The sequence below is a fragment of the Roseovarius sp. ZX-A-9 genome (genome assembly GCF_028369135.1).
In the GTDB taxonomy this organism is placed as follows: Bacteria; Pseudomonadota; Alphaproteobacteria; order Rhodobacterales; family Rhodobacteraceae; genus Roseovarius.
The window spans coordinates 1-47,078 of the sequence record NZ_JAPWHW010000026.1 but is presented as its reverse complement, the minus strand read 5'-3'; the positions used below and the strand labels follow the sequence as shown (position 1 = coordinate 47,078).

Below are 47,078 nucleotides of genomic sequence, written 5' to 3'. Positions count from 1 at the left end.
AATCCTGCGCTTCCTGCCCAACAAATTCGCGCCATATCCAAGAAAAATCAACGGGATAAGAGTTGTTCAGAGTGGACGAAGTTAACGTGACAACTCCAATGTCTGGCATCCGGGCAAAGTCGTTGTGAAGATCGCAGGCCGACCTTCAGGGATCGGACCACAGCCAGGATCAGACGCGCAGTTGTTTATCTAGCCAACCTGCATCCATTTCGGGAACCGAGGCGAGCAGTTCGCGCGTGTAACTTTGCTGTGGCGTGTTCAGGACGGAATCGACGCGACCGGATTCGACAATGCGCCCCGTCTGCATGACGATAACATCATCAGCGATGGCCCGGACCGTTTCGATGTTGTGGGTGATAAAGAGGTACGACACGCTCAACTCATCCTTCAACCGATCCAACAGTTTCAGGACACCTTCGGCCACCACCTGATCCAGTGCCGAAGTGACTTCGTCGCAGATGATCAACTCTGGATCAGCTGCCAGCGCCCGCGCAATACCGATACGCTGTTTCTGCCCACCCGAGAGACTGGCGGGAAAGCGGTCAATATACTCGGCTGGCTCCAGTTCGATCATGCGCAGCAGGTCGCAAACCCGCTCGCGGCGAGCTGTGCCGCGCAAGCCAAGGTAATGGGTCGTCGGACGGCCCAAGATCTGACCGATGCGCTTTTTTGGGTTCAGCGCCGTTTCGGCCATCTGGTAGATCATCTGGATCTTGCGCAGTTCATGCCCCGTACGCTTGCGGTAATCATTCGCCAACACGGCCCCTTCATATACCAACTGCCCCGAGGAAGGCGGCAACAGACCTGTCAGACAACGCGCAACAGTGGATTTTCCGCTACCGGATTCGCCCACCACCGCCACGGTGCGGCGCTTGTGGATGTCAAAGCTGACATCGTGCAGCACCTTCGTCGCGCCGTATCCGGCACTCACATTCTGCAGCGCCGCCAGTGGCACGGCGTCAGTTATGGGCTCAAGCTGCACTGATTTGCGAAACTCGCGCACCGCCCAAAGGCTCTTGGTATAGGCCTGCTGCGGGTTGTGCAGCATCTCCTGGGTTTCGGCCTCTTCGACCTCATTGCCGTGGCGAAGCACCTTTATACGGTCAGCCATCTGCGCGACGACGGCCAAATCGTGGGTGATGTATAGCGCCGCAGTGCCAAATTCGCGCACGATGTTCCGGATCGTCCCCAGCACCTGCACTTGTGTCGTGACGTCCAGCGCTGTGGTGGGCTCATCAAACACGATCAAAGACGGGCGACAAGCCATCGCCATCGCCGTCATCGCCCGCTGCAATTGTCCCCCCGACACCTGATGTGGATAACGAAAGCCGATTTCGCGCGGGTTGGGCAACTGCATCTTGGCATAAAGCGTTTTGGCGTCTTCCTGCGCCTCGTCCCGGCTGCGTAGACCAAAGCGAAGCGGGTTCTCGGTATACTGGCGCATCAGAGTATGCGCCGGATTGAAGGCCGCCGCCGCCGATTGCGCGACATAGGCGATGCGGCTACCGCGAAGTTTCCTTCGAGCGCGGTCCCGCATGGCCAGTACATCCTGCCCGTCGAATTGCACACTGCCGCCGCTGATCCGACAGCCATCCTTGGCAAAGCCCATAGTGGCCAGACCCACCGTGGATTTGCCCGCACCAGACTCTCCGATCAGGCCCAGCACCTCGCCCGGCTTCAGATCCAGATCAATGCCGTGTACGATTTCGGACCATTGGCCCTTGATCCGTGCCTCTATCTTGAGGTCACGAACCTCCAGCAAGTTTTGGGTGTCTTCGTTAATCATGCGCGTCAGTCCTGCATTCCGCTGGCGCGATGAAGCATCCAGTCCACGACAAAGTTAACGGCCACGGTCAGCAAGCCGATGGCCATGGCCGGCAGCAACGGGGTGATGTCCCCGAAGGTGATCAGCGTCGCATTTTCGCGCACCATCGACCCCCAGTCCGCAGTCGGTGGCTGGATACCAAGACCGAGAAATGACAGCGCTGCAATCAATAGAAAGACAAAGCAGAAACGCAGGCCAAATTCGGCCGCCAAGGGGGCGGTGATGTTAGGCAAGATTTCTGACACCAGCAGGTAGCTCAGGCGCTCACCGCGCAGCCGTGCCGCCTCGATAAAGTCCAGCACGACGATATCGCGCGCAACGGCGCGAGCGATCCGATAAACACGGGTCGATTCTAGAATGGCGATGATGGCGATCATGTTGAACACCGAGGTGCCAACGATCGTGAGCAAGAGCAGCGCCGCGATAAACAGCGGTATCGCCATCATTACATCAACGATCCGGCTAAGCACCTGATCGACGATCCCTCCCATTGTGGCCGCCAGCAGGCCAAGGAAAACGCCGATCACGAAGGTCAAAACAGTGGCAGCCAAGGCAATGCCGATCGTATTGCGCGCACCAAACAGGATACGAGACAGCATGTCCCGGCCCAAGTTATCGGTGCCCAGCAGGTGATCGGCGCCCCAGAGCATATATTGATCTCCAACAATTTCATGTTCGCCATAAGGCGCGATGAATGGCGCGAAAAGTGCGACAAAAATATACCCGAGAATGACGATGAATCCGAACCATGCCGAAATCGGGACCGAACGTGCGAAGCGAAGCGTTTCCATTCTTTACCGTCCGTGCCGCAAGCGCGGATTGCTGAGTGTGGCGCCAATGTCGGCCAACAGGTTCAGAATGATGTAGACGCTGGCAAAGAACAGACTGCACGCCTGCACGACAGGGATGTCACGTTTGCCGACCGAGTCGACCATCAGCTGACCGAGGCCGGGGTAGACGAATATCACCTCAACCACCACGACCCCCACCACGAGCCACGCGAGGTTGATCGCGATTACGTTGATGATCGGGGCCAGCGCATTGGGCAGGGCGTGACGGACCACCACGGCGGGCTTCGGTGCCCCCTTGATATGGGCCATCTCGACATAAGCCGAAGCCAGTACATTGATGATCGAGGCCCGCGTCATCCGCATCATATGAGCACTGACCACAACCGTCAGCGCCAGCGCGGGCAGGATGCTCTGATAGATGCGGGAGATCAGGCTGGTGGTTTCGTCGATCACGACGAAGGAAGGAAACATCCCTGACCGGCTAAGCGTGACGATCAGCAGATATGCGATCAGGAATTCAGGGATCGAAATGGCCGAGAGCGAGACCAGGTTGATGAACCGATCCAGATATGAGTTGCGGTAGAGCGCCGCAATAATCCCCAGCCCCACGGCAAGCGGTGTTGCGATGATCGCAACCATACCCGCCAGAAACAGTGTGTTCTGCGCGCGGGTCCCCATCACTTCGACGATATCGCGGCCATTCGCATAAGAAACGCCCAGTTCACCCTGAAAGAGGTTGCCCAGCCAAACGAAATAGCGCTCGACCGGTGGGCGATCCAGCCCCAGTTTGCGGCGGATGGCGGCGACCGTTTCCTCGGTCGCCTCCTGTCCCAATGTCGCCTCGGCCAAGTCCCCTGGCAGGAACTCTACCGCCGCAAAGATGAGCATTGAAACAACCAAAAGCGTCAGGACGCCCAGCAATAGCCGCTGAATTATGAGCCGTGCTGCCGGATTCATTTTCCTTGGTTCCACCCTTGGTTGCTTCAATGTTTGTCGCGGTTTGCTTTACGTGAACCACCACCGTTCGATCATCAGGCCACTGTCCATCTCGGACACGGTGCCAACCTCGCCATGCGCCAGCTTGTCACTGTGCGCTTCGACGTGGTTCGCGAAGATAGGCGCAATGACACCACCGTCGTCGCTGATCAGGCGCTGCATTTCGCCATACATTTCGGAACGCTTGGCCTCGTCCAGCTCGGTACGAGCGGCGATCAACAGCTTGTCGAACGCCTCGTTGCTCCACTGGGTCGCGTTCCACGGCACACCGCTCAGATACGACGAGGACAAAATCCAATCCTCGGTCGCGCGGCCTGACGAGTAGCTCGCGCAGAACGGCCGTTTTCGCCAGACTTCGCTCCAGTAGCCATCGCCCGGCACGCGGTCAACAGTTACGTCGATGCCAATGGGCGCCATGCTGTCACGGTAGAGTACCGCCATATCCACAGCCCCGTCAAAGGCGCCGTCCGATGTCGCCAATTCGACGGCCAGGTTGTCCAAACCGGCCTGCTTCAGATGGAACTTTGCCTTGTCGGGGTCATAGGCACGCTGAGCAAGGTTGGCGTCAAAATAACGGTTTGCAGGGCTGATCGGGTGATCGTTGCCCAGTTGACCGTGACCGTACAGCACCTTGTCCAGCATAGCCTGCCGATCGACGCCGTATTTCATCGCCATACGTACATGATTATCGGCAAAGGGGTTTTGCGTGCAAATCATCTGGAACATGTAGTGCCGTGTGCCCGGCTGTTCGTTGATCACGATACCCGGCGCACGCTTCATCCGTTTCAGCGTCTTCAAATCAACTTGGTTGATGAAATCAACACCACCCGACAACAGCGCGTTGGTACGCGCCGCTACATCGGAGAAGTTGATCAACTCAATTGAATCGAAATGCGCCCGCTCATCGCCGCGAAAGTAGTTCGGGTTACGTTTGGCCACAGCCCGCACGCCCGGTTCAAAGCTCTCGACGACATAGCCGCCCGTGCCGATCCCCTGCCCGATAGCATCGGCTGGCATCATGCACAGGTGATAGTCGAACAACAGGAAGGCAAAGTCCGCGTTACCACTGTCCAGCGTAAACACAACCGTGTGTGGGTCCGGTGCCGTCATCAACTGGATCGGATCGACGATTTGCTTGATCGGTGATTTCGAATCCTCACCACGATGATGGTTGACGGATGCGATCACATCTTCAGCGGTAAAGAGCTTGCCGTTGTGGAATTCGACACCTTTGCGCAAGTTGAACGTCCAGACTGTGGCGTCTGTCGATGCTTCCCAGCTTTCGGCCAACGCGCCGACAACCTTACCACTCGCGTCGACCTCGGTCAGGCGACTATAGACCGCGCCGGCACCAAGGATCGTCATGAACAGATCGCTGAAGGTGATCGGATCAAAGCTATCGCCAGTATGGCCACCGCTGATACCAGCACGCAAATGTCCACCCCGCACGGGGGTCGCACTTGCCTGCGCCATACCTGCTGCCATCGGCCCAGCGGCCAGCGTCAAGGCCGCCGCGCCCTTTAGCAATCCGCGTCTGCTGATTGAACCTATCATTCTCGTTCCTTCCCGGTTGTTGGTTTAGTTTGTCAATTCATTGCTTTCGCAAAAAGCTTTGACGTCTTGGGCGTCCATCATCTTGTCGGGGAAACCTGGGCTGCGCAATTCGACGCCAGTGGCGTCTTCCATCATCTTGATGACATGCGGTGTCCACGCGTCGGCGCCGTATTTCGCTTTGGCCTCCAGGAACATCTGATCCATCAGACCTGTAAATTTCAGTGGTACATCATGTTTACGCCCAAGCTCCATCATCAGGCCAAGATCCTTGCAGGCTAGTGCCAACGTGAACGAAGTATCAAAGCTACCGTTCAGAATAACTGGCGCGACTGTCTCGAATTCAACGCTGTTGCCAGAGCTAGCCTGAATGGCGCGATACGCCTGCCCCAGATCAAGGCCCGCACGCTTGGCCAGCATCAATCCCTCGCCCATACCGATCATGTTGACGAAAGCCAACATGTTGGTGATCACCTTAAGCGTCGAGGCCGCACCTATGTCGCCCAAATGGATGATCGGATCGCCAAAGGCTGCGATGGCTGCTTGGTGGCGCGCAAGTTCGTCGGCACAACCGCCGATCAGGACAGTGATTTCGCCACGTTCGGCGCGGTGGACGCCGCCGGTAACAGGCGCCTCAAGTGTTCCGATCCCACGCTCGCGGGCCAGTGCAGCAATGCGCAGCAACTCGTCCACTTCGGTCGTGCTGGTCTCGATCCACGTCGCGCCCGGCGACAGCGCCGCCAGAGCACCATTTGGTCCAGTCATCACTGCGGTCGACACTTTGGGCGAAGTCAGGCTGGTGATCAGACCATCCACACCCGTAGCCGCTTCGGCCGGGCTGTCGCACCAAACCGCACCGCGCGCAATATGGCGCTCGGCGAGTTCTGGGCGCAGGTCATGAACCTGCAACTCAAAGCCTTCATCCAAAAGATTGGCCGCAATCTTGCCGCCCAGATTCCCAAGGCCGATGATCCCGTATTTCATGGCGATATTTCTTTCTTTCGCTATCGGAGCGCCCGATATATCGGTAAATTTCGTGGTTCAGAGCACGTTACCGGGCAGGATTGAAATCGGTCCAATCATGGTTCTGCAAGGTATAACCCAAGTTTTTCGATCCATTCAGTCTGGACAGCTCAACAAACTTGGCGTTTGTCTGACCCATCGGCGGCGCAAAAACAGGGTGAACGCTCATCGAAGAGTTCGACTATATTGTTGTCGGTGCAGGTTCTGCAGGATGTGTTCTGGCGCATGACCTGAGTGTATCTGGCAATGCAACGGTTCTGGTTGTCGAGGCCGGCCCGTCCGATCGCCATCCTTATGTCAGGATTCCGTTGGGATATGGGCTGCTCTATGACAACCCGACGCGCAACTACCGCCTGCACACGCAAGCCGAGGCCAATCTGGCGGGGCGGCGTCTGTATGTTCCGCGAGGGCGTGTTGTGGGTGGATCAGGGTCAATCAACGCAATGGTGTGGTGTCGTGGACTGCCCAGCGACTACGCCGACTGGGCCCGTGATGGGCTGACCGGGTGGGGCTGGGACGATGTCGCGCCGGTCTTTGACAGCCTGGAGGCTCGCGATGATGCCGCGCCGGGTATCCGCGTGACCGACCCGGTCGCGCTGCGCCACCCTTTCACGCGTCATTTTCGCGATGCCGCGCGGGAACTGCGCCTGCCCTGTGATACTGATTTCAACGGGAACAGTCCCGAAGGCATGGGGTTTTACAACATCACCACCCGCAAAGGACAACGCGATAGCAGCGCGCAGGCCTTCCTGCGCCCGGCCATCGCTGGTGGTCTCGTGCGCCTGTTGACAGGGGCACAAGTGCAGAAAATCACGGTCGCGGGCAGCCGCGCGACCGGCATCGCCTACAGCCATCGCGGAAAAACATGCACAGCGCAGGCGCGGCGCGGCGTCGTCATGGCCGCGGGGGCAATCGGAACGCCACAGATCATGCATTTATCGGGTATCGGGGACGGCAACGCACTGCAGTCTCTCGGTATCGCCACACATTTGCACAACCCGAATGTCGGTCGCCATCTTCAGGACCATCTGGCCGTAGGCTATGCCTATCGCGCCCACCAGCCAACGCTGAATGCGCAGCTATATTCGCTGCCCGCCAAAGTCCGCCAAACCTTGCGTTACTTTGCAATGCGCCAAGGACCACTGGCCAACAGCGTCAACCAATACGGCGGGTTTCTGCGAAGCGCCGATGATCTGGCCGCCCCGGATCAACAGCTTTATCTGAACCCGGCCTCATATACGATCACGCGCAGCAGTGGCGGGCTGAATATTCAGCCCGACCCCTTTGCCGGCTACAGCCTGTCCTTCCAGCCGACCCGCCCAACCAGCCGGGGTCATATCGCCGTTGCCACGCCCATCCCCGGAACCGCCCCTGATATCGTTTTGAACGCGCTATCCACCGCGCAAGATTGCCATGATGTTGTGGTTGGCGCCCGGCTGCTCGCGCGGTTCGTACAAACCCGAACGCTTCAAACCGTGACAGATGCACCGCTGGACACTTGTCCCGCACGGATGACAGACGCAGAGATTCTAGACGATTTCCGCGCCCGCGCCGGCACTGTCTTTCACCCTTGCGGGACATGCCGCATGGGGCCGAATGCGACGGGATCTGTCGTCGATCCGCGCTCGATGGCGGTTCACGGGATGGAAGGACTTTATGTGGCGGATGCTTCGACCTTTCCGTCGATTCCGTCGGGCAATATCAACGCCCCAACCCTGATGGTCGCGCGCAAGGGTGCACGGCTGATACTCCAGCACAATCGAGGAAGCCTATGAAACTCGTCGATCTCGAAACCTTTGTCGTCGGCAATCCGCCACCGCATTTTGGCGGGCGGTATTTCATACTCGTCAAGCTGACCACCGATTGCGGGATTGTCGGCTATGGCGAATGCTACGCGGCTACCTTTGGCCCGCATGTCATCACGCATATGGTCGATGACGTGTTCGCGCGATACTTTGAAAACAGCGATCCACATCATGTTGAACGCATGTGGCGGCGCACGCACGGCTCGGGCTTTGCGCATCGGCCAGACGTGTCGATGATGGGCGTGTTCAGCGGGCTTGAGATGGCTTGCTGGGACATCATCGGCAAAGCCGCAAACCAGCCGATCTACGAGTTGCTGGGAGGGCGCGTACATGAACGCCTGCGCAGCTACACCTACATCTACCCTGATGCCGCGGATGCCAAACCGCCCGCGGGACAACGCGCGCGGGCCTATACAGACCCGCATGTTGCCGCCGAGCGCGCGGCTGAATACGTTGCGCAGGGTTTTACCGCGGTCAAATTCGATCCCGTCGGCCCCTATTCGGCCTTTGACGGGCGTCAGCCTGATCTGCCATCGCTGGAGCGTTCCGAGCAGTTTTGCCGCCTCATCCGCGAGGCCGTTGGTACGAAGGCCGATCTGCTGTTCGGAACTCATGGCCAATACACCGTTTCTGGCGCAAAACGCGTGGCCCGGATGCTGGAGCGCTATGACCCCCTGTGGTTCGAAGAGCCAACGCCCCCCGACATGCCCGAACGCATGGCTGAGGTGGCGGCCTTCACCTCGGTGCCCGTCGCAACGGGTGAGCGGCTGTGTACCAAGTTCGAATTCTCGCGCGTGTTGGCTTGCAAGGCGGCGTCGATCCTTCAGATGAACCTGGGGCGTGTCGGCGGCATCTTGGAGGCCAAGAAAATCGCGGCGATGGCCGAAACGCACTATGCGCAGATCGCGCCGCACCTCTATTGTGGGCCGTTGGTAGGGGCCGCCAATGTGCAGATCGCAACGTGCAGCCCTAATTTTCTGGTGCTGGAGAGTATCGAGGACTGGGGTGGGTTTCACGCGGATATTCTGAAGCAGAAAATGCCATTCGAGGACGGTCACGTTATCCCGCCAACGGCCCCCGGTCTGGGGGTCGAGTTGAACGAGGAACTGGCCCGCAACACGCCCTACACCGGCATGCAGCTACATTTGGAGATGGCCGCTGACCCAGCGTGAGCCAGCGGCAATTGAGGCGTAGCGCCCATAATCGGGAGCTGCTTTAGGTGATCCGCGCATCACGCCATGCCAGCGCGGCCTTTAGCCCTTCGTCGCGGCGGATACGATTGAATTCGGTCCGCTCCGGGCTCTCATCAGCTTCAATCTGCACCTCGGTTTCCAGCGCTTCGGCCAGGGCTTCGCGCATATGCGCCAGCTCATAGGTCCGATTGATCATGCGTTTGGTTAGTTGCACCGACTTGGGCGAGGCGTTGGTAATCTGGCGCGCCAATGCCAATGCCGCGTTCAGCTCTTCCCCCTCGGGCACCACCCGGTTGAGAATTCCCATTTCCAGAATACGTTGCGCCGGGATACGGTCGTCGCCGGTCAGCAATAGCTCTTTGGCCTGTTTTGGCCCGGTCACATAGGGCGCCAGCATCGCCACGATTCCGGACCCAAAGCGCACCTCCGGTTCACCCATCATGGCAGTGTCAGCGGCAACCGACAGATCGCAGGCCATCAGCAACTCGAACGCGCCACCAATGCAATAACCATGCGCGGCCGCGATCGTCGGCTTGGGGCAATTCCAGAACTGCATGATGAAATCGAAATCCTCGGTCAGGATTGGCCGCCATTCATCCGCGCCAGCGACCTGCCGTGCGGCGCTTTCCTTCATGTCGAACCCGGCTGAAAAGCAGCGTCCCGCGCCATGTATGACAATCGCCAGCACCCGTTCGTTATCAATGAACGCCTGCATCGCGCGATCGGTGGCCGACATAAGCGCACCATTAAAGGCGTTCATCGCACGCGGGCGGTTAAAGGTCAGTATGCCGACCCGGCCATCGACACGGGTGGTGACGGGTAAATCATTGGGTGTATCACTCATGATGTGCTCCATTTCGAGGTCAGGAAACATCCTATCCCAAGTGGACGCGCGCCCCTGCATCAATATTATGGGGTCATTGGGGCCGGTTTTTCGAACGTTTAGCTCTGGACCAGACGCCCCTCGGCATCTTTGATGATGCAACGTCTTTCTCTGCTTGATCGGGAACACCCCATGTCCACTGCCCACCCCCTATGGCCGTTGTTGTCACCCCGCTCTGTCGCCATCGTCGGCGCATCTGACCGCCCCGGCAGTAACGGGCACGCGATGGTCACGATGTGCGCAATTGATGGCTGGGATGGCGCGATCTACCCGGTAAACCCGCGCCTGTCCGAGGTGGAGGGACTGCGCTGCTATCCAGATCTCGCCAGCCTGCCGGAAACGCCCGATCACGTGTTGATCGGTGTCGCCAGCCGCATGGTCGAATCCGTGCTGGACCAGGCCATCGCATTGGGTGCGCGCGCAGTAACGATCCTCGCCGCCTGCCACCTGGAAAATGACACCACCCCAGATCTAGCTCAGCGGATTGCGAACAAGGCCATGGCCGCTGGCGTCGCAATTTGCGGGGCAAACTGTATGGGGCTCTATGCCCCGATCGAGGGATTGCGTATTGCAAGCGTCCATTCCGACGCAGGCATCCGTCCGGGTGGGGTTGCATGGATTGCGCAGTCTGGATCGGCCTTTGGCGCATTGGCGCATAATGACCGCCGACTGGGGTTTTCGCTCTGCGTCTCGACCGGAATGGAGTTGGTCATAAGCGTTGCCGACTATATGGATTGGGCGCTGGAACAGCCCCAAACCCGCGTCATCGGCTTATTCTTGGAAAGCGTTCGCAACCCGAACCGGTTCGTGGATGCCCTGCAAAAGGCTCAAGAAAAGGGCATTCCCGTCGTCGTGCTGAAAGTAGGGCGCACAGAGAAAAGCGCGCAAATGGCCGTCTCTCATACTGGCGCAATTGCAGGTAACGATGCTGCCTACGACGCCATTTTCCGAAAATACGGCGTCAGCCGCGTGGCTGACATGGATGAGATGGTTGCAACCCTGGCCCTGTTCGAAAGCCCGCGCCGAGCTGCGCCGGGAAATCTGGGCACAGTGCATGACTCCGGCGGAGAACGAGAGCTGATTGTCGATCTGGCCGTTGATTTGGGAATCGAATTTGCCACGCTGACACCGGGCACCTGCAACGCATTGGCCACCAACCTAGAGCCGGGCCTGGTGCCGGAAAACCCACTGGACGCTTATGGCACAAGTACGGATCTGACGCAGCGCCTGACCTCTCTAATTGCAGATTTGGCAAACGACCCGAACGTCGCGATGGCCTATTACATGTCCGATCCACGCGACGGGTACGGCTATGCAAGCGCCTACACCGATGCCGTAATCGCGGCTGCTGCACTGACAGACAAACCACTGGCGATGGTTTCCAACTACTCGCTGACAGACGACCGTCAACTGGCGCAGCGTCTCGCGGCTGTTGGCGTGCCACTGCTGCGCGGGACGCGGAACGCATTGCTGGCAGCAAGACATCTGATGCGGTTTCGCGATTTTCAGGCCCGAACCGCGCCCGTGCCCGGTGCCCCGGCCGGCAACACAGCGCATTGGGCAGCAACCCTGCATGACAAGGGACGACTGTCGGAACAAGACGGTCTGACCATGTTGTCGGATTTCGGTATAGCCACCCCGCGTATGACGCATGTCGCAGATGAAGACAGTCTGACCGACGCTTTGGAACTGATGCGATTTCCACTGGTCCTGAAAACGGCAGAGGATCACGCGCACAAGAGCGACGTCGGCGGCGTCGTTCTGAATCTGTCAGATGGCGACGTCGTGCGACGGGCATACCAAACCATGGCGAAAAACCTCGGGCCACGCGCGCTGTTGATGGAAATGGCGCCCAAAGGAACCGAGCTGGCTGTCGGGGCCCTATGGGACGCGGGTTTTGGCCCCATTGTTGTGCTGTCAGCCGGCGGTATCCTGATCGAATTCTTGCAAGACTCGATCGCAGCAATCGCCCCATTCGATGCCGCCGAGGCACGGCGGATGATATCACAACTGCGTATCGCAGATCTGCTGGAAGGTGTGCGCGGCCAACCCGGCGCCGATCTGGACGAACTGGCCCGCCAGATTGCGGCATTTTCACAAATGGTCGCCGCCTTGGGCGACAATTTGACTGAGATTGACGTCAATCCGATAATCTGCGCCGCAGATAGCGTTGTTGCAGTGGATTGTCTGGCGGTCGGCCCCGCCAATCAGGCCAGTTGAAGCATAGATTTTTTCACTATAACGTCGGGGTTCAGCATCATTTTCTTGATTGAACCCGGCCCATGTCCAGCAGCTACAAGTTTCCGCCTCTGAAATGGCTCATGTCCTTCGAGGCAACGGCCCGTCACATGAGCTTTACTGCCGCCGCTGAAGAGCTGGGCCTGTCACAGGCGGCTGTCAGCTACCAGATCAAATGCCTGGAAACGATGATCAAGGCGCCATTGTTCGAGCGACGGCCACGCAATCTGCAACTGACCTCTGTCGGGCAGGCCTATCTCCCACCGATCCGGCGTGCCTTTGACGAACTTTTCGCCTCGACTTCAGGCTTGTTCGGCACGCCCGGCGAAAAGGTGGTAACAGTACGCGTCGCCATATCCTTCATGACCCGGTGCCTGGCGCCTGCTCTTCGGGACTTCTATCTCGCACACCCAGATATCCGTATCAATTTCTGGTCCTCGATCTGGTCCAATGCCGAAGGCACCGAAGAGGCCGATATTGATATCCGCTTTGGCGCAGGCGATTGGGCGGGGTTTGACGTCACTCTATTGGCCAATGACACCGCCGTGTTCGTTTCCAGCCCGGAAAATGCGCCGCTGGTCCAGTGCCGTGAAGATCTGGCCCGCGTGCCCAGCACAATGATGGTCGAGGTCGCAGGCTACGATGAGCTATGGCGGCGCGCCCTGATACAGACCCGTGAACGGCCCATGGTTGGGAACGGAATCCGTGTCGATACAACGCTGGCCGCGATCGAGCTTGTCGCGTCTGGTGTTGGGTTTGCTTTTGTTTCGCAGCTGTTTTCACGCGAGGATGTTCGCTCGGGGCGACTGGTGATGCCCGGGGACATCGAGATCAAGATGGAACGCTCGCATTTCCTGCTTCAACCACAGTCCAAGAAACGCCCCCGGAATGAAGTGCTGATCTTCAAGGAATGGCTGCTGAGCCAGGGCTGGTAGCCAAAGGCTCAGTCGGGTCGTTTTATGGGTCCGTTGCATCAAGGGCAGAGGGCTGTGTTGGTCGTCAGCTTTGCTCGCCGATCACGCAGCCGGTTATGTCGCAAATATATCCGCAGGCTGAACGCATGTGTTTTGCTGGACACAGTTATCCTGCCAGCGCCGCGAACTGCTGGAAGGCAGTGCCACCGTTGTCGGCAAGCTGACCCTTTCGGATCATATGCGCGGTCTCGATCCCGGCGAGGGTCGCCTGCGCAGCAGCAGCAATGGATTTGAAGCCCTGCATCGGCCGGGTCAGCTTCTTGATGAAGCGGTGGTCCTGCTCCATATCTGCATCGTCGGGAAATTCAACTCGTAGGCCGGCATGACGCTGCCACCGCTTTCTGGTCCAGTTGGGCTGCCAAATATTGCTGAAAGTACCAGATCGTACGCTCTTTCGGGGACAACCTGCCAGGCTTCGCTGCCAGCGCCTTGGCGTTCTGCGCAATCGCGCCGATGATCGGTTTGTCCTCGTCATTGATGCGGTCGAAGCCTGCCTTCAATTCGGCAGCGTATGCCGCGCGTTCCTCCGGGTCATCGGGCACGGCACCGGGATAGTGGTCCGCCCCCCAGAAAACCTTGACCTTATCCACGCCATATGGCTGCACTGACAGCCAGAAGGTGCGTTCGGCGGTCACCGACATCACATGGCAGGGGAAAATCCCCGACAAAACCGCCTTGTTGCGCTCCTCCTCGGTCAAGAGGGGATTGTCCACGCTCATTTCGGAATTGCGCTCGTAAGATTTGCCGGGCACGCGCCCCTGTTCATACAGGCTATAGGCCGCGCCGCCGTGCATGGCATTGGCCAGGCGGGTCGGCATCGCAGGTTCAATCGTCTCGGCGTGAGCCACAAAGAGGTGATAGCCTTCCGTGAAATTCTGAACCAGGATCTTCCAGTTCGTGTTCCAGATCTCTTCGGTCCGGAACAACGTTCGGTATTTCGACAGTTGGTAATTTTCCAGCCGCTTTGAAAGACCGGCGAGCCGTGGACCCAGCGGCGCGGCGTCAGGATCGAGCGACACATAGACCCAGCCCTGCCATATCTCGACCTGAAACTGCGGCAGGCAAACTTCCTTCTTGTTGAAATTGTCCCGCATATGAGCAGCACCAATCAGCTGGCCATCCAAATTGTAGGTCCAGGCATGATAGGGGCAGCTGATCCGGCCTCGGATGTTGCCGGCCCCCTCAAGAAGAGTGGCCATGCGGTGACGGCAAACATTCGACATTGCCCGCAGGATGCCATCGCGGTCGCGCAGAACGATGACCGGATCGCGCCCGATTGTGGTTGTGCGGTAGTCACCGGGGTTCTCATACTCGTCTTCGCGACCAACGCAGAACCATTCGTGATTGAATATCTCGTCCAGCTCAAGTTCTAGAAACTCGGGCGAGGTATAGACCTGTGGCGGCGTCGCCTCGGCCAGTTCATCCGGCAGGGCTGCGTTGCGTGCGACTGCCTCCAGCAGTTCGTTAACAGACATACGTGGGGTCATTTTTCGCTTCCTTCTTCCAGCTCATACGCGACTTCACCTGTGACCACGCCGTATTGCTGGGCACTGTCGACAAGCAGCTCCCACAGCGAAGCCGCAAAACTGCGCGGCAGGGCCAGCTCGAACGCCTCCCCGCTCCGCCAGAGCGTGATGCCGACATGATGAAACGCCGTCGAAGCCACGCTGCCGGGCGGGAACGCTTGTGGTCGCAGGTCGAGCGGCAGGAAATGGTTGAGCAGCATGCTGGCATCCTCCCCCTCGACCCGCACCCAAGTCCGAGCCGATGAGAGATCGAGCGCGGCACCGACCTCGGCTGCCATGTCCGCAATGGGCTGGCGATCTGCCTCGCGGATCAACCACCATTTCAGCGGCTCAACCCGGAGCAACATGCCCTGTGCGCCCGATGCCAACTGTCCGGGCGCCGGCGCTTCGGTACATTCTGCGACCTGCGCCGCCATCGCCCCGACCTCGGTCAATGTTTCGGGCCAGCACGCAATCTGCGTCAGCGAAAATCCCGACACTTCGCGAAGGGTCACCCCCGCCGGGCCGGGCCGGCCGGCCTTCTCGCCCAGGTCATGATAGGCCCGCAATGCTGTCACCTGATCAGCCATGCATCCTTACTCCTTCGGGATCAAACATGTGAGGAGAGACGATCTCGACCTCGACCGGCTCGCCGCGCACCGGGTCTGCGGCTATCGCCAGCTGTCCGACCCATTGATCATGGCCGCCAGAGATATAGCCCAGCCCGATCCAGTGGCCGAGCGCTGGAGAATGGGTCACTGCCGTCACCCATCCCTCTCCAAACCCGCTCTGGGCCCCCGGCTTACAGAGCAACGCCCCTCCATTGAACGTCTTGCTGCGATCTTTCGGCAGGATACCGACGAGGCGCGGCCTATCCGGTCGCTGCAACTCGGGTCGTTCCTGCAAAGCCTTTCCGATATAGGGTTTCTTGGTAGAGGCCATGCCACCGAGACCTGCATCGCGGATCGTCACCCGACCGTCCAGCTCGGCCCCGGTTACATGGCCCTTTTCGATGCGCAATGTCCCAAGCGCCTCCAACCCGTAGAGACAGCCTTCGTGACGCGCCGCCGCCGTCCAGAGCTGCTCCATCATTGCCTCGCCATAGTTGCCCGGAACGTAGAGCTCAAACGCCAATTCTCCGGAAAAACTGATCCGGGCAATCAGCCCTTCGGTGCCGTCCCGCAGCACCACCGGCGCCACGCCCATAAAGGGCAGCGTCTCGTGCGAAACACTGTCAGGATCGCGAAGACATGCCGCCACCACCGCGCGCGATTTCGGCCCCGCAACGGAGACGCCGGCCCATTGATCGGTCACCGAGGTGACATGGACCTTCAGCTCGGGCCAGCGGAGTTGCAGCAACTCCTCCAGCCAGACCATGACACGGCCCGCGTTAGTGGTGGTGGTGGTCATCAGGAAATCGGCCTCGCCGATCCGCCAGGTGGTGCCATCATCCATCACCATCCCGTCGTCACGCAGCATGATCCCATAACGCGCCTTGCCGATGGCCAGTTTGGCAAAGCCGTTGGTATAAACGCGGTTGAGAAACTCCGCCGCATCCGGACCCTGCACTGCGATCTTGCCGAGCGAACTCACATCGCAGATGCCAACGGTCTGGCGCACGGTCGCAGCCTCTCGCACATAGGCATCACCGAGTGTTTCGCCCGGCCCGGCAAAATACCACGGACGATGCCAAAGCCCGGCGTCGGTCATGGTTGCACCCTGCCGCAGGTTCCAATCATGCAGAGGCGTGCGGCGCAGCGGCTTGAAATGGCCGTGTACATTGCGCCCGGCCAGCGCGCCGATGGCCACCGGCGTATAGGGCGGGCGAAAGCGCGTGGTGCCCACCGCCGGAATTTCCTTACCCAGCGCTTCGGCCATCAGCGCGAGCCCGATGATATTGCCCATCTTGCCCTGGTCCGTGGCCATGCCCAACGTGGTATAGCGTTTCAGATGCTCGACCGAGACGAAACCCTCCTGATGCGCCAGACGCACATCCGAACAGGTCACGTCATGTTGCGGATCGACAAACGCCTTGGCCTTGCGCCCCGGCAGCCGCACCTCGTAGAGCGGTCTGATCGGCGCGGTCCAACCACCGGCGGCAGGCGGATTTGACGCGAGGCCCATGGCCCGCTTGGCGACCTCCACACCGGAGGTCTCGCAGGCCTCGCGTGTCCAGACCCCGGCCGCAGACCCTGCCATGTAGACAGGCTCGTCGCAATCTCCTGCGAGGAAACAGGCCAGTTCGGCATCCCATTCGGGCTTTACCCCGCGATGCGACGCAAGGTTGACGACCGGCGACCAACCGCCTGAAACCAGCAGCAGGTCGCAGGCTTCGCGACCCGCCGCTTGCCAGCCTGCTCCGTTCGGCCGCGCCAGCCGCAGGGCGCGTAGCTTGCTCCGTCCTTCGGCCTTCAAGGGGGCGACGCCCGTGCGCAGCGTGACACCAGCGGGCAACTCGCAACCGGGCGCATTCCGTGCCTCGGCGATTGTCACCTCTGCCCCTGCTGCGGCCAGTTCCCCTGCGGTCACATAGGCGCTGTCATTCGTGGTGGCGACGACAATTCGTTCTCCCGGCAGGATTCCGTAACGGTTGAGATAGCTTCGCCCAGAATTGGCGGTCATCACCCCGGGCCGGTCGTTCCCGCCAAAGGCCACAGATCGTTCCAACGCTCCAGTGGCGAGCACCGTGGCCCCGGCCCGCACGGTCCAGAACCGCTGCCGTGGCAGATAGGCCGCAGGTGCCGAAAGATGGTCCGACACACGCTCCACAAGCCCCGCCACGCCCATGTCATAGAGCCCGAAGGCCGTGGTCCGCGTCATTACCCGCACCCCGGCCCGTTCGACCGACCGCACCAGCGCGCCGCGCTCGGCTTCGCCCGCCGGATCATTGAGCAGATCACCGCCAAGCTCGAAATCCTGTTCGACCAGGATCACGTCCCGCCCGGCCTCTGCCGCGGTCAGCGCCGCGCGCAGCCCTGCCGGCCCGCCCCCGACCACCAGCACATCGCAAAAGGCATGAGCATGATCATACTGGTCCGGGTCGGCCTCTCGCGACGCCCGTCCCATGCCTGCAGCCTTGCGGATAAGCGTCTCGTATTTCATCCACAGCCCGGTGCCCCGCCCCCATTCAAAGAGCGGTACGCCCATAAAGGTCTTGTAGTAAAACCCAGCCGCGAGAAAGCGGCCAAACAGACCGTTTACAGCCCCCAGATCGCGCCGCACATTGGGCCAAGCATTTTGACCTCGGGTCTCGAGCCCCTCATAAAGCTCCTGCATCGTCGCCTTGACGTTGGGCTCCTGCCGCGCGCCTTGGCCGACAGATACGATGGCCCCGGATTCTTCCACGCCGGCGGACATGATGCCGCGCGGCCGATGATACTTGAACGACCGCCCCAACACCCTTTCGCCATTCGCCATCAAGGCGGAGGCGAGCGTATCGCCGGCATAGCCAGTTAGCTCCTTGCCATCCCAGCGAAAAGTAAGAGGGGTCGCGCGGTCAATCCGTCCGCCCTGGTCTAGACGTCGTGCGGTCATTCCCCGCCCTCCAGAACTTTTGCCAGCGCGGGATCGGCCGGGGTGACGCTGTATATTTCATGGCTCATCGTGTCACGCTCGACCTTTAGCCACAGGCGGCAGCCATGCACATGCTGCCAGGTTTCCACCTGACGGCCACAGATGTTCTCTCGCAGGAACACCGCATCGTGCCACGCCTCGAGCGGCGCATCCAACGCCGGATATGTGATCGAGCCGTCGCCGCCATAGCTGAATTCGGCGTGGTCACGCGGACCGCAGAAAGGACAGGGAATCCGGATCATGCTAAACCTTCTTCATCCATGCAGTTTGGGATCTGGACCGGCGCCGCGTTCATCGATCTGAAGGCCGCGCTCAAATCTCTTGAGGTCGAAATTGGCAATCATCGGCGCCGGCCGATCATTGGCGATGAGGTCCGCAAACCACCAGCCCGACGCCGGCGTGGCCTTGAACCCGCCATAGTTCCAGCCCGTGTTGAGGTAGAGATTGTCGAGAGGGGTCCGACAGATGAAATGGCTGCCATCCATCGACATATCGACCACCCCGGCCCAGTGGCGCAACAGTTTGACCCGGCCAAGGCAGGGCATGACAGACATCGCCGCCTCGGCCACGTCCTGCACGATGGGCAGGTTGCCGCGCTGTGCGTAGGATTTGTACCAATCGAGATCGCCGCCGAATACCATCCCGCCCTTGTCTGATTGCGAGATGTAGAAATGTGACCCGCCCATACCAAAGACGACCACCTGATCGAGCAGCGGCTTGAGCGGTTCCGAAACAAAGGCCTGCAACTTGTGTGACTCGATCGGCAATCGCCCGAGCCCGGCCATGGTCCACAGGCGCGAGGTGTTGCCCGCGACGGCAAACCCAATCTTCCCTGCCGTTATGCGCCCCCTCGGGGTTTCCAACGCGGTGATCCGGCCAGCCTCACGCACCACCCCTGTCACCCCGCAATTCTGCACAATATCGATCCCGAGCTGATCCGCAGCTCGGGCATAGCCCCAGACCACGGCATCATGTCGCGCTGTCCCGGCTCGCGTCTGAACTGCGGCGCCCATGATCGGAAATCTGGCATCGGCCGCATAGTTGAGATGCGGCACTGCCTGTTTCAGCCGGTCCAGATCCCATATCTCGGCATCCGGCGTGCCGGTGAGCCGCATGGTATTGTAATTGCGCGATGCGGCATCAATGGCCCCGGGACTATGCAGCAGCGCAATATGAGACCGCTGGCTGAACATCACATTGTAGTTCAGATCATGGCTCAAGTTTTCCCAGAGCTTAAGCGAATGCTCATAGAATTCCCGGTTGCCCGGCTGTGCGTAATTGGATCGTACGATAGTGGTGTTGCGCCCGGCATTTCCGCCCCCCACCCAGCCCTTTTCGAGCACCGCGATATTGCGAATGCCATGATTGCTGGCCAGGTAATAGGCGGTGGCAAGACCATGCAACCCGCCACCCACGATGACGACGTCGTAATGTGACTTTGGTTGCGGGTCGCGCCATTGCCGGGCCCAGCCCTTTTGGCCGGTCATCCCCTGCCAAAAGACATTCCATCCGGAAAAACGGGTCATATTGTCTTGCCTTGTCGGTGTCTCAGGCAGTGCATTTCAGCACCCGGCCCGGATGTTTAAAAATTTGCCCGAACCCTTCGCGCCCAACTCACGCAGCGCATCCAGAACCCCCTGAACGAGGCACATGGGCTGCGCCCAGGGGGCGCCCTTGCGGATCTCCTGAAAAATGCGGTCTTCGCCGATCACGCTAGACCCGCTGGTGCAACTGTAGCTGACCACATCCGGCTTGGCTTCGGGCTGAATGCGGGCGGCGGCGTCCGCCATATGGTCGATATGGCCGGCCAGCGTTTCGTTCGTCGTGAGGTCGTCTGTTTTCAGGCGCGTGACGTGGACACCGACACCCTCGGGTGCCATGTCCATGAAATCGGCCTCGGCGCTCGGGTCCGTCGACATGAGGATAAAACCCAGCTTGGCACGATGATGACGCCCTGCGTTCATCTCGGGGCTGCGCGGCTTGGACTGGATGGTTTGACCGGACTGGAACATCAGAGGATGACCTCGTCTACGGATTTCGGATGGATTGTCAGAGGTTCCCATCCGTCTTCGGTGATGATGAAACTGTCGCCCACCTGGGCGCGGAATGTCTCGACCGAAACCGAACCATCTACCGCGAGAACCATGCCCGGTTGGATCACTGTGGTGTCCCCCGTCACCAGCTGCGGCGCCTCGAGAAAGCTGAACCCGGTCGCACGGCCACAGCGGAACGGATATTCATAGCCCGCATCTTGGATCACTTCGGCATAGGCCGCGTGAATACTCTCGGCCGTCACGCCGGGCCGCAGCGCGTCGAGCGCCGCCTTCTGGCTGGCCACGGCCACCTCATAGACAGCCACCTGAGCAGGCTCCGCGTCACCGATCCAGAATGTCCGGTCGAACCCCAGCTTGAAACGGTGAAAATTGGTCATCCCGCAAAAGCACAGGAACACCGGCTCCCCCTGCCGCATGATGCGGGTCGAGGCACGGTGATGCGTCTTCACGATGTCCTTCCCCGAGGCCATGATCTGCAGGAAATGGGTGTTGGGCGACATGTCACCATCGTCGTAATGCGCGGCCAGCAGTTCGGCCGCTTTCCGGGTGCCTGCCTGCGATGTCGCAATCGCCACCTCGAATTCCGGCACCCCATCGCCGATCGCCAACCGCCCGGCCTGCATCATCGCCGTTGCCACCTCTCCCGCGTGGCGGGCGAGCTGCAATTCCTCTGCCGATTTGATCATCCGCATTTCCGCGAGGATCGGCGTGGCGCTGGTAATTTTGTCCGCCGCGACGAGATCGTTCACATAGCTGCGTACCGGCGGCGGCATATGCCCCGGCTCGATGGCCACCCGCCCGGCATTTCGGACCGCCGCTGGCAGCTCTTCGCGCCATTCGTTGCCCATGCCGTCATTCCACGGGGCGATGCGATCCACCCGTGCCGCGGCCCTGGCGCTGTTGAGGTCGATGGTCGGAGTGATCAACAAAGTGTCGCCATCCTTAGGCACGACGAGGATTGTCGGACGCCCGAATTCCATGTGCAGATAGTCATAGTAGCCGGTCAGGTAATAGACGTTATCGTCATCGGTGATCAGCGCAACATCGATCCCGGCCTCGGCCAGTTTCGTCTGAAAGCGGGACAGTCTTTCGGTGAACATTGGAATTCCCTGATGAAGGTTGACGGGCATGGCAAACGGTGTTCTGGCCGCTGCATTCCTCAAAATACTACGTGTCCCGACACGCTTTCCATAGTGACATATCGTTCAGGCTTATGATAACCGTAGATTATGAAAAATTACCGTCGCACCCTCCCGCCTCTTGATTATCTCCTGTTCTTCGAGGCCGTCGCCCGACACGGCAATTTCACCCGTGCCGCAGAAGAGCTCAACGTGAGCCAGGCCGCTGTCAGTAAAAGGATCAAGGTGCTGGAAGACTGGCTTGGTATGGCCCTTATCGACCGTCGCGGTCGCAGCCTCTCGTTGACTCGGAACGGTAAGTTTCTGGCCACCAACTCAGGGGAGGCATTGGATTACCTGAGTTCATGCTTGCAACAGCTGCGCCGCACCCATGGCTCGGGCCGTCTATCGCTTGGGGCGAATGTCGCCGTCTCGCAATATTGGCTAACCCCACGGATCAACGAATACCTGCTCGGGCGCGATGCCGCGCCGGTCACGCTCACCTCCACCGACAAAGACGCCGATCTTTTCGCGCTCGAGTCCGATGCTTTGGTGTTCTACGGCTCCGACATTCCGGCGGGGTGGGATGGTTCGCTCCTCTTCGAGGAAACCTGGCTCCCGGTCGCGGCACCCGAGGTGGCGCGGAGATCTGACGGCCTCGGATCGGCGACACTTCTCGATTTCGACAAATTGACCCCGAAATGGGTCAACTGGGGGAATTTCGCCACCCTCACCGGCCATATGGAGATCGAACAAGCAACCAAGGTCAACCTGGGTTCCTATGGCAGCACGCTCGACACCGCGATCCGCGGCCGGGGGATCGCGCTGGGATGTCCCGATGTGCTGCAGTTCGAGATCGGCGCCGGGCGGCTCGTGGCGCTGGAGGATTACCGCTTCGCCACGGGCCGCAGCTATTTCGTGATCTGGCGTAACGGGCTTTTGACCAACCAGATCCGCGAACTGATCAGGGATGTCGGGATTCCGCTCTGACGCGCCGATCCCGTCCCTATCTCAGACCGCTTCCCTGACCGCGCTCAGGAACTGTTGGGTGCGCTCCCGCTGGGGGTTGCCAAAGAGTTCCGCCGGCGGCCCTTGCTCTTCGATCTTGCCGCCGTAGAAGAAACACACACGGTCAGAGATGTCGCGCGCAAATCCCATCTGGTGCGTCACCATCAGCATGGTCAGGTTGTGTTCGGAGACGAGCTTGCGAATGACGTTGGTCACCTCACCGATCACCTCGGGGTCCAGTGCCGACGTTACCTCGTCAAAGAGCATCACCTTGGGGCGCATGGCCAACGCACGGGCAATTGCCACGCGTTGCTGCTGCCCACCGGACAGCCGCGAGGGCCGTTGGTCCTTTTTCGAGATCATCCCGACCAGCTCCAACAATTCTTCCGAGCGATCGCGTGCCTCAGCCTTGGACAACCCGAGCACTTGCACCGGGCCCTCCATGCAGTTTTCCAGCGCCGTCATATGCGGGAAGAGATTGAAGTGTTGAAAACACATACCGATGTCGGCCCGCCGGTTGCGGAGGTGACGCTCGTTCGCGCGCACCAGGCGGCCCTGTTTCGGCATATGAGTCAGCGGTTGACCATCTACATAGATGACCCCGTCATCAATCTGCTCGAGGGTCATCAGCATCCGCAGGACGGTGGTCTTGCCCGACCCCGATGGGCCGATGATGGACACCATCTCGCCTTCGGCGATGTCGAGATCGAGATTCTTCAGAACGGTCAGCGCGCCATAGGACTTACGCACTTTGCGGAAACTTACCATCGGTGTGGTCTCACCGGTGATTTCGAGAGGAAAGCCAGTATGGTCCAGCATTGTTACAATCCCAGTTTACGGCGCACACGCCCTTCGAACAGCCGGATCAGGCCCGCTGCCGGCAGGGAGATTGCCAAGAAGATGATACCCACCATCGTAATCGGCTCGAGAAAACGGTAATGTTCCGATCCGATGGAATTTGCGACATGGATGAGTTCGGCAACCCCGATCACCGAGAGCATCGGCGTATCCTTAAGGATCCCCACGAGGTAATTGCCCATGCCCGACAGCGCCGTCGGGATGGCCTGCGGGATGATCACGCGACGATATTTCTGCGTGATCGTCATGTTCAGAGCGGTCGCCGCCTCCCACTGGCCCCTCGGCACGCTTTCGATGCCGCCGCGATAGACCTCCGAGAGATAGCAGGCATAATGCAGACCGATGGCAATCATCCCGGACGTCCAGGGGCTCAAACGCAGGCCGAACTGCGGTCCGACGTAAAAGACAAAAAATATCTGCAACAGCAGCGGCGTCGAACGGATGAACTCGACGAATTCCCGTACCACAAAGGTCAGCGCCCGGTAGGGCGTGCGCTGCGCCAGCGCGAAAACGAGCCCGAGCACCAGGGCGATGGCATAGCCAGCCCCGGCCGCCAGAAGCGTATTGCCGGTGGCGACCAGAAGCCGGGGCAGAATCTCCCAAACAAAATCCCATTTCCAGTCAAACATCGGTCACACCTTTCCCAGCTTGCGGGCCATCGCCCGCTCTAACCAGCGCATGAAAGGGGTCACCAGAAAGCGCGCCAGAATGTAATAGATCACCAGCGCGGTGCCAAAGACCTGCGCCGAGAGGAAGGTCGAGCCGTTGATCTGCTTGGCCTGAAACATCAGGTCGGCCACCGAAATCAGCGACACAAGCGCGGTGCCCTTGAGCAGCTCGATCATCAGGTTGCCCCAGGGTGGCAGCATGTTGACCAACGCCTGTGGCAGAATGATCCGCCACATACGCCGTGCAGGGCTCATGTTGATGGCCAGCGCTGCCTCCCATTGTCCACGCGGCACCGACAGGATGCCGCCGCGGACCAGCTCGGCCCCATAGGCACCGATATTCATGCCCACCGCCACATAGCCGGCAGTAAACTTGTCGATGCTCACGCCAAAGAGCGGCAGCACAAAGAAAATCCAGTAGAGCTGAACGAGCAGCGACGTGCCGCGAAAAATCTCGATATAGGTGATGGCCGCGCCGCGCAGGATACGGTTCTGCGAGAGCTTCATCAGGCCCATGGCGAGAGAGATCGCGATACCGAGCACCGCCGCCAGAAAGAACTGCGCAATGGTCACCCCTGTGCCTGACAGCAGTCGCGGCCAGTATTGGGCGAGAAAGTCGAAGATGATCATGGGCAAGATCCGTTTCACAGGGGATCCGAGCGGCGGCCCAGCAGGGACCGCCGCAAGGTTTCAGATCAGCGGTTGGCGCAGGTCCATTCCGTGGTGGTGTCGCCAGGCAGGTTGGCTTCGACGTAGCCATACTCCTTGACCTTTGCGAGCATTTCTTCGGAGCCAAGATAGCGCTCACGCGCAGCGTTGAACTCTTTCAAGAAATCCTCGTCCTCAAAGCGGAAACCGACGCCGACCCAGTTCTGTGTCCATTTCGGCAGCGCGCCGGGATCGGTGGTCTCGAACTTACCTTCGGACTGGTCGGCGAGATAGACTGCTTCGAACGACGTCAGCGCCGCCGCATCCGCGCGGCCGGCCCTCATCGCTGCGAGCGTTTCCGTCGGCCCGGGCAGCTGCATCATCTGTGCATCGCTCAGCCCCTCGCGGCGCGCGGCCTCGACCGTGTTGGCCCCGGAATACAACGCCAGAATGGCACCGTCGCTGGCCAGCACATCCTTGTAGTTGCTCAGCCCCTTCGGGTTGCCCGCAGGCACGAGAAAGCTGTCGCCGGTGGTGGCGATCGGCTCCGAAAACGCGATGTTTTCGCAGCGGCTGTTGAGAATGTAGAGCCCGCCAGTAATTATGTCATAGCGGTTGGCCTTGAGACCCGGGATCAGTCCACCCCATTCGGTGACGGTGGCTTCGACATTGTCGTAGCCCATCTCGTTAAGAATGCCGATCGCGATGTCGTTGACAAAGCCCTTCGGCGCACCGCTCTCGTCCGGATAGCCAAAGATCGGAATGTTGGAAAATCCGATACGGATAGGCTCGCCCGCCTCGATCCGGTCCATCAACGGACCGGCCATTGCCGAGAGTGCGGAGCCAGCCAGAACGATACCGGCCGGGATGATGGTCTTTAGTAGGTTAAGTGGCATCTGATCCTCCTTGTAAATGATGCGGTACTCAAGCTGTACGGACAGCAACGGTTGGTATTCTGTGACTTGGCGGGCGCTGCGTTTTCTCCGTACGGGTCTGTAGTTCGCGGGTTCCCCTCGCAAGCCTGCAGAGACGTATATGTGAAAATTTATTCCGAAATAGATCAATGTATCGGCATTTATGATGAATTATGTTGCCAAATGACAAAACAGAGATTTTAATCCCACCATGGATGATAAAGACCTCGAAATCCTGAAACTGGTTCAGTCGAACGCCAGAATGACCGCCGAAACGCTCGGCCAGACCATCGGACTGTCGCCGCCCGCGGTGCAGAAACGGCTCAAGAAACTGCGCGAAAGTGGCGTCATCGAAAACGAGATCGCGGTGCTCTCTCCGGCTAGGCTCGGCCGAGAAATGACCGTAATCGTCCAGGTCATGCTGGAACGCGAAAACCGCATGTATCTCGAGAATTTCAAACGCAAGATGCGCAATGTGCCCGCGGTGCAGCAATGCTACTACACAACCGGAGAGGCCGATTTCATCCTTGTTGTCGTGGTCAACAACATCAAGGAATACGAGGAATTCACCCAAGAGTGCTTCTTTGACGAATCCAACGTGAACAAATTCACGTCGTCCATCGTCATGGACCGGGTCAAGGTTTCCCTCGATATCCTGTAAGACCGTCTTCACCGGCCATCCCCCCTCTGTGACAGGCCCTCCACCCCGGCCCGCGCCTCTGTCGCACTCTTGGGTGGCCAGCGGTCGGCAGGCATAGGCTGCCCGCCCCGCTGACCACCGTCTCTTCATCCCAGCATCCGCGCGTTCTTCGGATCGTAGAACGGCTGGAGACTGACAGTGGCCGGGACCTCGCGCCCCTCGACCAGAACGCTGTACTGCCCTTCGGCCAACCCGGCTTTCCCATTCGAGCCATCTGCAGGTGAGATCAGGCAAAGCCCGACCGCCGAGCCAATCGTCGCGCCATAGGCCCCGGCGGTCACATAGCCCGCCACCTGCCCGTCGCGCAGAACCGGCTCATTGTGATGCAAGAGGGGCTCGGGCTCGTCGAGCTTGAGATAGAGCAGGAACGGGCCCTTGTTCTCTTCCTTGCGCGCCAGATAGGCATTACGTCCGATAAAGGGGATGCTTTTCTTCGGCTTGCACGCAAAGCTCAGGCCGATCTGATGCGGTGCCTCGGTATAGGCCATGTCGTGCCCCCAATGGACAAAGCCCTTTTCGATCCGCAACGCATTGAGCGCCTCGCCACCGATGAGGCGAAGCCCATGCTTCTTGCCAGCCGCCTCCAGCACCTCGAATACATGTTCGGCGAAATCCGGGGTCACGAATATCTCCCAGCCGAGTTCGCCAGAATAAGACAGGCGCTGCGCAAAAACCTCCGCATGACCGACGTAGAACCGCTGCAGGCTGTTGAACGGAAAAGCCTCGTTTGACAGGTCGATATCCGACACCTCGGCCAAGACCTCCCGGCTCTTCGGCCCCATCAAGCCGAGAACCCCATAGGCAGATGTCACGTCGCGCAACCGCACATCCTCGCCCTCGGCGATCTGATCCCGCAGGTGTAAATAATCGCGGCGGGTATGCGAAATCGAGCTCATCACCATAAAGGCATCGTCGCCATGGCGGGCCACAGTCACGTCGCTCTCGATACCGCCACGCGCATTCAGCATCAGCGTATAGGCCACCTTGCCCACCGGCATCGCCATATCATTGGTGCAAACCCGCTGGAGGAAACTTTCGGCATCCCGGCCCTCGACCATCAGCTTGCCCAGCATGGAATAGTCGATCATCGCCACCGCTTCGCGGGCGGCTTTTTGCTCTTCCTGCGCGCAGTCAAACCAATTCTGGCGATAGAAACTGTATTCATACTCGGGTGTCATTTCCTCGCGCGCGAACCAACCGGGACGTTCCCAGCCCTGCGCCTCCGCGAAACAGGCGCCGCGCGCCTTGAGCGCGTGGTGAAACGGAGTCCGGCGCAGGTTGCGCGCGGTCTCGCGCTGGCGGTTCGGCCAATGCATCGCATATGTGAGAACGAGCGTCTCGGGGCAGCGTTCGCGCAGATAGGGATCGCGCGCCTGGAATTCCTCGCAGCGCGCCGGGTCCATCTCCGACAGGTCGATCGGCGGATGCCCCTTCATGATCCACTGCGCCAGCGCCCGCCCGGCGCCGGGGCCGGACTGAATGCCGGTCGAATTGACCCCGGCCAGAACATAGTAATTGTTGATATCCGGCGCCTGCCCGAGGGTGAACCGGCCATCGTAGGAATAGCTCTCGGGACCGTTAAAGAAGGTGCGGATTCCGGTCTCCTGCAACAGGGGAACCCGGTTCATCGCCAGTTCGAGCACATCCATCACGTCATCTTCGACAAAGGGCAGGCTGTCGAACTCGAATTCCTCGGGAATGCCGTCCTTGGCCCAGGCCTTGGCATGGAAATGGGCAAATCCGAACAACAGCTTGCCGGCATCTTCCTTCCAATAGGTGCCATCGCAATAGGACCGCAGAACCGGCAGATCGGCGGGCAGATCCGGGATCGCCTCGGTCACGAGGTAATAGTGCTCGCAGGCATGGATCGGTACGCCGACCCCGCTCTGCCGACCCAGATCGCGGGCCCACATGCCACCGCAGTTGACCACGACATCGGCGCGAATGGTGCCCTTGCTGGTGCGCACGCCTGCCGCCTTGCCATTCTCGAGTAGCACCTCTTCAACCTTGATATGTTCAAAAATCTGTGCGCCATGCATCCGCGCGCCCTTGGCGAGCGCCGTGGTCAGATCGATCGGGTTCGCAGAGCCATCGCTCGGCATGTAGATCCCGCCGAGCACCCTCTCCGGGTTCATCAGCGGCCAGCGTTCGCGGATTTCCTCTGTCGTCATGGCATGAGCCTCTATGCCGAACAGCCGGGCAAAATCCGCCTTGCGCTTCAACTCGGCGTGACGCTCATCATTCACCGCAATCGAAATCGACCCCGAGCGGCGATAGCCCGGGTTCTGGCCGGTCTCAGCTTCGATCTCCTCCAGCAGCTCGATACCGTATTTGGCAAAGGTAGTGGTGGCATGGCTGCCCTGCAACTGGCCGACAAGACCGGCTGCATGCCAGGTTGTGCCCGACGTTAGCTGTTTGCGTTCAAGGAGAACCACGTCCTTCCAGCCCTCTTTCGCAAGGTGGTAGGCCACTGAACAGCCGTGAATGCCGCCGCCGATGATGACGACCTGCGCGTGAGAGGGAATTTGTTTAGCCATGCCAGAGTGCCCTTGCAGAATTTCGGTCAGCTATGTGTGACCAGATGTGTCTTGAATAGTTGGCCGGCGTCGGGCCGGTCGGCGGTCAGCCCGGCCAGCCGCGCCAGGTGCCATCCCAGCACCTGGTTGCTTGACAGGACCGGCTTACCCAATTGCGCCTCGGCCTCGGCGATCACCGGCAGCGCGCGCAGGCTGGTGCAGGAGACAAAGACCGCGTCGCAATCGTCGCGCGCGCCGATGGTAAGGATCGCCTCGCGGATCGCCGCCGAGGTGATCCGCGCCACAACGAAATCGTCGCTCTGGTCAAAGGTGGCCACCGCGTTGATCTCGATCCCGACCGCTTGCAGATTATCCTGCATCTCGCGCGTGACTTCAGGGGCGTAGGGCGTGATCAGTGCGATCCGCTGCAGCCCTAGAGCTGCCAGAGCCGCCTTGCAGGCGCTCAGCGGATTGCTGGTCTGTGCTGCGGGATGAACCTCGCGCAGGATTTCGGCCACGCGCTCTTCGCCGATCATCGTAGCCCCGGAGGTGCAGCCATAGCCGATGGCGTCAAAGACGAAGTTCTCCGGCAGCAACCCCGCGGCCGCTGGCAAGTCCTGCTCCATCCGGCGCAATGTCTCGGGCGTCACCTCCGTGTCGTTCGGGATCCGCGCGTGGTAGAGCGCGACCCCCTCGCCCCGCAGCAACCCGGACAGCTCATGCTCTATCGTCTGATCCGTCTGCAGCACGATCAGCCCGATTCGGGCCTTTGATCCGAGCCCCTCATCGGTCTCAAACTCCAAAGTTTCAATATGTTGCGCGTCGTTCATCTTTGATGACTCACCTGAAACGAGTCTGGTATATACCAGATAGATTCTTGGTATATACCAGCAATCGTGTTAGTCAAAGAAAACTTCGAGGTTATCGTCTATGCCGCAGCATCCCGCAGACACTACCGCCGAGACACCGATATTCCGGCAGATCGTCGATCACCTGCGCGACAGGGTTCTCAAAGGCGAGCTAACGGCCCATACACCGCTACCTTCGGAACGGTCGCTCGCCGAAAGTTTCGATGTCAGCAGGATGACCGCCCGCCGCGCCCTGGAGGCTCTGGATGCGGAAGGGCTGAGCTATCGCGAAGACCGCAAGGGGCGCTTCGTGTCGCCCAAGCGCATCATCTACAACATCTCAGACATGGTAAGTTTCGCAGCCAAGGCCCAGGCCCGTGGCGATGCGCTCGAAATAGAGCTGGTGTCGCAAGGCACGATCCCTGCCGACGCGCGGCTTGCTCGGGCGCTCGAACTGCCCGAAGCAACCGCCCTGCATCGGTACACACGGCTCTTTCGCACCGAAGGCCATGCGGCCTTTATCGAAACGGAATATGTGCTCGCAAGCCGCTTTCCGGATCTCCTGACACACGACCTGCGGCAGTCCAGCACCCGGCTCTTGGAGCAGCACTACGGGATCTCGCCCCGCACCGGCGACATAACCATCCGGATGCGCGCCATGCAGCCCGATGAGGCCAGTCTGCTGGGGCTTGCCCCCTATCATCCCGGTATCGCGCTGGAACAGGTGATCCGCGACGGCGACGGGAGCGCCTTTTGTTTTGGGTCGCAGATCTGGCGCGGTGAACTGGCCGAATTCTCTGCCCAGGCAATCGTGGGCGAACCGGTCTAATCCGCAGATGCCTTCCGAAAAAGATCACAAATTCAACTAAAGCAGACTGAAAACATCTCACTTATTGTAAACTTTGACGCAAAATAACGCTCGCTGTGACTATCTTGATGCCGAACACTCCAGGAGGTGCGCAATGGCCGATTTCCCTACCAAACTGACTGCACTCCGCCGCGATTTCCATCGCCATCCCGAATTGGGCTTTCAGGAGGATCGCACCAAATCACGGGTCGCTGAATTGCTGCGCGACCTTGGGCTCGAAGTGCACGAGGGGCGCGGCGTCGTCGGTATCCTGCGCGCCGGGAGCGGCAACCGCGCTATCGGGTTACGCGCTGACATGGACGCGCTACCGATCACCGAAGCGAGCACCCATGACTATGTCTCGCAAACCGCCGGTGTGATGCATGCCTGCGGCCATGACGGCCATATGGCCATGCTCCTTGGCGCCGCCGAACTGCTCGCTGAAACACGGGATTTAGACGGCACCGTCGTTTTCATCTTTCAGCCCAATGAGGAACACGGGCTGGGTGCCCGAGCGATGCTCGAGGAGGGTTTCCTCGATCGCTTCCCCATCGAAGAGGTTTACGGCATCCACAACCTGCCCGGCGCCCCGCTCGGTCAGCTCTCGACCCGCAAAGGCCAAATCTGCGCCAGCGAGAGCCTTTTCGAAATCGAGATCGCCGGTCAGGGCGGCCATGCCTCCATGCCGCATGTGGGTGTCGATGCGATCACCGTCGGTGCCGAAATGGTGCTCGCCCTTCAGACCATCGTCTCGCGCAAGCTCGCCCCGGGGGCCGGGGCCGTCGTCTCGGTGACCGAGTTCCTTACCGACGGACAGCGCAATGTCCTGCCGGGTCGCGCCACGCTCAAGGGCGATGTGCGCGCCCGTCTGCCCGAAGACCGCCAGGCGATCGAGAGATTCATGCGCCAGATCGTCGACGGCGTCGCCGCGACCCATGGCGTCAAGGCCACGATGAGCTTCAACACTGAATTCGTCGAGGTGATCAACGCTGACGGGCCGACCGAGGCAGTGATCGAAACCGCCCGCGCCAGCGGGTTGGACACGATCCCTGATCGCCCCCCGATGAGCTTTTCCGAGGATTTCGCCCATTTCGCCAACGCAGTGCCTGGCTGTTTCATTCTGCTAGGCAATGGTGACACCGGCCCCCACGGCCAACCGCTGCACGCCGCGGATTACGATTTCAACGACGCGCTCCTGCCCGTAGGCGCGGCCTTTTGGGCCGATCTGGTACGGAGCCGCCTGCCCCATCGAAAGGACCAAGCATGACAAATCTCCTACCCCGCGGCGGCGTGGCCCATGTGGCCGCCACCCGCAAGACCGGCAATGCCCCCGAACGCGTGCTCTCGCGCGAGGATTTCGCCACCGCGCGTGACGAGATCACCCAATGGGACGGCTACGAGCCGACCCCACTGGTCTCGCTGGGCGCGCTTGCGCAGGAGGTGGACGTCGCAGAGATCTTCTACAAACACGAAGGCCCGCGCTTTGGCCTGGGCAGCTTCAAGGCGCTCGGTGGCTCCTACGCTGCGCTACGCGTCCTGCAGCGCGAAATCTCGGCCAAGCTCGGCCGCGAAGTGCCGCTGGCCGATATTCGCAATGGCAAACACGCCAGCGATTGCGCCGAGATCACCCTCGTTTCCGCCACCGACGGCAATCACGGCCGGTCCCTGGCCTGGGGCTGCCAGCGATTTGGCGCCCCCTGCCGGATCTACATTCACGCCGAGGTCAGCGAAGGCCGCGCCGAGGCCATGCGCGAGTTGGGGGCCGAGGTCATTCGCATCAAGGGCGATTATGACGAATCCGTTCTGCTGGCCAAAACCGAAGCCGAGGCGAACAACTGGTTCGTGGTCTCCGACACCTCCTGGCCCGGCTATTCGATGCCACCGCGCGACGTGATGGCGGGATATGGCGTCATGGTTCAGGAAATCTGCGAGTCGCTGGACGACGCCCCGACCCATGTGTTCCTTCAGGGCGGCGTCGGCGGCCTGGCTGCCGGTGTCGTGGCAGGCCTGCGCCAATATTGGGGCGATGCGTCCCCGCGCGTGGTCATCGTCGAGCCCGAGCTCGCCGCCTGCCTCTTTGAGAGCGCCAAAACCGGCAAGGCCACCAACTTCACCATCGCGCAGGAAACGCTCATGGCAGGGCTGTCCTGCGGCGAGCCTTCCGAAATGGCATGGGAAATCCTCGCCGAAGAGGCCAGCGATTTTCTCACCATCCCCGAGGTTCTCGTCGCACCCAGCGTGCGGCTGCTGGCGCGTCCGCTGGGTGGTGACACGCCCATCGAAGCCGGTGAAAGCGCAGTGGCCGGGCTTGCGGCGCTGATCGCTTCGCGCCAGGATCCAGCCTTGTCGGAGAAGCTGGGGCTCGACGGCACCTCCCGGGTGCTATTGATCGGCTCCGAAGGGGTCACCGACCCGGCGATCTTCAAGATGATCATGGAGGGGCGAGATGCAGCCTAATACTCTCGACAGAGGGTTTCCCAACGAGGAATTCGAGGCAAGGACCAAACGCGCCCAGGCGCTGATGGCCAGGGACGGCCTCGACGGCATGCTGCTGATGACCGAACCCGAGGTGCGGTATTTCACCGGCTTCCAGACCCTCTTCTGGCAGAGCCCGACCCGGCCGTGGTTCGTCTTTGTGCCGGCCGAGGGCAAACCCGTGGCCGTCATCCCGGAAATCGGCGCCGAACTGATGCGGCGCTCATGGCTCGATGACGTGCGAACCTGGTCGGCCCCTGTGCCCGAGGATGACGGCGTCAGCCTGCTGACAGAGCTGCTGATGCCGCTCGCCCGCGCCAAATCCCGATTGGGTGTGCTCAAGGGGCATGAAACGCTGCTGCGGATGCCACTGGGCGACTGGGAGTGGCTGATCGCAGCCCTGCCCGGGCTCGAGATCGCAGATGCCACCGGGCTCGTTCAGGGGCTCCGCATGGTCAAGTCACCGGTCGAGATCGAAAAGCTCGCCCATATCTGCGCCATCGGCTCGGCCACCTTCGAACGTGTCCCCGAGATGGTGAGCCTGGGCCTTCCGTTCGAGGAGCTGTTCCGCCGCTTCCGCCGCGAGGCGCTGGCACAGGGCGCGGATGACGCCCCCTATGTGGTCGGCGCGGCGGATCAGGGCGGCTATGCCGACTGTATCTCGCCGCCCTCACGCCGTCCGCTGACCGCAGGCGACGTGCTGATGCTCGACACCGGCTGTGTCTGGGATGGCTATTTCTGTGATTTCGACCGGAACTGGGCCATCGGCCGCGCTGATGACAGCGCCCGACGCGCTTATGACGTGCTGTGGCGCGCCACCGAGGCCGGGCTCGAAGCCGCGCGACCGGGCAATACCTGTCACGACCTGTTTTCCGCGATGTCTGCGGTCATTTCCGAACTGGACGACAGCGGCGGCGATATCGGCCGGCTGGGTCACGGGCTGGGCATGCAACTGACTGAACAGCCCTCGCACATGGCAGGCGTCGGCACGGTGCTGCAGGAGAACATGGTGCTGACCCTGGAACCCTCACTGTCCTATGGGGATGGGATGATGATGGTTCATGAAGAAAACATCGTCGTAACTCCAGAAGGTGGCGGCCTCTTGACCACACGCGCCGCTCCCGAACTGCCTGTTATTTGAAAATAGCGGGGGCAACAAATCTGCCCCTGTTTTTGTTACATACTGTGCTATCGAAGCGTTGTCGCCGCTCGCACTGTGTGGCCGTTCTTCATTGTAGTACCACCCGCAGCCCTCACAACTCGTTATCACCGACTGGAAGCATTCGACGCTTGGAGAGCGCAGCAAGCGTCGCCTGATTGACGCTCGCTGCACTTGAGATGGTTGCAATAAGTTAACATGATAACAACCGTTTAAGGCTGTTGTGATCCATTCGCACCATCGATCTGATGATCTGAAAGAAGTTCGATAATTCTGACCAGGGCAGAATGGTCTGTATCGCCCAGTCCTTGAGCCAAGCACGCATTCATCAATTGGTGGCAACTGGCGGTATTTGGCAGAGAAACACTGATGTCCTGAGCGCTGGAAAGTGCCAGTCTCAGGTCCTTGTGATGGAGTTTGATCCGAAATCCCGGATCAAACGTCCGGTCGATCATACGTTCTCCGTGGACCTCAAGTATTTTCGAAGATGCGAAACCACCCATCAATGCCTCGCGCACCCGCCGGGGATCCGCACCCGCCTTGGAGGCGAAAACCAAGGCTTCGGCCACTGCCTGGATATTCAGCGCAACAATTATCTGGTTGGCCACCTTTGCCGTCTGGCCTGTCCCGGCGGCCCCCACATGCGTGATATTTTTTCCCATAATCTCGAACAACGGTAGCGCCCGGGAAAAGGCTTTGTCAGAGCCTCCGCACATAATGCTCAAAGTCGCGTTTTTAGCGCCAACTTCTCCGCCCGATACCGGCGCATCAACAAAATCGCAGCCCAACTTTTCAAGCTGTGCCGCAATATCAGCAGTCGCAACGGGAGAAATGGAGCTCATATCAATGATCAGCTTACCCTTTAGCGTGGCATTGCCGATGCCGTCCGCTCCTACCAGAACCTCTTCGACCTGCGGGGTGTCTGGAAGCATGGTGATGATGATGTCCGAATTCTCGGTCACTTCCCTAGCGCTTGGGTGCAGTACCAGCCCGCGCTCTACCAGCCATGTTGGGGCCGGCGTGTTATGGACTGTGCTGTGGAGCTCATGACCTGCGTCAATAAGGTGCCCCGCCATCTGCGCTCCCATTATCCCCAATCCGATAAATCCAATCTTACTCATTGCGGTTTGCTCCTGTGATGTGTCGCGTTTCTTTGGTTTTTTCCGTGTCGTGAACCGCAGGCGAAATGCTTTCCCCGGCTGCTTCAGAGACTGTGGCCTTGTCCGAAGACCGACTTGCAAACAGCGCGAACAGCCCCAACGCTCCGAACGTTGCGCCTGCAAGGATTGGCAATCTGTAACTGCCGCCGAAATCATACAGCAGCCCCGTAATTGACGGCGCCGTAAGACCAGCTAGCCCGTACCCCACATTTAGCCGTCCAAACAAAAAACCGGCATTCGCGCTGCCGTAGCGGTGCGCCAAGAGAGTAACAAACATTGTCACCGTCGATCCGAAACCCACCCCCAGTACAAGGATTGCAACAATCCAAACGCCAACCGGAAAACCGGCATTCAATGCCAGCAGGCCCAGAAGAAGAACACTCAAGCCAATCATGGGTGCCATTTTTGGGGAGCTGCGTTCTACGAAAACTCCGCCCAGCAGCGCGCCGACCAGGTAACCCGAGTTGAGCACAAAAGGTGCCAATACCGAGAGATGGTCTGCGGCCCCGAGCTCGCGCAAGATGGCAACGCCGTGGCTCATGATCATGAGCCCAATGTAGCAAAATGCAAAAAAAGCGATGCCAAAACCCAAGAATGGCTTGCCCATAGCTATGCGACTTCCAGCTGGGTCTTTCCAATTTTGGTCAACTCTGGCGTCTTCTGTGTTCAGCAACTTCCAAAGTAACGGGGATACGACGAGATAGATCAACGCGAGTATCCCAAACAGATTTGGAATCTGAGCTTGGGAAATCCCCGTGGTTACCGCGACCGCTGACAATGCCATTCCGCTTGCAGCGAAAGACGCCACCACTATGCCCACCGCTAAACCTTCGTTTTTCCGGTAGGCCGCCTGTGCATAGGCAATTGAAAGGCCGTAACCAATACCCGCCGCTGTGCCAAAGATGACGCCCGGACCCAGCAACAAACTCATATATCCGGGAAGCAGGAAAAACAGAAAGTGGCCTGCCCCCGCGACCAGAACGACCAGTGGCGCCAGAACAGAAGGTGACATCCGTCGCGCGATTGGGTCGTGGACATAAACCCCCAAGGTAAAGCACATCAGCCCTATCCCCGGCACGATGCTCAACGCAGAGCGGGGGAGATCCAGAAAACCTTCCAACGGTGCAAGTAGAATGCCCCAGCCGTACATGACACCCATAAGAAAGTTGATGACAACGCCGGATAGCAAAAGGGGATACCGGGTTCGCTTAGCCACGCGGACCTTACATTGAGATGTCATTCTTTTCATTGCCAAATGCGGGAATGAGAGACCCGAGTGCCAACGGCTCTCGAACTCTGACATTTCCCTAATATTGCTGGTCCAGGTCGACCGTGTTTTTCAGTTCCCGGCCGTCAATGAACCGGCCGAGATTTTCAAACAAGAGGTCCAGACTTCGATCTGCGTGATGATCGGGATCATTCGACGATGAATGTGGCGTGATGATCAGATTTGGTGTTTGCCACAAGGGTGATGTTTCAGGCAGGGGTTCCTGATCAAAGACATCGACAACCGCACTGATCTTTCCCGCCTCCAAAACCCGCTGCAAGGCCGCGTAGTCAACCAGATCCGCGCGGCTGTAATTCACGAAACCTGCCCCGGTTTTCATCAGGTCAAAGGCGTCTTGGCCAAATACACGTTCAGTTGACGGGGTGTGGGGGGCAGTAACAACGATGAAGTCAGCCAATGGCAGCAATTTGGCAAGATCCTGTGGTTGGTACATGTCATCCACATATTCATGATCCTTACCCGTTCTTCGAATACCGATCACGCGAAGTCCGAAACTTCTGGCAATTCTGGCAACGTCCCCCCCCACGTGACCGACGCCATAAATCAAGACCGTTTTGCCTCGAATCCGGCTACTGTGAAGCTTTTCCCATTTTGCCTTGCGCTGGTTGGTCATCATCTCCGGCAAACGGTTGTTGAGCGCAAGCATGCCCATAAAGACATACTCGCTTGCGCGCTCACCATGAACGCCACGGCTGTTCGTGAGGCAAACATCCTCTGGCACCCAAGTCAGGGGCAACAGATGGTTCACACCCGCTCCCTGCAAGTGAATCCACCGCAGTGACGGGGCAAATTCGGTTACGTTTTCACGCTCAAAATCCCAGCAAAACAACGCATCCGCGGTGGACATGTCGTCCCTGAAGCCCTTGCCGTCCGTTCCCATCGTGATCTTGACTTTGTTGGCGATGTCGGGATGGCGCTCCAAAGCACGGTCTAGGCGCTCTTGAGTGGTTTCAAATATTTCACCCAGTTTCGAACAGTTTTCGATGTGCAAGTGCACCATTTTCTCATCCATTGTGATTAGGTTTTCCGGGAAAGCACGAGTGCGGGACACCGGCTGACCCGCGACACTCAGGCGAAGCTGAACACGGTGGCCGGATTATCGACGAACACTGTCGCAACCTGTTCTTCGGACAGCCCGCGTTTGCGCAACCGTGGAATGATATTTGTGATCAGATGGTCATACCCCGGACCGCCATAGGCGTGTAATCTGTGTTTTGTCGCAATGTCATGGGATAACAGAATCTGACGCTCGTAACCCTGTTCGAAATGCCAGAGAACAGCATCCATTCTTTGCGCATCCGACGGCATATCCACCTTTGGGTTCGGCGGATAGTACGAGCTTTCGTTGCCATACAGGTCATATTCAAGATAGACGCCCGTATCCGCCAGATCCTTGAGCCAAGCACGATCAAGGCAGGTCCGGTCGATATGGCAGATGATCGTGCGTGAAAGATCACCACCAGCCTTGTCGACTATCTCGGCGATTTCGATAGGCGATTCCGGTTCACGGCCCGGATGAACCATCAAGGCGGCACCGGTCTCTTTTTGGGCCTCTGTTGCGGCTCTTAAACTCTTCTTTTCATTGTCCCACCAAGGATATGTGCATCCGATCTCACCGATAAGCCCGGCGCGGATTCCCGTATCCCCAACACCTTCCTCGATATCCCTGATAATTTCTCTGGTCACGTCATCTTCGCTGAGATCGTTCAGGGTATCAGGGTGCGTCGGGCCGATGTAGTAACCGGACCCCATGATCACGTGTGTGTTTGTGAGCCGGGAAACACGCGCAAGCCCTACTGGATCGCGTGCCAGGCCTATATTCGTAGGGTCAACGATCGTTCGGCCGCCTGCGGCCACGAAATGACCCAGTTCCGACAAGGCAACCTCTTCATCCTTGAGTTCGACATTGTGCCAGTTGGAGGTCCAGTGGTAGCCAACCCAATCGCGGTTCTCGAGCGATATTTTCTCGTGCGCCTTCTGACGCTGGCTGATCTCAGTCGGTTCCACGAACATGAACGTTCCGTCAATATAGATATGTTCATGGGCAAGCGTAACTCCGAGGTCGTTGCCATCTACCAGCCCCAGAACTGTCTGGGCGAGGCCGCGTCGATTTTCGTTAGACATTTGACTTATTCCGATTTTTTGGAAACTTACGTGTTGGCACCCAAGGGAAACCGGGTGCCAACTTAACGGGTTTGACGTTTGATACTCTTACCCGTCGAACCACCAGCGCTGCGCAGCGCGACCACCATCCAGCATCCAGGCGGCCGACAGTTCACCACTGTGCCTGACGTTGCTGCGACGTCCATAAACGTAGTTCGGAAAGTAGGGGATCAAAGTGCCGCCATCGTCTCGGGCGATCATACCCATCTCACGATACATTTCCGCGCGTTTTACGTCGTCCAACTGAGATTTGGCTTCAGTAAGGATTTCGTTGAACCTGGGGTTTTTCCAACGGGCTTCGTTCCAGGATGAATCATCTTTATACGTCGAGGTGTAGATCAGATCCGGTGTTGGGCGTGGCCCCCAGGAAGACAAGCACCAAGGCTTTTTGAGCCAAACGTTCGACCAGTAACCATCGTTGGGCTCGCGAACTACATTTATGTTGATACCTGCCGCTTTGGCCTGTTCAGCATATAGAACGCACAAGTCAACTGCGCCGTTTGTGACGGAATCCGAAACGTGAAGCTTGACGGATAAACCTTCAGCACCAGCCTTCTTCAAGAAAAACTTTGCCTGGTCTGGATCGTACTCGCGTTGTGGAATATCCGACGGAAAATATGCCATCGCTGACGAGTGATGAAAATCATTGCCTAACGTAGCCGCACCATACGTGACTTTTTCAATCATTTCCTTGCGATTCATGGCCAATTTCAATGCCATTCGCACGTCAACATTATCGAAGGGCGTCCTGTCACAATGCATCGGCATGGTAACCGCCGAAGCCGATGGGACGTTATCAATTTCGACCTTGGAATTGCGCGCCAACAGAGAAAGTGTTTTGTTCTCCAGCTGTGAAACTGCATCAACATCACCGGACAGAAGGGCGGTTTGCCGCGCATTCGGATCGTTTAGGACGATGAATTGAACCTCATCGAAATACGCTCCTTCGCCGTGCCACTCTTCATGGCGAACCAGACGAGACCCCACGCCAAATTGGTGCTCAACCAGCTTGTAGGGACCGGTGCCATCCCCTGATTGCCAATCCGCTGTTCCATCCGGGTTTGCAGGAAGAATGGCCAAATGATAGTCCTGCATCATCCACGGCAGATCAGCATTCGGTGAATCCATCTTCAGCGTTACCGAATGATCTCCATTGTCGACAATATCCACAACGTTTGCCAAAAGCGCTTTGGCGCCCGATGTTGATGTCTCGCGGCGATGATGGTTCAATGACGCAAGCACATCACCAGCGTTCATTTTTCTGCCGGAATGGAATGTGACATTAGGGTTGAGTTTGAACGTCCACTCTTTCGCGTCGGGAGTTGCGAACCATTCAGTTGCCACATCGGGCCCAAGCGACTGATCAGTGTTGACCATCGTCAAATAGGAGCGGTGAGTATGCCCCAACATGATGGTGTGGTATCCAACATATGTTCCGGGGTCGTGACTGTCAGTGGAACTACCATCGTGTTGGCCTATGCGAAATATACCGCCACGTTTTGGCGTGGCTTTGGCGGCCGTTCCCCATAAGCCGGTTGCTGTTGACATAGTCATGCCCGCTGCCAGCGAATAGTTTATGAAAGACCGGCGCGAGATCTTACCCTCGCGGGCTGCTGCAGCTAAACGGTCTGGCAATATTTTATCATCTATCCTTGTCATGGTACCTCTCCACTTTTACTACGCTGTTGGACTTTTGTGATTTGTCATTTGGTTTCACATTTTTCGGAGATTCGAGCCGTCAGTGAAGCAGCACTCTCATCGCAAATGCGTGATGTCAGCCAGCTTCCTTTCTTTTGATTTAGTCGCTTTCTCCTCTTCTGTTTTGACAGCCATTTGCGAATTTTTTCTTCATGTCCATGGCGATCCCATGGTTGCTAATCGGGCGCTATTTTTTTTGCTCGGAAAAATCAGCACCCGCCACAGTCAGAGCAATTTTTAGAAATGTGGGCTATTGCGCTGATTTCGACCAAGAGCGTTTCAAAGGCGAAATCTACACCACCCACAACAGTCGCACCGGGCCCGGGATCACTGAAAAACTCAGACCGAGCGACGATCGCGGCTTCCCGGTAGCGAATGTCATTCAGGAAAATGTTGAGTGAAACAACGTCATCAAGTGTCCCGCCCGCTTCGGCGACATAGGCCTCAATGTTGCGAAAACATTGTCTGCATTGTTCAAGTGGATCGCCCGCGCCAACCAACTCACCGTTTGAGAAAGCAATCTGGCCCGAAATATAGAGTTGCTCACCAACTTTAAGACATTGAGAGCCCACACGCCCATCTTCGGGCTCGCTCACGCTGGCGATGGAGATACGTTGCCGAGTCATGATTGGAACTCCATTTTCTCAGAGATATTTCGCTCATCCGCAGATGCCGGCTTATCCTCGTCGCCCAGAACATGGTCCACGACGTAGGATGCGAACTCGTGAACTGTTTTTTCTTCGGTGGGACAGAATCTGCCGCGCTCCGCCATTCTGCCGCCGATGCCACGCTGGACCAGCTCACAGATCCCCTTGTCTTCTGCGATGAACAATTCCATTGGCGGGTAATATTTCTCCTCCGCGTCCCTTTCGAAGTTTTCCAGTTCGATGGTGCTTTCGGGGAAACAGCACCACGTCACGATCCGGGTCCATTCTGGCCCTTCGGGAAAATACTGGTGAAACGTAATGCGATCTGGCGGCAGGTTCAGCAGAAGGTGCGGATAATGCACTACGAAATGTGTGCACGCTGCGTCTTGTTCGGAAAGACCTTCGACAAATGGAAGGGTCGCGTCACGGGGAACATACAGCCCATTTTCATTGTCGCTGGTGTTGATCTCGTAAACGCTCGGCACCCCCTCCGCGAGGAATTTTTTGACTTTAGCGCCTGGATAATAGGTATCCAAAGATTCGCGATGAACAGTCCGGACGTGATACCCTTCGCGAGAATTCTCCACCCAGACCTTCCAGTTGGCCTTGAAGGTGTTTTCCCACTTCTTGGTCACCTTCATGTTTTCCATCTTGTAGCTTTCGAACCGCTTCGGCAGACCTCCAAGGCTCTCCAGCAACGGCTTGGCGTCCTTGTCAAAGTTGATGAACACAAAGCCGGCCCAGGTTTCGGCACGAATGCTTGGAAGGCTGTAGTCCGATTTGTCGAAGTCTTTGGCATCTTCCATTGAAGGGGCTGCTTTCAACTCACCCGTCAGTGAATAGCTCCAAGCATGATACGGGCAGACCAACAGGCGACAGTTCCCTTTACCCGAAACCAGTTCGGAACCTCGATGCCGGCAAGATGCTGATAGTGCGCGAATCGTTCCGGCCTGATCCCGCAGAATGATCAGTGGCTCGCCAATAATATCCAGACGGACATAATCGCCCGGGTTGGGAATCTCTTCTTCACGTGTGGCCACAAGCCATGACTTCATGAAGATTGTTTCAATTTCCTTTTCGTACCATTCCTGTGATTTGTACACTTCGGGCGGCAACGTCGTTGCCTGGTCGATTGGTCCCTTCGTGTCCTTGTATGTGGCTTTCGACCAGATCGAATTACCTTCTATCGTCATTTCAAACCTCTTGAGTTGGCCGCAGATACACGCCCTGAGAAAGCAAGCGCCGCTGGTTACGATGCTCGATTCTTCGGATGGTGCTCGGAAGCGTGGTTGGTACAAAACGTCGCAGTTTCAGATGAACCTTCCCGAAAGTTCGCCTTGACGACAAGCAGATAGATCTGACACGATATGTTGAATAATTCGACAGGTTGGATTGCCTATGCGAAAATTTGGAGTTCAATTGAATGCATTACGTGCGTTTGAAGCGGCAGCACGATTATCAAGTTTCAGTCGGGCTGCTGAAGAATTATGCGTCTCACACTCAACAATAAGCCATCACATTCTGGGTCTCGAAGAGAGCCTTGGCACAAAGCTATTCGAACGGAAAAACCGACGGGTTTTCTTAACCACCTCTGGAGAAAAATTATTCCCAACGCTCAAGACGTCCTTTGACGAAATAGCGCTGGCACTCGATGATGCGCGGTCGGATGTTCCTCAAAAAGTGTTAAATGTCACGGTCACACCCTCTTTTGCGAACAAATGGCTGGTTCCGCGACTTTGGAATTTTCAAAATCAACATCCGGATGTTGAGATTCGTATTAGCTCATCTCTTAAAAAAGCTGATTTCAAACGAGATGGTTTCCATGTTGGTATTCGCGCAGGTTTCGGGAATTGGCCAAAATTATCCTCTGAACTTCTTATGCCCATCCACATGTCACCAGTGTGCAGCCCAAAATTGCTGGAAAGAAGGGAAGCGCTAAATTGTCCGAAAGAACTGCTCGATTTCAAGCTACTTCATGCGGATGTGAGTTACGGAGTCGGGATCAAATCTGAGTGGCAAGAATGGTTCTCCGCTATGGGGTTGCCTCACATAAATTGCAGTGGTGGGCTCTCCTTCCAAGATCCCGGACTGGCTATTCAGGCTGCTATTAATGGACTTGGCATAGCCATCGGATATGTCGAATTGGCTGAAGACGACATTGCATCGGGTCGATTGGTTCGTCCATTCGCAGCAGATGTTGAACACCCATGGTCTTATTATATTGTAACTCCCGTCGATGACGCCGCATCTCCTCAGTCCTTTTCGTTTTGCGAGTGGATTCGAACGCAGGCTGCATTCACACAAACCCATAGGTAGTGTCGCAAACTTTTCTGATCCCGTGTGGTGCGCAGACACAGCTTACAGTGATCCTGATCGGGGGTCTGTCGTGATCGAACTCGCGCATGACATCCCCGTCGCCCGAGTAGCGGAGATAGTCCACGCGCTGGAGGCGCACCCATGCTGATGCCTCGCAGGGCGTACGGATCTTGGTGGCGACGAAGCCTGTCGACTTCCGGAAGGGCCATGATGGTCTCGCGGCTTTGGTTCAATCCGCGCTGGCCGAGGATCCATTCACCGGAACGGTCTTCGTCTTCCGCTCAAAGCGCGCCGACCGAATGAAGATCTTATTCTGGGACGACAGCGGTTTGGTCATGGCCTACAAGCGGCTGGAAGAAAGCAGGTTCACCTGGCCGACGAGGGAGTGGACAAAACATGGGGGTCGTCATCGGTGATCTGGGCTGTGCTAAGGTAAGCTCTTTGCGTGGGGGGCTGCCATGGACGTACGGATCACAATCGAAACGACCTTCGATAATGGGGAGAAGCGCACTCATCAGCTTGACGGCATTTCTCGACCCTACCGGGTGACCTGTCCAGACGGGATCGGGCTGCGCCTCGAGGATGGGAAGAGGATCGTCGAACAGATCCAGAGGGTAGTCCTTTACAACCAGGTCGATGAGATCATTCGAGAAAGCCGCGTATGCCCGGATTGCGCCTCGGTTCGTCCCATTCATGACTACCGCACGCGCGATCTCGACACGCTCTTTGGGCGGGTTCGGGTCAAAGCCGCGCGCTTGCGCCGCTGTTCTTGTGATGCCAGGTCAGCGGCGATGCCCAGCGGGCCTATTTCTCCGCTGGCCTATTTCTTTCCTGACCGAGCTACCCCGGAGCTGCAGCGGCTATATGCGGAACTCGGGTCCCGGCATTCCTTTCGCGAAGCCGCGCGGCTGATGAAAAGTTTCCTCCCCTGCCATCCGTCCCATCACACCACGGTACGTGACCGGTTGGGAAGAGTAGCCACTGGGCTCGAGAAAAGTCGTAGGGCATCAGGCGATCCCGTTGAAGCACCGCCCAAAGGTGGTTTGACGGTTTTTCTGGACGGTGCGCATATCCGCTGTCGACCAGAGTATCAGCAGCGGCATCTGGATCTTGTGGTCGGTAAGATTGAAAGCCGCAATATGTGCCGACGATTTGGCTTGGTCGCCAATGCGACGGCATCGCCAGGCAGCCGGATGCGAGAAGAGCTGTCAGACTTTGGATGGAAGCCGGGCCGTCTGTTGACGGTAATCTCTGATGGCGAGCTTGCTCTCCCGAACCTCATACGGAATGCCATGGGTGGCGACGGCCAGGTGAAGCATATCCTCGACTGGTGGCACATCTCGATGCGCATTCGACATGTTGAGGCCGCCGTTCAGGGTCTGGTCCAGATACCGGGATTCACTGGAATTCCAGTGCTGTTCCAGCGCCCCGCGAAAAGCCTCCGCTGGTGGCTTTGGCATGGCAGAGCACGGGTCGCGGAAACATATCTGAAGGGGCTCATGCACGATTGCACCCGCCTTGCGGAAGAACCTCTGGCTGTCCGCACCGCTGCCGCTCGTGTGCAGGCCAGATGCGAGACACTGTACACCTATCTCGCGAACAACATGGAATCCCTCGTCGACTATGGCCGACGGTACCGTAACGGGCTGCCCATCTCGTCATCTCGTGCCGAAGGATCAGTCGATGACATTGCCAATGCCCGCATGGGAAAGCGCAGAAGGATGCGGTGGTCGCCCAAAGGGGCTCACCGAGTAGCCGTCACAAGGGCCGCAGTTCTCGATGGTCGGCTGACCGTCGCAAACAGAAAACGCGCCGCATGACCCCCATGTTTTGTCCACTCCCCACTTCCGTCACCGCTTGGGCGTCACTGCACGGTATGGCGGCGCCCCTGCAACCGGAGGGATGAACAGGGGAACCTGCGCATTCCGGAAACGCGCGCAGTCCAACCGGAAAGGAAAACCGGACATGAGAATAGACCTGAAGACCATGCTATGCGTCGGGGCGGGGCTGTTGCCCTGCATCGCGCAGGCGCAGGACGGTTTCGACGCAGAGGCCGTGAAATCGACCTACAGCACCCGCGACTACGCTTATTCCACGCTGCCCGAAAGCGGATATGGCTACTACCAGATCGCCGAGAACGCCTGGTTCGTGCATGACAGCTTTGAGAACATGGTGTTTTTCGTCACCGACGATGGCGTCGTCGTTTACGATCCAAAGCCGGATGTCTCGCCCTTCGTGCTTGAGGTGATCCCGCAGGTGACGGACAAGCCGATCACGCATGTTATCTATTCCCACCACCACCGCGACCACAGCCAGGGCGCCTACCTGTTTCCGGAAAGCGCGATCCTGATCGCGGAAAAGGAAACCGCCGATCTGCTGGCCGCAGCGCAGGATCCCAAGCGCCCGCAGCCCGATCTGGTGTTCGAGGATGAATATGTGCTGGAAACCGGGGGGTTCCGGTTGGAGCTGAAGGATCTTGACCGCAACTGGCACAGCCAGAGCGACATGATCGCCTGGGCACCCGAGCAGAAGATCCTGTTCGCGGTCGACATGTTCCACCCCGACGCCGCGCCCTGGATCCACTGGGGCGAAAGCACCGATCCCTGGTTTGCCTTCGGCCTGCCGGACCTGCTTTTGAACGGCTACGACTTCAATTTTGTCGTCACCGGCCACGAAAGGTTTCCTGGCACGCAGGACCACATGCGGACCTATCAGGCCTTCATCGGTGACATGAAGCAGACGCTGATGGGGGTTGTGCAAAGCGACTGGTACCGCGCCGTGATGATGGAAAGCGAACGGCGTTACGACGAATCCGCCGCGCATTTCACCTACAAGCACGGGATCGAGGTCGCGTCGAACGCCTGTGCCACCCACATGATCGAGAACTGGGCCGGCAAGCTGCGCAACGTCGAGTTGAACATGGCCGAGAACTGCCAGACCATGTTCATGCATCTGGTCGTTCTGGATCCATAACGCCCGCCAGGGACGGGGCGTCGCGGGGTTTGTCCCGCGGCGCCCATTACCCAAGCGACAATCCCGAAAGACATGCAAACACAGGAGACCACTGTCATGACCTATGCCGTCACCGCCGTTTCGGGCCAGCTTGGCCGCGCTATTGCCGAGAAACTGAAGGCCCTGCCGCAAGGCCGCCCCGTCATCGGCCTGGCCCGCACGCCCGGCAAGGTCTCCGGCCTTGGCATCGAGCTTCGCCCCGGCGACTATGACCAGCCGGAGCAGCTTCAAACTTCCCTCAAAGGGGTTGATGCGTTGGTGATCGTGTCGGGCATGGCCCCGCCGGAAGAGCGCATCCAGCAGCACCGCAACGTCATCGACGCCGCCCGCGCGGCCGGTGTGCAAAAGCTGGTCTATACCAGCATCATCGGCCCCGAGGAGGGCACGGCGTTTTCCCCCGTCGTCCAAAGCAACCGTCAGACCGAGGCAGACATTCGCGCCAGTGGCCTTGACTGGGCCATCGGGCGCAACGGCATCTACATCGAGCCGGACATTGAATACATCGACACCTACAAGGCGCGCGGTGAGATCGCCAACAGCGCCGGAATGTGAACCGGCATGCAAGATTGACCCCTGTATTGGGGTAATCGGCGTCCAAAAGTGACCCCCCTGATAATTCGTTTC

General features: G+C 58.7%; 41 protein-coding genes and 1 pseudogene. 15 read left to right on the top strand and 27 right to left on the bottom strand.

The features are described from left to right. Positions 1–169: 169 nt before the first annotated feature. The 5 genes from O3306_RS19635 to O3306_RS19615 are packed head-to-tail and all read right to left on the bottom strand — an operon-like array spanning position 170 to position 6,147. On the bottom strand, positions 170–1,786 hold the full coding sequence (locus tag O3306_RS19635) for an ABC transporter ATP-binding protein (RefSeq protein WP_272010482.1): 1,617 nt from the start codon (positions 1,784–1,786) through the stop codon (positions 170–172). 5 nt (positions 1,787–1,791) lie between these two features. Continuing rightward, complete coding sequence (locus O3306_RS19630; RefSeq protein ID WP_272010481.1) at positions 1,792–2,616, bottom strand: ABC transporter permease; 825 nt, start codon at positions 2,614–2,616, stop codon at positions 1,792–1,794. A gap of 3 nt (positions 2,617–2,619) precedes the next feature. Then, positions 2,620–3,573, bottom strand: coding sequence for an ABC transporter permease (locus O3306_RS19625; RefSeq protein WP_272010479.1), 954 nt, complete (start codon positions 3,571–3,573; stop codon positions 2,620–2,622). 48 nt (positions 3,574–3,621) lie between these two features. After that, positions 3,622–5,166: an ABC transporter substrate-binding protein gene (locus tag O3306_RS19620; protein WP_272010477.1), complete on the bottom strand. Its 1,545-nt coding sequence runs from the start codon at positions 5,164–5,166 to the stop codon at positions 3,622–3,624. A gap of 24 nt (positions 5,167–5,190) precedes the next feature. Continuing rightward, positions 5,191–6,147 (bottom strand): NAD(P)-dependent oxidoreductase, encoded by a 957-nt coding sequence (locus O3306_RS19615; RefSeq protein ID WP_272010475.1) that lies wholly within the window; start codon positions 6,145–6,147, stop codon positions 5,191–5,193. 206 nt (positions 6,148–6,353) lie between these two features. Here O3306_RS19615 and O3306_RS19610 point away from each other — a divergent pair, with 206 nt between their 5' ends. Together O3306_RS19610 and O3306_RS19605 are read left to right on the top strand one after the other, a co-directional pair. Further along, positions 6,354–7,961, top strand: coding sequence for a GMC family oxidoreductase (locus O3306_RS19610; protein ID WP_334312364.1), 1,608 nt, complete (start codon positions 6,354–6,356; stop codon positions 7,959–7,961). Beyond that, positions 7,958–9,163, top strand: coding sequence for a mandelate racemase/muconate lactonizing enzyme family protein (locus O3306_RS19605; RefSeq protein WP_272010473.1), 1,206 nt, complete (start codon positions 7,958–7,960; stop codon positions 9,161–9,163). Before O3306_RS19610 ends, O3306_RS19605 begins: the two co-directional genes overlap by 4 nt. Positions 9,164–9,206: 43 nt before the next feature. Here O3306_RS19605 and O3306_RS19600 read toward each other — a convergent pair whose 3' ends face one another. Next, positions 9,207–10,028 carry an enoyl-CoA hydratase/isomerase family protein gene (locus tag O3306_RS19600; RefSeq protein ID WP_272010471.1) on the bottom strand — a complete coding sequence of 274 codons (822 nt, stop codon included), beginning with the start codon at positions 10,026–10,028 and terminating at the stop codon, positions 9,207–9,209. Between the two features lie 171 nt (positions 10,029–10,199). Here O3306_RS19600 and O3306_RS19595 point away from each other — a divergent pair, with 171 nt between their 5' ends. Both O3306_RS19595 and O3306_RS19590 read left to right on the top strand, forming a co-directional pair. Then, positions 10,200–12,287, top strand: a complete 2,088-nt coding sequence (locus tag O3306_RS19595; RefSeq protein ID WP_272010469.1) for an acetate--CoA ligase family protein — start codon at positions 10,200–10,202, stop codon at positions 12,285–12,287. Positions 12,288–12,349: 62 nt separating this feature from the next. Further along, complete coding sequence (locus O3306_RS19590; RefSeq protein WP_272010467.1) at positions 12,350–13,240, top strand: LysR substrate-binding domain-containing protein; 891 nt, start codon at positions 12,350–12,352, stop codon at positions 13,238–13,240. 145 nt (positions 13,241–13,385) lie between these two features. On the opposite strand, the pseudogene O3306_RS19585 reads toward O3306_RS19590, so the two are convergent. From O3306_RS19585 to O3306_RS19550, 8 genes and pseudogenes are all read right to left on the bottom strand, one after another. Then, positions 13,386–13,565, bottom strand: a pseudogene (locus tag O3306_RS19585) (DDE-type integrase/transposase/recombinase); the annotation flags it as partial. Between the two features lie 19 nt (positions 13,566–13,584). Beyond that, on the bottom strand, positions 13,585–14,766 hold the full coding sequence (locus O3306_RS19580) for an aromatic ring-hydroxylating oxygenase subunit alpha (protein WP_272010465.1): 1,182 nt from the start codon (positions 14,764–14,766) through the stop codon (positions 13,585–13,587). Beyond that, entirely contained in the window at positions 14,763–15,374 is a 612-nt protein-coding gene (locus tag O3306_RS19575) for a sarcosine oxidase subunit gamma (protein ID WP_272010463.1), read from the bottom strand. The genes O3306_RS19580 and O3306_RS19575 overlap by 4 nt, the downstream gene beginning before the upstream one ends. Next, a complete protein-coding gene (locus O3306_RS19570) occupies positions 15,367–18,318 on the bottom strand; it encodes a sarcosine oxidase subunit alpha family protein (RefSeq protein ID WP_272010461.1) in 2,952 nt (983 codons plus the stop codon). Before O3306_RS19570 ends, O3306_RS19575 begins: the two co-directional genes overlap by 8 nt. Beyond that, positions 18,315–18,599: a sarcosine oxidase subunit delta gene (locus O3306_RS19565; RefSeq protein WP_272010459.1), complete on the bottom strand. Its 285-nt coding sequence runs from the start codon at positions 18,597–18,599 to the stop codon at positions 18,315–18,317. Before O3306_RS19565 ends, O3306_RS19570 begins: the two co-directional genes overlap by 4 nt. Before the next feature lie 12 nt (positions 18,600–18,611). Further along, a complete protein-coding gene (locus tag O3306_RS19560; RefSeq protein ID WP_272010456.1) occupies positions 18,612–19,883 on the bottom strand; it encodes a sarcosine oxidase subunit beta family protein in 1,272 nt (423 codons plus the stop codon). A gap of 36 nt (positions 19,884–19,919) precedes the next feature. Beyond that, positions 19,920–20,369, bottom strand: a complete 450-nt coding sequence (locus tag O3306_RS19555) for a hypothetical protein (protein WP_272010455.1) — start codon at positions 20,367–20,369, stop codon at positions 19,920–19,922. Then, the gene (locus tag O3306_RS19550) at positions 20,369–21,511 is read right to left on the bottom strand and encodes a M24 family metallopeptidase (protein WP_272010453.1); all 1,143 of its coding nucleotides are present in this window, start codon (positions 21,509–21,511) and stop codon (positions 20,369–20,371) included. Before O3306_RS19550 ends, O3306_RS19555 begins: the two co-directional genes overlap by 1 nt. A gap of 129 nt (positions 21,512–21,640) precedes the next feature. On the opposite strand from O3306_RS19550, the gene O3306_RS19545 reads away from it, so the two are divergent. Next, the gene (locus O3306_RS19545; RefSeq protein WP_272010451.1) at positions 21,641–22,519 is read left to right on the top strand and encodes a LysR family transcriptional regulator; all 879 of its coding nucleotides are present in this window, start codon (positions 21,641–21,643) and stop codon (positions 22,517–22,519) included. Between the two features lie 21 nt (positions 22,520–22,540). Here the strand turns inward: O3306_RS19545 and ehuA are convergent, their stop codons facing one another. The 4 genes from ehuA to O3306_RS19525 form a co-directional block, all read right to left on the bottom strand. After that, complete coding sequence (ehuA, locus tag O3306_RS19540; protein WP_334312363.1) at positions 22,541–23,356, bottom strand: ectoine/hydroxyectoine ABC transporter ATP-binding protein EhuA; 816 nt, start codon at positions 23,354–23,356, stop codon at positions 22,541–22,543. Positions 23,357–23,358: 2 nt separating this feature from the next. Then, complete coding sequence (gene ehuD / locus O3306_RS19535) at positions 23,359–24,024, bottom strand: ectoine/hydroxyectoine ABC transporter permease subunit EhuD (protein ID WP_272010449.1); 666 nt, start codon at positions 24,022–24,024, stop codon at positions 23,359–23,361. Positions 24,025–24,027: 3 nt separating this feature from the next. Beyond that, positions 24,028–24,693 (bottom strand): ectoine/hydroxyectoine ABC transporter permease subunit EhuC, encoded by a 666-nt coding sequence (gene ehuC / locus O3306_RS19530; protein ID WP_272010447.1) that lies wholly within the window; start codon positions 24,691–24,693, stop codon positions 24,028–24,030. 65 nt (positions 24,694–24,758) lie between these two features. Then, positions 24,759–25,607, bottom strand: coding sequence for a transporter substrate-binding domain-containing protein (locus O3306_RS19525; protein ID WP_272010445.1), 849 nt, complete (start codon positions 25,605–25,607; stop codon positions 24,759–24,761). Positions 25,608–25,836: 229 nt separating this feature from the next. On the opposite strand from O3306_RS19525, the gene O3306_RS19520 reads away from it, so the two are divergent. After that, positions 25,837–26,286 (top strand): Lrp/AsnC family transcriptional regulator, encoded by a 450-nt coding sequence (locus tag O3306_RS19520; protein WP_272010443.1) that lies wholly within the window; start codon positions 25,837–25,839, stop codon positions 26,284–26,286. 125 nt (positions 26,287–26,411) lie between these two features. Here the strand turns inward: O3306_RS19520 and O3306_RS19515 are convergent, their stop codons facing one another. Both O3306_RS19515 and O3306_RS19510 read right to left on the bottom strand, forming a co-directional pair. Continuing rightward, entirely contained in the window at positions 26,412–28,862 is a 2,451-nt protein-coding gene (locus O3306_RS19515; RefSeq protein WP_272010440.1) for a GcvT family protein, read from the bottom strand. A 26-nt stretch (positions 28,863–28,888) separates the two neighbouring features. After that, positions 28,889–29,671, bottom strand: coding sequence for a maleate cis-trans isomerase family protein (locus O3306_RS19510; RefSeq protein WP_272010438.1), 783 nt, complete (start codon positions 29,669–29,671; stop codon positions 28,889–28,891). Between the two features lie 100 nt (positions 29,672–29,771). Between O3306_RS19510 and O3306_RS19505 the strand changes: the two genes are divergently transcribed. From O3306_RS19505 to O3306_RS19490, 4 genes are all read left to right on the top strand, one after another. Continuing rightward, positions 29,772–30,518 carry a GntR family transcriptional regulator gene (locus tag O3306_RS19505; protein WP_272010436.1) on the top strand — a complete coding sequence of 249 codons (747 nt, stop codon included), beginning with the start codon at positions 29,772–29,774 and terminating at the stop codon, positions 30,516–30,518. Positions 30,519–30,651: 133 nt separating this feature from the next. Then, complete coding sequence (locus O3306_RS19500) at positions 30,652–31,803, top strand: amidohydrolase (protein ID WP_272010434.1); 1,152 nt, start codon at positions 30,652–30,654, stop codon at positions 31,801–31,803. Further along, a complete protein-coding gene (locus tag O3306_RS19495) occupies positions 31,800–32,993 on the top strand; it encodes a diaminopropionate ammonia-lyase (protein WP_272010432.1) in 1,194 nt (397 codons plus the stop codon). Before O3306_RS19500 ends, O3306_RS19495 begins: the two co-directional genes overlap by 4 nt. Continuing rightward, on the top strand, positions 32,983–34,152 hold the full coding sequence (locus tag O3306_RS19490; RefSeq protein ID WP_272010430.1) for a M24 family metallopeptidase: 1,170 nt from the start codon (positions 32,983–32,985) through the stop codon (positions 34,150–34,152). Before O3306_RS19495 ends, O3306_RS19490 begins: the two co-directional genes overlap by 11 nt. A 230-nt stretch (positions 34,153–34,382) precedes the next feature. On the opposite strand, the gene O3306_RS19485 is transcribed toward O3306_RS19490, so the two are convergent. From O3306_RS19485 to O3306_RS19455, 7 genes are all read right to left on the bottom strand, one after another. Further along, on the bottom strand, positions 34,383–35,291 hold the full coding sequence (locus O3306_RS19485) for a 2-hydroxy-3-oxopropionate reductase (RefSeq protein WP_272010428.1): 909 nt from the start codon (positions 35,289–35,291) through the stop codon (positions 34,383–34,385). Then, complete coding sequence (locus O3306_RS19480) at positions 35,284–36,633, bottom strand: MFS transporter (RefSeq protein ID WP_272010426.1); 1,350 nt, start codon at positions 36,631–36,633, stop codon at positions 35,284–35,286. The genes O3306_RS19485 and O3306_RS19480 overlap by 8 nt, the downstream gene beginning before the upstream one ends. 4 nt (positions 36,634–36,637) lie before the next feature. After that, positions 36,638–37,630, bottom strand: a complete 993-nt coding sequence (locus tag O3306_RS19475) for a D-2-hydroxyacid dehydrogenase (protein ID WP_272010424.1) — start codon at positions 37,628–37,630, stop codon at positions 36,638–36,640. A gap of 56 nt (positions 37,631–37,686) precedes the next feature. Next, a complete protein-coding gene (locus O3306_RS19470; protein ID WP_272010422.1) occupies positions 37,687–38,742 on the bottom strand; it encodes a phosphotriesterase family protein in 1,056 nt (351 codons plus the stop codon). Between the two features lie 87 nt (positions 38,743–38,829). Next, positions 38,830–40,440 (bottom strand): ABC transporter substrate-binding protein, encoded by a 1,611-nt coding sequence (locus O3306_RS19465; RefSeq protein WP_272010419.1) that lies wholly within the window; start codon positions 40,438–40,440, stop codon positions 38,830–38,832. A 248-nt stretch (positions 40,441–40,688) separates the two neighbouring features. Further along, the gene (locus O3306_RS19460) at positions 40,689–41,105 is read right to left on the bottom strand and encodes a RidA family protein (protein WP_272010417.1); all 417 of its coding nucleotides are present in this window, start codon (positions 41,103–41,105) and stop codon (positions 40,689–40,691) included. After that, entirely contained in the window at positions 41,102–42,319 is a 1,218-nt protein-coding gene (locus O3306_RS19455) for an aromatic ring-hydroxylating oxygenase subunit alpha (RefSeq protein WP_272010415.1), read from the bottom strand. Before O3306_RS19455 ends, O3306_RS19460 begins: the two co-directional genes overlap by 4 nt. Before the next feature lie 205 nt (positions 42,320–42,524). On the opposite strand from O3306_RS19455, the gene gcvA reads away from it, so the two are divergent. The 5 genes from gcvA (at position 42,525) to O3306_RS19430 (ending at position 47,006) form a co-directional block, all read left to right on the top strand. Then, positions 42,525–43,442: a transcriptional regulator GcvA gene (gene gcvA, locus O3306_RS19450; protein WP_272010413.1), complete on the top strand. Its 918-nt coding sequence runs from the start codon at positions 42,525–42,527 to the stop codon at positions 43,440–43,442. A 173-nt stretch (positions 43,443–43,615) separates the two neighbouring features. Next, a complete protein-coding gene (gene tnpB / locus O3306_RS19445) occupies positions 43,616–43,858 on the top strand; it encodes an IS66 family insertion sequence element accessory protein TnpB (RefSeq protein WP_272010483.1) in 243 nt (80 codons plus the stop codon). Between the two features lie 42 nt (positions 43,859–43,900). Further along, positions 43,901–45,262: an ISKra4 family transposase gene (locus O3306_RS19440; RefSeq protein ID WP_272010411.1), complete on the top strand. Its 1,362-nt coding sequence runs from the start codon at positions 43,901–43,903 to the stop codon at positions 45,260–45,262. 145 nt (positions 45,263–45,407) lie between these two features. After that, positions 45,408–46,415 carry an MBL fold metallo-hydrolase gene (locus tag O3306_RS19435; RefSeq protein WP_272010409.1) on the top strand — a complete coding sequence of 336 codons (1,008 nt, stop codon included), beginning with the start codon at positions 45,408–45,410 and terminating at the stop codon, positions 46,413–46,415. Between the two features lie 96 nt (positions 46,416–46,511). After that, positions 46,512–47,006, top strand: coding sequence for an NAD(P)H-binding protein (locus tag O3306_RS19430; protein ID WP_272010407.1), 495 nt, complete (start codon positions 46,512–46,514; stop codon positions 47,004–47,006). Positions 47,007–47,078 lie beyond the last annotated feature (72 nt).

Bases quoted from the DNA above. Each gene is read 5' to 3' on its own strand.
- O3306_RS19635 (WP_272010482.1), bottom strand. From the start codon at position 1,786: ATGATTAACGAAGACACCCAAAACTTGCTGGAGGTTCGTGACCTCAAG.
- O3306_RS19630 (WP_272010481.1), bottom strand. From the start codon at position 2,616: ATGGAAACGCTTCGCTTCGCACGTTCGGTCCCGATTTCGGCATGGTTC.
- O3306_RS19625 (WP_272010479.1), bottom strand. From the start codon at position 3,573: ATGAATCCGGCAGCACGGCTCATAATTCAGCGGCTATTGCTGGGCGTC.
- O3306_RS19620 (WP_272010477.1), bottom strand. From the start codon at position 5,166: ATGATAGGTTCAATCAGCAGACGCGGATTGCTAAAGGGCGCGGCGGCC.
- O3306_RS19615 (WP_272010475.1), bottom strand. From the start codon at position 6,147: ATGAAATACGGGATCATCGGCCTTGGGAATCTGGGCGGCAAGATTGCG.
- O3306_RS19605 (WP_272010473.1), top strand. From the start codon at position 7,958: ATGAAACTCGTCGATCTCGAAACCTTTGTCGTCGGCAATCCGCCACCG.
- O3306_RS19600 (WP_272010471.1), bottom strand. From the start codon at position 10,028: ATGAGTGATACACCCAATGATTTACCCGTCACCACCCGTGTCGATGGC.
- O3306_RS19595 (WP_272010469.1), top strand. From the start codon at position 10,200: ATGTCCACTGCCCACCCCCTATGGCCGTTGTTGTCACCCCGCTCTGTC.
- O3306_RS19590 (WP_272010467.1), top strand. From the start codon at position 12,350: ATGTCCAGCAGCTACAAGTTTCCGCCTCTGAAATGGCTCATGTCCTTC.
- O3306_RS19580 (WP_272010465.1), bottom strand. From the start codon at position 14,766: ATGACCCCACGTATGTCTGTTAACGAACTGCTGGAGGCAGTCGCACGC.
- O3306_RS19575 (WP_272010463.1), bottom strand. From the start codon at position 15,374: ATGGCTGATCAGGTGACAGCATTGCGGGCCTATCATGACCTGGGCGAG.
- O3306_RS19570 (WP_272010461.1), bottom strand. From the start codon at position 18,318: ATGACCGCACGACGTCTAGACCAGGGCGGACGGATTGACCGCGCGACC.
- O3306_RS19565 (WP_272010459.1), bottom strand. From the start codon at position 18,599: ATGATCCGGATTCCCTGTCCTTTCTGCGGTCCGCGTGACCACGCCGAA.
- O3306_RS19560 (WP_272010456.1), bottom strand. From the start codon at position 19,883: ATGACCCGTTTTTCCGGATGGAATGTCTTTTGGCAGGGGATGACCGGC.
- O3306_RS19555 (WP_272010455.1), bottom strand. From the start codon at position 20,369: ATGTTCCAGTCCGGTCAAACCATCCAGTCCAAGCCGCGCAGCCCCGAG.
- O3306_RS19550 (WP_272010453.1), bottom strand. From the start codon at position 21,511: ATGTTCACCGAAAGACTGTCCCGCTTTCAGACGAAACTGGCCGAGGCC.
- O3306_RS19545 (WP_272010451.1), top strand. From the start codon at position 21,641: ATGAAAAATTACCGTCGCACCCTCCCGCCTCTTGATTATCTCCTGTTC.
- ehuA (WP_334312363.1), bottom strand. From the start codon at position 23,356: ATGCTGGACCATACTGGCTTTCCTCTCGAAATCACCGGTGAGACCACA.
- ehuD (WP_272010449.1), bottom strand. From the start codon at position 24,024: ATGTTTGACTGGAAATGGGATTTTGTTTGGGAGATTCTGCCCCGGCTT.
- ehuC (WP_272010447.1), bottom strand. From the start codon at position 24,693: ATGATCATCTTCGACTTTCTCGCCCAATACTGGCCGCGACTGCTGTCA.
- O3306_RS19525 (WP_272010445.1), bottom strand. From the start codon at position 25,607: ATGCCACTTAACCTACTAAAGACCATCATCCCGGCCGGTATCGTTCTG.
- O3306_RS19520 (WP_272010443.1), top strand. From the start codon at position 25,837: ATGGATGATAAAGACCTCGAAATCCTGAAACTGGTTCAGTCGAACGCC.
- O3306_RS19515 (WP_272010440.1), bottom strand. From the start codon at position 28,862: ATGGCTAAACAAATTCCCTCTCACGCGCAGGTCGTCATCATCGGCGGC.
- O3306_RS19510 (WP_272010438.1), bottom strand. From the start codon at position 29,671: ATGAACGACGCGCAACATATTGAAACTTTGGAGTTTGAGACCGATGAG.
- O3306_RS19505 (WP_272010436.1), top strand. From the start codon at position 29,772: ATGCCGCAGCATCCCGCAGACACTACCGCCGAGACACCGATATTCCGG.
- O3306_RS19500 (WP_272010434.1), top strand. From the start codon at position 30,652: ATGGCCGATTTCCCTACCAAACTGACTGCACTCCGCCGCGATTTCCAT.
- O3306_RS19495 (WP_272010432.1), top strand. From the start codon at position 31,800: ATGACAAATCTCCTACCCCGCGGCGGCGTGGCCCATGTGGCCGCCACC.
- O3306_RS19490 (WP_272010430.1), top strand. From the start codon at position 32,983: ATGCAGCCTAATACTCTCGACAGAGGGTTTCCCAACGAGGAATTCGAG.
- O3306_RS19485 (WP_272010428.1), bottom strand. From the start codon at position 35,291: ATGAGTAAGATTGGATTTATCGGATTGGGGATAATGGGAGCGCAGATG.
- O3306_RS19480 (WP_272010426.1), bottom strand. From the start codon at position 36,633: ATGTCAGAGTTCGAGAGCCGTTGGCACTCGGGTCTCTCATTCCCGCAT.
- O3306_RS19475 (WP_272010424.1), bottom strand. From the start codon at position 37,630: ATGGATGAGAAAATGGTGCACTTGCACATCGAAAACTGTTCGAAACTG.
- O3306_RS19470 (WP_272010422.1), bottom strand. From the start codon at position 38,742: ATGTCTAACGAAAATCGACGCGGCCTCGCCCAGACAGTTCTGGGGCTG.
- O3306_RS19465 (WP_272010419.1), bottom strand. From the start codon at position 40,440: ATGACAAGGATAGATGATAAAATATTGCCAGACCGTTTAGCTGCAGCA.
- O3306_RS19460 (WP_272010417.1), bottom strand. From the start codon at position 41,105: ATGACTCGGCAACGTATCTCCATCGCCAGCGTGAGCGAGCCCGAAGAT.
- O3306_RS19455 (WP_272010415.1), bottom strand. From the start codon at position 42,319: ATGACGATAGAAGGTAATTCGATCTGGTCGAAAGCCACATACAAGGAC.
- gcvA (WP_272010413.1), top strand. From the start codon at position 42,525: ATGCGAAAATTTGGAGTTCAATTGAATGCATTACGTGCGTTTGAAGCG.
- O3306_RS19440 (WP_272010411.1), top strand. From the start codon at position 43,901: ATGGACGTACGGATCACAATCGAAACGACCTTCGATAATGGGGAGAAG.
- O3306_RS19435 (WP_272010409.1), top strand. From the start codon at position 45,408: ATGAGAATAGACCTGAAGACCATGCTATGCGTCGGGGCGGGGCTGTTG.
- O3306_RS19430 (WP_272010407.1), top strand. From the start codon at position 46,512: ATGACCTATGCCGTCACCGCCGTTTCGGGCCAGCTTGGCCGCGCTATT.